At 64.2% G+C, this 57,011-nt stretch carries 58 protein-coding genes and 1 pseudogene (2 of these 59 only partly in view); 45 read left to right on the top strand and 14 right to left on the bottom strand.

Annotated features, from left to right (window positions below):
* The 4 genes from IE191_RS14195 to IE191_RS14180 all read right to left on the bottom strand — a co-directional run.
* Positions 1–162 carry the 5' portion of a protein-tyrosine phosphatase family protein gene (locus IE191_RS14195; protein WP_191325036.1) on the bottom strand. 330 nt of this gene lie to the left of the window's left edge, so the window shows 162 of its 492 coding nt (coding positions 1–162); the start codon lies at positions 160–162; its stop codon lies beyond the left edge, outside the window.
* Positions 163–525: 363 nt separating this feature from the next.
* Positions 526–798 carry a DUF3892 domain-containing protein gene (locus tag IE191_RS14190; RefSeq protein ID WP_037451969.1) on the bottom strand — a complete coding sequence of 91 codons (273 nt, stop codon included), beginning with the start codon at positions 796–798 and terminating at the stop codon, positions 526–528.
* Between the two features lie 32 nt (positions 799–830).
* On the bottom strand, positions 831–1,019 hold the full coding sequence (locus IE191_RS14185) for a hypothetical protein (RefSeq protein WP_191325035.1): 189 nt from the start codon (positions 1,017–1,019) through the stop codon (positions 831–833).
* Positions 1,020–1,035: 16 nt separating this feature from the next.
* Positions 1,036–1,326, bottom strand: coding sequence for a hypothetical protein (locus IE191_RS14180; RefSeq protein WP_229815389.1), 291 nt, complete (start codon positions 1,324–1,326; stop codon positions 1,036–1,038).
* A 129-nt stretch (positions 1,327–1,455) separates the two neighbouring features.
* Between IE191_RS14180 and IE191_RS14175 the strand changes: the two genes are divergently transcribed.
* The 9 genes and pseudogenes from IE191_RS14175 (at position 1,456) to IE191_RS14135 (ending at position 6,942) form a co-directional block, all read left to right on the top strand.
* On the top strand, positions 1,456–1,812 hold the full coding sequence (locus IE191_RS14175) for a helix-turn-helix transcriptional regulator (RefSeq protein ID WP_191325034.1): 357 nt from the start codon (positions 1,456–1,458) through the stop codon (positions 1,810–1,812).
* Positions 1,809–2,330, top strand: coding sequence for an ImmA/IrrE family metallo-endopeptidase (locus tag IE191_RS14170; protein WP_191325033.1), 522 nt, complete (start codon positions 1,809–1,811; stop codon positions 2,328–2,330). The genes IE191_RS14175 and IE191_RS14170 overlap by 4 nt, the downstream gene beginning before the upstream one ends.
* Positions 2,331–2,347: 17 nt before the next feature.
* Entirely contained in the window at positions 2,348–3,730 is a 1,383-nt protein-coding gene (locus IE191_RS14165) for an exonuclease domain-containing protein (RefSeq protein WP_191325032.1), read from the top strand.
* Between the two features lie 325 nt (positions 3,731–4,055).
* Positions 4,056–4,475, top strand: a pseudogene (gene tnpA, locus IE191_RS14160) (IS200/IS605 family transposase).
* A complete protein-coding gene (locus IE191_RS14155) occupies positions 4,472–4,795 on the top strand; it encodes a hypothetical protein (protein WP_191325031.1) in 324 nt (107 codons plus the stop codon). The pseudogene tnpA and the gene IE191_RS14155 overlap by 4 nt, the downstream one beginning before the upstream one ends.
* Before the next feature lie 110 nt (positions 4,796–4,905).
* Positions 4,906–5,835: a hypothetical protein gene (locus tag IE191_RS14150; RefSeq protein ID WP_191325030.1), complete on the top strand. Its 930-nt coding sequence runs from the start codon at positions 4,906–4,908 to the stop codon at positions 5,833–5,835.
* 70 nt (positions 5,836–5,905) lie between these two features.
* Positions 5,906–6,088 (top strand): hypothetical protein, encoded by a 183-nt coding sequence (locus IE191_RS14145; protein WP_191325029.1) that lies wholly within the window; start codon positions 5,906–5,908, stop codon positions 6,086–6,088.
* 27 nt (positions 6,089–6,115) lie between these two features.
* Positions 6,116–6,796 carry a hypothetical protein gene (locus IE191_RS14140; RefSeq protein ID WP_191325028.1) on the top strand — a complete coding sequence of 227 codons (681 nt, stop codon included), beginning with the start codon at positions 6,116–6,118 and terminating at the stop codon, positions 6,794–6,796.
* Between the two features lie 5 nt (positions 6,797–6,801).
* Complete coding sequence (locus IE191_RS14135) at positions 6,802–6,942, top strand: hypothetical protein (protein WP_191325027.1); 141 nt, start codon at positions 6,802–6,804, stop codon at positions 6,940–6,942.
* 20 nt (positions 6,943–6,962) lie between these two features.
* Here the strand turns inward: IE191_RS14135 and IE191_RS14130 are convergent, their stop codons facing one another.
* The gene (locus tag IE191_RS14130; RefSeq protein ID WP_229815388.1) at positions 6,963–8,543 is read right to left on the bottom strand and encodes a hypothetical protein; all 1,581 of its coding nucleotides are present in this window, start codon (positions 8,541–8,543) and stop codon (positions 6,963–6,965) included.
* Positions 8,544–8,677: 134 nt separating this feature from the next.
* Here IE191_RS14130 and IE191_RS14125 point away from each other — a divergent pair, with 134 nt between their 5' ends.
* Positions 8,678–8,920: a hypothetical protein gene (locus tag IE191_RS14125; RefSeq protein WP_229815387.1), complete on the top strand. Its 243-nt coding sequence runs from the start codon at positions 8,678–8,680 to the stop codon at positions 8,918–8,920.
* 6 nt (positions 8,921–8,926) lie between these two features.
* Here the strand turns inward: IE191_RS14125 and IE191_RS14120 are convergent, their stop codons facing one another.
* Positions 8,927–9,511, bottom strand: coding sequence for a hypothetical protein (locus IE191_RS14120; protein ID WP_191325025.1), 585 nt, complete (start codon positions 9,509–9,511; stop codon positions 8,927–8,929).
* Positions 9,508–10,275, bottom strand: coding sequence for a hypothetical protein (locus IE191_RS14115; protein ID WP_191325024.1), 768 nt, complete (start codon positions 10,273–10,275; stop codon positions 9,508–9,510). Before IE191_RS14115 ends, IE191_RS14120 begins: the two co-directional genes overlap by 4 nt.
* A 48-nt stretch (positions 10,276–10,323) precedes the next feature.
* Between IE191_RS14115 and IE191_RS14110 the strand changes: the two genes are divergently transcribed.
* On the top strand, positions 10,324–11,004 hold the full coding sequence (locus IE191_RS14110) for a type II secretion system protein (RefSeq protein ID WP_191325023.1): 681 nt from the start codon (positions 10,324–10,326) through the stop codon (positions 11,002–11,004).
* A gap of 11 nt (positions 11,005–11,015) precedes the next feature.
* The gene (locus IE191_RS14105) at positions 11,016–11,183 is read left to right on the top strand and encodes a hypothetical protein (protein WP_191325022.1); all 168 of its coding nucleotides are present in this window, start codon (positions 11,016–11,018) and stop codon (positions 11,181–11,183) included.
* A gap of 275 nt (positions 11,184–11,458) precedes the next feature.
* Here the strand turns inward: IE191_RS14105 and IE191_RS14100 are convergent, their stop codons facing one another.
* The 4 genes from IE191_RS14100 to IE191_RS14085 are packed head-to-tail and all read right to left on the bottom strand — an operon-like array spanning position 11,459 to position 21,472.
* A complete protein-coding gene (locus IE191_RS14100) occupies positions 11,459–12,769 on the bottom strand; it encodes a hypothetical protein (protein WP_191325021.1) in 1,311 nt (436 codons plus the stop codon).
* Positions 12,766–19,038 carry an AAA domain-containing protein gene (locus IE191_RS14095; protein WP_191325020.1) on the bottom strand — a complete coding sequence of 2,091 codons (6,273 nt, stop codon included), beginning with the start codon at positions 19,036–19,038 and terminating at the stop codon, positions 12,766–12,768. The genes IE191_RS14100 and IE191_RS14095 overlap by 4 nt, the downstream gene beginning before the upstream one ends.
* On the bottom strand, positions 19,035–19,679 hold the full coding sequence (locus IE191_RS14090; protein WP_191325019.1) for a 4Fe-4S single cluster domain-containing protein: 645 nt from the start codon (positions 19,677–19,679) through the stop codon (positions 19,035–19,037). The genes IE191_RS14095 and IE191_RS14090 overlap by 4 nt, the downstream gene beginning before the upstream one ends.
* Positions 19,679–21,472, bottom strand: a complete 1,794-nt coding sequence (locus IE191_RS14085; RefSeq protein WP_229815386.1) for an AAA family ATPase — start codon at positions 21,470–21,472, stop codon at positions 19,679–19,681. Before IE191_RS14085 ends, IE191_RS14090 begins: the two co-directional genes overlap by 1 nt.
* A 363-nt stretch (positions 21,473–21,835) precedes the next feature.
* On the opposite strand from IE191_RS14085, the gene IE191_RS14080 reads away from it, so the two are divergent.
* From IE191_RS14080 to IE191_RS14040, 9 genes are all read left to right on the top strand, one after another.
* Entirely contained in the window at positions 21,836–22,765 is a 930-nt protein-coding gene (locus tag IE191_RS14080; RefSeq protein WP_191325018.1) for an ArdC family protein, read from the top strand.
* A gap of 459 nt (positions 22,766–23,224) precedes the next feature.
* Positions 23,225–23,428 carry a hypothetical protein gene (locus IE191_RS14075; protein ID WP_191325017.1) on the top strand — a complete coding sequence of 68 codons (204 nt, stop codon included), beginning with the start codon at positions 23,225–23,227 and terminating at the stop codon, positions 23,426–23,428.
* A gap of 133 nt (positions 23,429–23,561) precedes the next feature.
* The gene (locus IE191_RS14070) at positions 23,562–25,679 is read left to right on the top strand and encodes a ParB/RepB/Spo0J family partition protein (protein ID WP_191325016.1); all 2,118 of its coding nucleotides are present in this window, start codon (positions 23,562–23,564) and stop codon (positions 25,677–25,679) included.
* A gap of 78 nt (positions 25,680–25,757) precedes the next feature.
* On the top strand, positions 25,758–26,225 hold the full coding sequence (locus IE191_RS14065) for a UCP036055 family protein (protein ID WP_191325015.1): 468 nt from the start codon (positions 25,758–25,760) through the stop codon (positions 26,223–26,225).
* Positions 26,222–26,791: a DUF7007 domain-containing protein gene (locus IE191_RS14060; protein WP_191325014.1), complete on the top strand. Its 570-nt coding sequence runs from the start codon at positions 26,222–26,224 to the stop codon at positions 26,789–26,791. Before IE191_RS14065 ends, IE191_RS14060 begins: the two co-directional genes overlap by 4 nt.
* A gap of 198 nt (positions 26,792–26,989) precedes the next feature.
* Complete coding sequence (locus IE191_RS14055; protein ID WP_191325013.1) at positions 26,990–27,910, top strand: winged helix-turn-helix domain-containing protein; 921 nt, start codon at positions 26,990–26,992, stop codon at positions 27,908–27,910.
* Positions 27,911–27,976: 66 nt separating this feature from the next.
* On the top strand, positions 27,977–32,344 hold the full coding sequence (locus IE191_RS14050) for a strawberry notch family protein (RefSeq protein WP_191325012.1): 4,368 nt from the start codon (positions 27,977–27,979) through the stop codon (positions 32,342–32,344).
* Between the two features lie 9 nt (positions 32,345–32,353).
* The gene (locus IE191_RS14045) at positions 32,354–33,439 is read left to right on the top strand and encodes a DUF7146 domain-containing protein (RefSeq protein ID WP_191325011.1); all 1,086 of its coding nucleotides are present in this window, start codon (positions 32,354–32,356) and stop codon (positions 33,437–33,439) included.
* 283 nt (positions 33,440–33,722) lie between these two features.
* Positions 33,723–34,661: a DUF2493 domain-containing protein gene (locus IE191_RS14040; RefSeq protein WP_191325010.1), complete on the top strand. Its 939-nt coding sequence runs from the start codon at positions 33,723–33,725 to the stop codon at positions 34,659–34,661.
* Positions 34,662–34,729: 68 nt separating this feature from the next.
* Here IE191_RS14040 and IE191_RS14035 read toward each other — a convergent pair whose 3' ends face one another.
* Positions 34,730–35,590: an FkbM family methyltransferase gene (locus IE191_RS14035; protein WP_191325009.1), complete on the bottom strand. Its 861-nt coding sequence runs from the start codon at positions 35,588–35,590 to the stop codon at positions 34,730–34,732.
* A gap of 497 nt (positions 35,591–36,087) precedes the next feature.
* Here IE191_RS14035 and IE191_RS14030 point away from each other — a divergent pair, with 497 nt between their 5' ends.
* Complete coding sequence (locus IE191_RS14030; RefSeq protein ID WP_191325008.1) at positions 36,088–36,408, top strand: DUF736 domain-containing protein; 321 nt, start codon at positions 36,088–36,090, stop codon at positions 36,406–36,408.
* Between the two features lie 58 nt (positions 36,409–36,466).
* On the opposite strand, the gene IE191_RS14025 is transcribed toward IE191_RS14030, so the two are convergent.
* Together IE191_RS14025 and IE191_RS21435 are read right to left on the bottom strand one after the other, a co-directional pair.
* A complete protein-coding gene (locus IE191_RS14025; RefSeq protein WP_191325007.1) occupies positions 36,467–36,832 on the bottom strand; it encodes a hypothetical protein in 366 nt (121 codons plus the stop codon).
* A gap of 244 nt (positions 36,833–37,076) precedes the next feature.
* Positions 37,077–37,526, bottom strand: a complete 450-nt coding sequence (locus tag IE191_RS21435; protein ID WP_505834582.1) for an HU family DNA-binding protein — start codon at positions 37,524–37,526, stop codon at positions 37,077–37,079.
* A 149-nt stretch (positions 37,527–37,675) separates the two neighbouring features.
* Between IE191_RS21435 and IE191_RS14015 the strand changes: the two genes are divergently transcribed.
* From IE191_RS14015 to IE191_RS13905, 23 genes are all read left to right on the top strand, one after another.
* Positions 37,676–37,840, top strand: a complete 165-nt coding sequence (locus IE191_RS14015) for a hypothetical protein (RefSeq protein ID WP_191325005.1) — start codon at positions 37,676–37,678, stop codon at positions 37,838–37,840.
* A gap of 136 nt (positions 37,841–37,976) precedes the next feature.
* A complete protein-coding gene (locus tag IE191_RS14010; protein ID WP_191325004.1) occupies positions 37,977–38,384 on the top strand; it encodes a hypothetical protein in 408 nt (135 codons plus the stop codon).
* Positions 38,385–38,824: 440 nt separating this feature from the next.
* A complete protein-coding gene (locus IE191_RS14005; protein ID WP_191325003.1) occupies positions 38,825–39,139 on the top strand; it encodes a DUF736 domain-containing protein in 315 nt (104 codons plus the stop codon).
* Positions 39,140–39,234: 95 nt separating this feature from the next.
* Entirely contained in the window at positions 39,235–39,444 is a 210-nt protein-coding gene (locus tag IE191_RS14000) for a helix-turn-helix domain-containing protein (RefSeq protein WP_191325002.1), read from the top strand.
* A gap of 183 nt (positions 39,445–39,627) precedes the next feature.
* Positions 39,628–39,903 (top strand): DUF2285 domain-containing protein, encoded by a 276-nt coding sequence (locus IE191_RS13995; RefSeq protein WP_191325001.1) that lies wholly within the window; start codon positions 39,628–39,630, stop codon positions 39,901–39,903.
* Between the two features lie 114 nt (positions 39,904–40,017).
* Positions 40,018–40,221 carry a transcriptional regulator domain-containing protein gene (locus IE191_RS13990; RefSeq protein WP_191325000.1) on the top strand — a complete coding sequence of 68 codons (204 nt, stop codon included), beginning with the start codon at positions 40,018–40,020 and terminating at the stop codon, positions 40,219–40,221.
* A 31-nt stretch (positions 40,222–40,252) separates the two neighbouring features.
* Complete coding sequence (locus tag IE191_RS13985) at positions 40,253–40,792, top strand: DNA -binding domain-containing protein (RefSeq protein ID WP_191324999.1); 540 nt, start codon at positions 40,253–40,255, stop codon at positions 40,790–40,792.
* Positions 40,793–40,905: 113 nt separating this feature from the next.
* Positions 40,906–41,205, top strand: coding sequence for a helix-turn-helix transcriptional regulator (locus IE191_RS13980; protein WP_229815385.1), 300 nt, complete (start codon positions 40,906–40,908; stop codon positions 41,203–41,205).
* Positions 41,206–41,208: 3 nt separating this feature from the next.
* Positions 41,209–42,093 carry a replication initiator protein A gene (locus IE191_RS13975; protein ID WP_191324998.1) on the top strand — a complete coding sequence of 295 codons (885 nt, stop codon included), beginning with the start codon at positions 41,209–41,211 and terminating at the stop codon, positions 42,091–42,093.
* Between the two features lie 265 nt (positions 42,094–42,358).
* A complete protein-coding gene (locus IE191_RS13970) occupies positions 42,359–42,871 on the top strand; it encodes a DUF2840 domain-containing protein (RefSeq protein ID WP_191324997.1) in 513 nt (170 codons plus the stop codon).
* Positions 42,868–43,452: a S26 family signal peptidase gene (locus IE191_RS13965; protein ID WP_191324996.1), complete on the top strand. Its 585-nt coding sequence runs from the start codon at positions 42,868–42,870 to the stop codon at positions 43,450–43,452. Before IE191_RS13970 ends, IE191_RS13965 begins: the two co-directional genes overlap by 4 nt.
* A 5-nt stretch (positions 43,453–43,457) precedes the next feature.
* The gene (locus IE191_RS13960; RefSeq protein ID WP_191324995.1) at positions 43,458–43,814 is read left to right on the top strand and encodes a DUF736 domain-containing protein; all 357 of its coding nucleotides are present in this window, start codon (positions 43,458–43,460) and stop codon (positions 43,812–43,814) included.
* A 68-nt stretch (positions 43,815–43,882) separates the two neighbouring features.
* On the top strand, positions 43,883–44,590 hold the full coding sequence (locus tag IE191_RS13955) for a lytic transglycosylase domain-containing protein (protein ID WP_229815383.1): 708 nt from the start codon (positions 43,883–43,885) through the stop codon (positions 44,588–44,590).
* A gap of 249 nt (positions 44,591–44,839) precedes the next feature.
* Complete coding sequence (locus IE191_RS13950) at positions 44,840–46,585, top strand: relaxase/mobilization nuclease domain-containing protein (RefSeq protein ID WP_191324993.1); 1,746 nt, start codon at positions 44,840–44,842, stop codon at positions 46,583–46,585.
* A 609-nt stretch (positions 46,586–47,194) separates the two neighbouring features.
* On the top strand, positions 47,195–48,169 hold the full coding sequence (locus IE191_RS13945) for a Csu type fimbrial protein (RefSeq protein ID WP_191324992.1): 975 nt from the start codon (positions 47,195–47,197) through the stop codon (positions 48,167–48,169).
* A gap of 710 nt (positions 48,170–48,879) precedes the next feature.
* Positions 48,880–49,455 carry a Csu type fimbrial protein gene (locus IE191_RS13940; RefSeq protein ID WP_191324991.1) on the top strand — a complete coding sequence of 192 codons (576 nt, stop codon included), beginning with the start codon at positions 48,880–48,882 and terminating at the stop codon, positions 49,453–49,455.
* 128 nt (positions 49,456–49,583) lie between these two features.
* Complete coding sequence (locus tag IE191_RS13935; RefSeq protein ID WP_191324990.1) at positions 49,584–50,330, top strand: fimbrial biogenesis chaperone; 747 nt, start codon at positions 49,584–49,586, stop codon at positions 50,328–50,330.
* On the top strand, positions 50,311–52,803 hold the full coding sequence (locus IE191_RS13930; protein ID WP_191324989.1) for a fimbria/pilus outer membrane usher protein: 2,493 nt from the start codon (positions 50,311–50,313) through the stop codon (positions 52,801–52,803). The genes IE191_RS13935 and IE191_RS13930 overlap by 20 nt, the downstream gene beginning before the upstream one ends.
* A 107-nt stretch (positions 52,804–52,910) precedes the next feature.
* Positions 52,911–53,135: a hypothetical protein gene (locus IE191_RS13925; protein ID WP_191324988.1), complete on the top strand. Its 225-nt coding sequence runs from the start codon at positions 52,911–52,913 to the stop codon at positions 53,133–53,135.
* Positions 53,136–53,521: 386 nt separating this feature from the next.
* Positions 53,522–54,025: a Csu type fimbrial protein gene (locus tag IE191_RS13920; RefSeq protein WP_191324987.1), complete on the top strand. Its 504-nt coding sequence runs from the start codon at positions 53,522–53,524 to the stop codon at positions 54,023–54,025.
* A gap of 44 nt (positions 54,026–54,069) precedes the next feature.
* Positions 54,070–54,576, top strand: a complete 507-nt coding sequence (locus IE191_RS13915; RefSeq protein ID WP_191324986.1) for a Csu type fimbrial protein — start codon at positions 54,070–54,072, stop codon at positions 54,574–54,576.
* A 65-nt stretch (positions 54,577–54,641) separates the two neighbouring features.
* Positions 54,642–55,196, top strand: coding sequence for a spore coat protein U domain-containing protein (locus tag IE191_RS13910; RefSeq protein ID WP_191324985.1), 555 nt, complete (start codon positions 54,642–54,644; stop codon positions 55,194–55,196).
* A gap of 440 nt (positions 55,197–55,636) precedes the next feature.
* Positions 55,637–57,011, top strand: partial view of a conjugal transfer protein TraG gene (locus IE191_RS13905; RefSeq protein WP_191324984.1) — the 5' portion only. Its footprint extends 764 nt past the window's final position; only the first 1,375 of its 2,139 coding nucleotides appear in the window; its start codon is at positions 55,637–55,639; the stop codon falls past the right edge of the window.

Below are 57,011 nucleotides of genomic sequence, written 5' to 3'. Positions count from 1 at the left end.
ATATTCGGGATGATCCTTGGAGGCGGCTCGCCCAGCATAGCCCAACGCTTGCCGGTGATAGGGCTCCTTGCAGGCATGAATGAAAAACCAGCCCGGTTGGCCGCGCTCCTGTTGCTCATCGAACTCGCCGCCGACAAATAAATTTCTTTCTATTTCAATCATATCTTTGATCCATCACTCGCGCGCACGCCTGTTTTCGATTTAGCGGAAGGTCTCCGGCGCGGGGAAGTCTTCATATCCAGCTTACATTGCGTAGCCCGCATAGCGGGCATAGCACGCATAAGAGCCCCGACGCCCGAAAGCCCAGAGCCCGGCTTCCGCCATCCTGACTTTGAACGATGCGTTATCAGCCGGTTCTGGTTTCTCAGTTCGCCAAGATAGTGGCCATCGCGCCCATGGATCTCATCGCCATGGAAGCGGCCGATACGCCGCGCGTAATAGGTCCAAAGATCGTCGTCATCGCGATAGCCGAAACAGGCACCGCCCCATGTCCATAGCCAATCCATGCGCGCGCCCCTCAGCGAACTATGCGTTCGAACATTCCGGGAGTGCCAGGAGATTGTCGTTCCACTTTCCATCGGCATAGGTGCGGAGGTACTTGCCGTTCGCGCCGTTCACCACGCCGACTTCTGCGCGATTTCCGCCAACGAGCGTGAAGAACGTGTTGGTCTTGGCTTCGATGGAATTGATGACCTCCTGGCGCGTCCAGCGCCAAGTCGCACCGCCCAGGTGGGTGATGCCCTCGTGCGGATCGTTGCGCGGCTGCTTGTTGATGCAGGTAACCCTTACGTCTGCCATTCGGAAATTCCTTCGAAATGAAATGATGGAGATCAGGAATTCGGGCCATCCCGGCCATCGGGTTCCTTCGCTACGCCCTTGAAGGGCTTGCCGCCGTCCTTCGCGGTCATGAAATGCCCCGTGCGTTCGTCGCGCTTCTGGTAATTGCCGTCGGGGCGCTGGAATTGGGTACGGCCGGTCACCGCCCCACGACGAAAATTGTTGCCCGTATTCTTGGCCATAAAATCACCTATCGGATCAGTTGAAGGTGTAGCGCTTCCACGGGACGGCGTGCCGCGGCACCCCCGCGAGAAACTTCGAGATGTCGGGCCGACCGAAATAGGTGGCCTGCCCGCTGGCATCCTGGGACATCAGGACAATCGGCATTCCCGGGAAGTAGCGCCCGAAGCCTTGAATCGCCCGCAAGGCTTCGCTGCGATTGCTGGTCACATGGCGCTTCACCACGACGACCGCAAAGGTCACGCCCTGTTCCCGGATCACTGCACCATCCAACTGCATTTCCGATCCTTTCGCCTGCGAGTCGATCAACCACTTGCCGTGCCACCCATATCCCGAATCCTTTCGCATTTGTCAACCATACCAACACTACAGTGTGTTTGTCACAAACAAATGTTTGTGACGTTGACGGGTGAAAGATAGCCTGTCACACCGCTGCCCATGGAAGACATGGCAATTTACGCGCAGCTCGGGCGGGCAATGGCGGCCCGGCGCACGTCGCTCGGCCTTACCCAACAGGACATTGCCGACCGGATTGGCGTATCCCGCGCATCGATCGCCAACGTCGAGCGAGGCCGCCAGAAGGTGCTGTTGCACCAAGTCTACGCGATGGCGCGGGTGCTCGCCCTCCAATCGATCACCGACCTGGTGCCGGCCACGCTGCCGAAACCTGACACTCCGGCATCGCTTTCCATGCTGAACATCGATCCCGGTGGCTTCTCCGAAGTGCAATTGTCGGATTTGGAGAGATTGGTCCGCAGCGCCCTGGGCCCTGAAAAGGTTGACGCGTCGCGATGACAACCTTTAAGCAACACGCTCGTGAAGAAGCCCGCCGTATCCTGGCCGAATATGGTGACGTATCGATTCCCGTTCCCGTAGAAAAGATTATCAAGAAACGCGGGATACGAGTTCAATTTTCGCCGCTCGACCAGGAACTGTCCGGCATGGCGTTGATCAAGGACGGCGTCGGCATAGTTGGCGTCAATGCGCTGCACCACCCCAACCGGCAACGTTTCACGATGGCGCATGAGCTTGGCCATCATATCCTTCATCAGCAGGAAATTAACGGCACCGCGCATGTCGACAAGGGTTTCGCGATCTTGCTCCGCGATACGGAGGCATCGCAGGGAACAAATCGAATGGAAATCGAGGCAAATACCTTTGCCTCGGAACTGCTGATGCCAACGATGCTGCTCGCCCCGCTTATCGATACAACGGGGTTCGATTTGGATGATGTTGAACAGTTGCAGATGCTTGCCAAGCGCTTCAAGGTGAGCCTGTCGGCACTGCAATTCAGATTGCTCGCTTTGAGCTGAGCGAGCGGGGGGCTCCGGTGGCATTTATCTTCTACGATACCGAGACCACCGGAACCGACACGCGCTTCGATCAGATTCTGCAATTTGCCGCGATAAAGACGGACGAAAATCTCGAAGAGATTGACCGGTTCGAGATCCGCTGCCGCTTGTTGCCCCATGTGATCATGTCGCCGGGCGCGATGCTCGTAACCGGCGTTTCCATCGAGCAGGCCACCGACCCCAGCCTGCCTACCCATTATTCGATGGTCAGGGCCATTCGCGCCAAAATGCTCGAATGGTCGCCCGCGATTTTTGTCGGCTACAACAGCTTGGCATTTGACGAGGAATTGCTGCGGCAGGCGCAATATCAGACCCTTCACAACCCCTATCTGACGCAGCGCGAGGGCAATGCGCGTGCGGACGCGATGATGCTCGTCAAGACGGTCGCCCAGTTCGAACCCGACTGCCTGGTCATTCCATCAAAAGCCAACGGTCGGCCGAACTTCAAGCTCGACCAACTCGCTCCGGCCAACGGCTTTGATCACAGCAATGCCCACGATGCGATGGCCGACGTCGAGGCCGTCATCCACTTGTGTCGGATTATCGCCGACGGCGCGTCGGCCGAATGGTCCAACTTCATTCGCTTCTCGCAAAAGGCGGCGACGGAAGCCTTTCTCCTGGACGGCGATCCCGTCCTGCTGAGTGAATTCTACAGCTTTGGCGGGCAGAAACACTTTCCCATAATTTGCGTCGGTGTCGATCGCGAGCAATCCACCAAGCACTTGTGCTTCGACTTGAGCCATGATCCAGCGGCATTCGCCGCGATGCCCGATCATGCTTTGATGGCGTGCATCACCGGCAAGCCCAAGCCTCTTCGCAAGGTCAAGATCAACGCGGCACCAACTTTGCGATCGATCGACGATGCACCGGCCTGGTCACTTGGTGGGCTGTCGGAAGCGGAAATCTTGCATCGAGCGGCTGCCGTGCTTGCCGACACGGCCTTCGTCGCACGCCTCCTCGAGGCCTACGAAAGTTCGAAGACGCAGTATGACGAGCCAGAGCATGTCGAGCAGATGATCTATGGCGCTTTTGCCTCGACGACTGACGAACGGCTCATGGACCAGTTTCACGCCGTACCCTGGCCGGATCGACATCTTTTGCTTTCACAATTCACCGAAAGCCGCTTCGCGCTGCTTGGCGCGCGGATCATCTACGCCGAAAGCCCGGACCTGCTGCCACCCGAACTGCAAGAATCCGTCCGCACCCATGTTCGCGAACGCCTTTTATTTGAAGGCGACTGCAAGTGGGGGACCATTGCGAAAGCCTTGGCCGAATGCGATGAGCATGAGCCGACGGCGACGCCGCCCCAAGCCGAAATGCTGCGCCGATACCGATTGCTGCTGCAGGCCCTGGCTACATAGAAGGCCTAGCTTCAGGATGGCGGTTTTCCGATGTAACTCTGATCGGCCGCTGACATTCCCTGTGCTCAGCAGAGGGCATACCGGTTTCAGTCAGATATGGACTACACGCCCATTGGCGCAGCGAACCCTGCTGCCGCGACTGCCTGATCAGGTCCGGTAGACCGCTCGCACGATGTAGGCGGCGGCACGGCGGCGGCGATGATAGGACGCGCTGACGCGTCGGATGGCAATGCTCTAGACGAGCAAATAGCGGCTCCTTTTTAGAGTCCCGCTTCGTGGAGGAACCCCTCCGACTTCAGTCGGATATTGGCTCCAGCCACAGGCTATGGCGTATCGGTCCGGTTGTCACACGACATTCCATCATCGCTACCATCTCGTCTGGGCGTCGAAGTACCGGTACAAGGTGCTCATTGGCGATGTCCGGCTCAGGGTCCGCGAGATCATCCGGCAGGTCTGCGCCGAGATGGGCGCCACAATAATCAACGGGGCCTTATCAAAGGACCACGTGCACATGTTTGTCGAAATTCCGCCGCACGTCTGGGTGAGCGATTTCGTTCGCCGGGCCAAGGGAAGCTCGTCGCGCAAGATCCAGCAGAAATTCGAGCACATCCGCAAACGCTATTGAGGCCAACGCTTCTGGCAACGCGGCTACTTCTCGATCACGTCCGGCAACATCACCTACGACATCATCATGCGTTACCTGAACCGTCATACCCACAAGGATGGCTTCAGCCCCTCCGCTTGATCCTAACGGCGTCAACCGGTCAGTCGTTCAGCTTCCTCCCGCTGGACGACCTTGCTTGGGAGCGCCGGCTCTGGCGCGGCGAGGACCTTCTCGGTTCGATCCACCGCGCCTGGGGCGGCGAACTGCATCCCCAGTTCGACTACGACACCTTCCAGGGTCGGGGCGGCGCCGATCGCCATGCGACCGCGGTAGCGCTCGATCAGGGGACTTGGGACTTTCCCATGGTGCTCCTATCTACGCCGTTCGGCGTCATCGACGGCGGTGCGAGGTTGCCCGATGTGCGACTGGTCATCGTCGAGGGGCACCAGCGGCACCGCTAACTGAATGCGCTGCACGTCCTCGGGCGCGCACCGGCGGGGCCGCATGAAACCATCATCCTGTCGACGCCGCTCACCGGTGCCGGTCAGGCGGCACAGGACATCGAACACCCATGAAGATTATTCTAGCCTGCGATGAATCCGGCGCAAAGGGCTATGCCGACCAAGACGAGCAATTCCCCGGCCAGGTCGGCGTGTTCGCCGGCCTGTTCGTGCCGGAGGAAATGCTGTCCGTCGCCGAGCCGAGGCTCGAAGCGGCAATCGCGCCCTATCGCGGCGGTGACGGCAAGCTCCACATCACCGATCTGCAACCGTCGCAGCAGGCGGGATTGCGGGCGGACCTGTTCGCCGTGATCCTCGATCTCAAATTGCCCTGTTTCTGGTATGCGATCCATGTCGCCGGTTTCCAGGGCTGGCATCAAACCGTCGAGCAGCTGCACGCGAATGCGCGGACGGATACGGCGGCGTCCAACCCCAATCCCAGGATCAAGGTCGGCAGTCCGCGCGAAAAGCCGGAGTCGCTCCACGCGATCCTGTTCACGGGCCTTTACGCCCATATCGTTGCTTATATCGAGGAGCGGAATCCGGGACCCGTCGACATCGTGGTGCGCACCGACAATGTCGATGCGCCGATCGCGAAGCTGTTCCGACAAAAGGCAGCCGACCTGCTCGACATGGATCCCCGAACCAGCAGCGCAACCGGCTTCGACACGGTCACGAAGACGGTGGTGAGCGCTCAGATGCGCTTCGAAGCGCAGATCCCGCCCGAGCTTCGGGTGGCGACCACGGTCGATAGTCTGGCGATCACGCCGGTCGGCGATGAGGACCCGACCGTGGTGGCGGCCGATGTCCTCGCCAACAGCCTCTGTCATCTGTTCCACAATCGGCCCGCCGAGCGTCTCTACGCCGACCTCAACCGCCCGTCCGCGGTCGAAGACCATCCGCTGCTCGACGTGCTCGCGACGTTCAGGAACTGGGGAGGTCCAGACATCAGTGACCGGATGTACCGGCACCCGGCCGCCCCGCCGTTCGAAGATGTGTGAGCGGATCCGGCCGGATCACCCATGCCTGCCGGCGCGCGTGACGATCGTGGCGCGAGGGAAAGTCTAGCAGATGTTCGACCAGCCCGAGTTCGAGGACATGCTCGGCCATGCGCTCGACATGATCGACCGTGTCCTGGCCGAGCGCGAGGTGGCGCTCTGGGAGCGGCCGCTGCGCGCGGCCCGCAACTTCGTCAAATACTTCATCATCAAGATCCGCATCGGAGGCGTGGAGAGCGAGCCCGGCGAGTTCTGAGACTATGCCGACACCGAATGGTTCAAGATGATGCGTGCGCGCACGGTGGCCTGGTATTCGAGCCGCTACGGCGACGCGATGAATCGCGAGTCCGGCCAGATCGTCAATGGCTGCACCATGGTGTTCGGCACGCCCTTCGTCCTGCATGTCCCGTTGGTGGCCAAACGCACGGGCACGCCCGGCGGGACGATCTGGATCTGCTTCCCGAAGGAAGTCGAGGATGACGAGGACGAGCTGGCATGGATCGAGGGCGCTCCGAACATCGCTTCCCTGCTGCGCAGCGACGGGATGAAGGCGCGGCGCCTCGCCAACGAGGTGGCCGGCGCGATCCGGTCGATCCAGACCGCGCTGACCACGATCGAGGAGCCGCCAGGCGGCGCCGGAGCCTTGCGCGACGCGATCGTCCATCACCTCGATACCGCAGAGGTGCTGATCGCCAAGGGGCGAACCGAGCAGCTCAAGCATGCGCAATGGGATTCGCAGATGGCCTGCGAGAAGGCGCTGAAGCTCTTGTCCGAGCAGCGGCACGCGACCTCCCTGAGACGCATGATCTTTACTATCTGTTCGACCAGCGGCCGGGCGACAAGCCGTTCAAGCGGCTGTGGCTGGGCAACATCCCCAAATGGGAGCGGATGGCCGAGTGGCGCTACGGCAAGGGCCCACCGATTTCGCTGGCCGACGCTCTTTCGTGCTACCGCTCGACGCTGAAGATCGTGCGGGCGATCGCCGATGCTGCCGATCACAAGCTTCATATTGGCGGCGCTAGCATCGAGCTGAAGCTGGCACCCTATCTGCACGAGGATCCGGACATGTATCTGCCGCGGGGAACGGTGAGGCCTGTCGAAGGCGCGTGATCGAGGCCCAGGCATGCCGCTCATGCCTCGTCGGCCTCATCTTCCTCGACGGTTCCCTTGGCGAAATAGCCCTGGATGCCCGTTCGCCGCTGCGTATCGGCGATGAAGCGCTTATAGGCCGCCTCGGTCGCCTTGATCCGCGCGACGTCGCGGAACCGGTAGTTCGAGCCGGTCCAGCGGATGCGCGCGCCATCCGGTTCGGGAACAAGATCGATCGTCGCGACATAGGCGAGGAGATGGTTTCCTAGGTCGATCAGGTTGAAATAGAGCGTCTCTTCCGGCCTCCCCCAGGCGATCGTCGGTCCACCCGGCTTCGGCGCCATGATGAAGTTCATCGGCGACAGGGATTCGGGCCGGTTGATGAGCGCATCGAGGACGTTCAGCTCCTTCGACGCCTGGACCAGGCCCTGAAGCGACAATTTCGTGGCCGGCCAGCCCGCCGCAGCAAGCGCCCGGTCGGCAGCGGCGGTGATCCGCTCGCCGGCCGCCCATTGGCCGACCGTCTCCGGGTCGATCTGCGTCGTCACCGTGCTGACGATCGGCGGCTTGGATTTTCCGATCCGCACGGTGAGCTCGAGCCGGTTGCGGCCCAGCGCCACGAGGAAGCCGTGTAGCCTTGCCCATTCGGCGGCGCTGACCTTCAGCTTCGCTATCCGCTCGGTTTCTAGGTTGAGCGAGATCTTCATCGACGTCCGGTCCCCGACGGTGCCGCCGATGTGGAGCCTGAACATCGGCGTGCGGACGAGAAAGCGGAACCGCCCTGCCGCCAGCATCGGCGCGGGCAGGCCGTAGACATCGCCCTGAAACCGGAATTCGCGGCCATCGCCGGTATCGCGGCCGGACACCTCGCAGCGGTCGAAGGGCTGAGGCGTGATCTCCAGCTCGCCATCCTCGATCGCGCCGGTGCCGGGGAGCGGCAGGGCAAGGCCGAACCGGGTCTCCTGCATCTTCACCGAGACGTTGCTGATCGTTCTGAGGCCAAGAAAGGCGTCGAAGACCGCGTCCTCATCCTCGACCTCGAACGAGGTCGTCATCGTCAGCCTGTCCTTGCTGAACCCCAGTTCCTTCAGCTGGCGCTGCTTGGTGATCGCATAGGCGCCCATGTCCTGACCGATCGCCTGCTCGAACGCCGCGCGGGCCGCCATGCCGGTCGCCGGGATCGCCTCGAACCAGCGCTCGAGTTGCAGATGAAGGTCGATCTTGTTCGGAGCCTTGCCCTCGAAGCTGGCCTTGCGCAGCGCCTCGAGCACATGGGCGAGCAACTCCCCCTCGAGGTGCGCGAGCCGCGCGCCGACGAAATCAAGCGCGTCGTCCACCTCGAGCACGAACAGGAAAGTTGGCTTCAGATCCTTGGCGAGATGCTCCAGCGAGGACAGCCGCAACTTGACCGATTTCGCGCCCGTCCAGACGGTCTTTAGCTGGACCAGGCAGGACAGGGGTGTCGGCCGGCTGTCGAGCGGGCTCGATCCGTTGAACTTCCAATCGACGACATAGTCCCAACCCTTGCGGTCCCAGCTCGATTTGTTGGGGATGAGATCCGCGTCGGTGCACAGTTCCGGGAATCGCGATTCCCCCTTATTGCCGAGCTGATCCGAATTCAATTTTCTGGTCACTGGGCGATGATACGACAGGGCACGCGATTCGCGCCATATTCACGAGCACCGGTTCGCACCCGTCCGCGCTTGTTCCGCTGGACAAGGCGGTCCGCCCGTCCGAAAGGTGCCCGGAAAGGGGAATGACGTTGGCGTTTATCGATGAGCTTGCCGAGGGCGGCGGAAATTTCATCTTCACCCGGACCGAGGGCGGCGCGTCGCTCAAGCCCGCCAGCGGCAGCGACGCCGACCTGGCTTCCTTCCAGGCGCTGGTCCGCGAGGTGAAGGACCATGAAGGCGACGGCTATGCCGTGCATCTCGAGCATGTCTCTTCCGACCGCCCGGGCAATCTTGTCGATCTGCTCGTCCTGCAGATCGACGGCTGAGCGCCCCTAGCCGGGCCGGCCTAGCGCCGCCGCCTCGGCGATATAACCGCGATAGGCAAAGTTGATCAGGTCGCGCACCAGCTCGAGCAGCCCGCTGGTGGGAAACCCGTCGAACGGATCGCCATGCGCGAGCAGGTTGCGCCGCTCGGCAAGCGTGGGGTGACTGTCGCCGGTCAGCTGCCCTATCCCGCCGCCGCCGCATCGGACCCACATCGGCACTTGGTCTTCGGTCAGCCCACCCGCTTCGACCATATGGAGCAGCAGCGTCGCGAAGCTGCGTTTTCGCTTGGGGATGGCGCCGCCGTACCGGTCCATCAGTGCCAGTTCGAGCGCGATAAGCGCGGCGAGCTCGCCGGTCTTGATCAGGCCGAAGTCGACCCAGCCGAACAGATAGAGGCGTTGGGCGCGGTCGAACTTGAGGCGCACGATGTTGGGAATGCGCGGGTCGATGCCGAGCCCGGCGACGAACTCACGCCACTGGGCGCCGGTGTCGAACTGGAGTAAGCCGCCGGCATTGCCGTCGGCCGGCCACGGCAGCAGCAGCGGCTCGCGCCGGAATGCCACGATGACATCGGAGGGGTCGGCGGTCATGGGTAACGCGACTGGATGAAGGCGCCGATACCTTCGAGCATCGCGTCGATCTGGGCCAGCACATGCCGGATCAGCGCGTCGCTTATCGTGATAATCCAGGTCTCGCCATTGGTTAGCGAGCGGTCGAACCACTCGGCCGGCCAGCCTTCGCGCGCGATCCTCGCCTCGAACTTCGCGCGCTCCGCCGGCGGCCATTCGAAGCCGTGATGCAGCATCTTGTTGCGATAAGCGAAGACTGCCCCGAGCATTTGCGCATAGTCTGCGGGCATATGCGCCGTGAGGCCGGTGGTCTCGACTAGTTCGCAGATGCCGTGCGGCACCTGCGTGCGCTTCCTTCCCGCCGCGCTGAACACGACATGCGGATCCCAAAAGTCCGGGTCCGCGGCGTGCGCCGCGCGCGGACCGGTAGGCGTGACCGGCTGCGCCGGCGGCGCGATATCCCGGATGCCCGCGAAGATGCCGACGAAAAGCGATTCGAGGAGTGGCGCGAGCATGCCGATCGCCGCGGTCGAATGGGCGGCGTCCTGAAACACCGAAGCGTGCATCTCGTCGACCCAGCTATTCTCGAGATGCATGCCATATTCGCCCGATGCAGTACTCGCGCGCTTGGCTATGTCGGCGATGTCATCCTGTAGCGTCGCGTCCGCCTGGGCTTGCCGGTGCAGCTGGCCGCGAATGGCGCGAAGTTGCGCTTCGAGATCGGCGTCGCCGAGCAGCAGCACCGCATAGTCCCGGTCGGTCAGCCCGAATCTTTTACCCGCCATCTGTTCACTCCTCTCGCTTCGCCTTATTGGGTTGGTTCAGGAGACGGCATGACGATTTGCAGCCAGGCGAGCCACTGTATTTTGAGCAGAAGCGGCTGTTTCATCTACGACTTTCAGACGCTGCTGACCGGCATCGTCGCGATCGGGGTCGCGGTCGTCGCCGGCATTCCGGTCTGGCGGCAATTGAAGGACAGCAATCTCCAGGCGCGCATCTCGCACCGCGAGACGCTCGCCAATTTGCTGCGCGATGCGCTCCAGCGCTACGCGCAAGTGGACAAGGCGATCCGCGAGCCGATGTCGGTCGCGGACCGGGTGACGCGCGATCCGATCGGCGAGCCGGTCGGGATCGATCCCCATGATGCCCACCATGTCGAGACCATGCTCCACGGCGTGCTCGACTGGTACCTCGTCACGCTCAAGGACACCGAGCATTCCGAGATCGAGGCCGCCAAGGCCGCGCTCAAGCCAGTGCTGGATCGCGTCGTTGCGACGCTCGGCGAAGCGCATTGGGCGGGCCATAACGACCAGCATGACGAGGATCATGATTATTCCGACGAGGCCTGGGCTGAGATCGAGGCGCGCTGTGCCGCGGCGAGGGTCGAGGCGGGCGAGCGCGTCGCCGAGGCCGAGCGCGCGCTTGGCGTGCTGCGCGGCGCGCAGCAGCAATGGATCCAGTCGCTGCGGTCGCAGATCGCCCGGCTCGATCTGCAGATCGCCACGCTGCGTTGAACCCAGTCTCCATGCCCGACGCGCCGCTCCTGATCGACCTGCGCAGCTTTGTCGACGCGCATAGCAACGACCCGCGCTACAGGCTGCTCGGCAAGCTGGTCCGCAATGCGCACTCGATGGTGTCGATCCGCTTCGATCTGCACCGCACGCTGACTTCGATGCAGCTGCTTTCCGACTAACAGGCCGCGCTCGCGGCGCTGCGCGACTGAGGCGCAAGGCCTGCTCTGCGCCTCGCTGTTCGTGACGTCGCTGTTTCTCTACGCTCGGGCTGTCCACAGTAAGGGGCGCGACCGGAGCATGCTCAACCTGCGCGGCGGCTTGCCGGCCGGGTTGCGCACCGAGCATGAACGGATACTCGCGCTGCGCGACCAGCATTTCGCCCACTAAGTCTCCGGAGGCGCGTGGGAGGACTGTCATAGTCTTTGGGCCACTCAGCGGGGGGCAGATCAGCTGATCAGCGCAGACTCTTCGACTTGAGAGTCGGTGCGCTGGCGCGGGTTTCATCGCCGTTGGTGGCAATTGCCACGCGCTTCAGCGGAACGGCGCCGATTGGCAGGGCACGCTCGATCTGCAGCGCCCCGCCTTGTTCGGACAAGGTCGCCTGCAATCGCGATACATCGCCGCACCAGATCGTTTCGGCGTCGCGGTCGCGGGCAGCGTCGGGGCCGACGCCGCCGCGCTCGAAAGCGACCGGTTTCATCTGCACGCGGTCGGCGCCGCTCACTTCAACGCCATAGTCGGGACGGGAGCCACTGCGCAGGACAAGGCGCCCTTCCGTCGCCCAGGCGGTCACCATGCCTTCAGACAACTCGTAGCCAAGATCGCCGAGCGCAGACAGCAACGCCTTGCGGCTGGCTGCCACAGCCACGGATTTGCGCTGTTCCTGCAGAGCGACCTCGGCTGCCGCTATCCTTGTCCTAACCTCATCGACCGACAAAGCGTCGATGCTTTCCAGCCAGGCATCGGCATCGATCCCCGCCGCGCGCGCCTGCGCGACCGTGGCCTCGAGCGCGGCCAAGGCATCGGCGCGTTCACGGGCCACCGTCAGGCCGCGCCCGGTCTCTACCTCCAGCGCGTCCACCAAGAGATTACGGCGTCCGCGCGCGGCCGATTGCGCGTCGGCGAGCCGTTCGTGCCAGTCTGGCCGGACTGCGGACGGATCGATCTGCCGGATCTGCGCTATGCGCAGGGCGATTCTCGCCAACGCCGGATCGGGTTCTTCTTGGGCGGACGTTGCCAACCATTCGGCAAATGATCTCGTGCTTTCGCCAGGTCTAAGCTTTTCGGCTAGTTCGCGATCAAGCGTTTGCCGGGAAGAAGGGGCAAGGGCAAGCAAGGCGCGGCTCGTCGCCTCAGCGTCCCCGCGCAGCAGTCCCTTCTCCAACCCTGCGTCAATCGGGCTTCCGGTCCTGCGCAGGGCAGACAGAACAGCTGCCGATGCTTCGGCAGCAAGGCGATCACGGGAGCGTGATGCAGCCTGGGCGCTGGCCGCCTGCGCCAACCTGTGCTCCAGGTCGTCGCCCAGGAATTGTTCTTCCAGTGGTGCCTGCTTCTGGAGATCCATGAACCGGTCCGCAGCAATGAGAGCTGCAAGCTTATCCCGTCGTCCTCGTGCTGCGGCGATCGCAGCTTCGTCCACGCAATCGTTTCGCTGTCCCACCCTGATCCATCGATCCAGGGCGGCGTCAACCCGAGCGAGATGCCCTTGGCAGATGTCGATCAGCTCTTCGCGTGTGACGATCCGAACCACCTTAGGACCGCTCATGACTTTGCTCCCATTGCATTCACAATGGCGCGGCGTAGCCGCTCGCGCTCGATGGCCGGCTCATGATGCCAGCGGTGGGAAGAGACCCGATGGATCACGGGGATCGACCGGCGCAAGACGGCCGGACGCCACATTTCGCGGGCGCGGGCATTCGCCAGCAGCGGATCGCGCGGGGCATCGCATTCGATGCCGATGCCATAAAGGCCGGTACGAGGGTCTTCGATCGCGAAGTCGAGGCCGAACGCGCCCTCTTCGTTCACTGGTGAGGGCTCCCACCCGAGCGCCCGGATTTCCTCGGCAACCGCCTCTTCGAGGCCATCTTGCAGCTTTTCGTGGCGGGCGGCGCTGCGTTGTTCCGGCGTGAGCCGCGACAGCAATGCACGCGCCGCATCGAGCTCACCCTCCGAAATGCAGCGGGCATATTCGAAGTACGCCTGTAGATAATCACGTGGCGTGGTTGCCTGGCGGCGGGTCGACAAAAGGTCCGAAATCAGTGGCACTGGTATCGAGGTGACCAGAAGCACCTTTTGCCGGGCGCGGGTAACGGCAACGTTGAGGCGTCGCTCGCCACCAGCCTGGCCCAACACACCGAAGCTGCGGCGGAACGTACCCTGGGCATTGCGGCCAAACGTCGAGGAGAACACGATCACATCCCGCTCGTCGCCTTGTACATTCTCCACGTTCTTGACGAAGAAGCCCATATCTTCGCCACCTTCGACCCGATCCCGTTCCCTAGAAATCGCCTGACGGAAGGCGGGATCCTGTTCCGCAAGATCTTCGAGCACTTCCTCGATAAGATCGGCCTGCTTGCGGTTGAACGTGACAACCCCGACCGTTGGGATCGCTCCCGTTGCTTCGAGCCAGATGCGCCGCAGGCTGGCCGCGACCAGTTCTGCCTCAGTGCGATTGGTCTGGTCCTCATAGATGCCGTCGGCGCGAAGCACCTCGATCGGGCGGACGCGGCGAATCTCGTCGGCCGGATGGCGCGCAGGAACGCTAAGCTTGTTCACGTAGAACGAGGCGTTGGAGAACTGGATCAGTTCACGATAGGCCGAACGGTAATGGATCTGCAGGGTTGTGGGCGGCAGGACCGTCTTCGCCAGTTGAAGGAGATCCGGGCAATCCTTGATCTCGCGCCGGTTCCAGCTTTCCGAGACGCTCTCGCGCTCTTCGTCGTCAAGGTCCTGCTCTGCGTCCTGACCTTCATAGACGTCGGCTTCGTCGCTCTCCACACGACTGGTGAAAAACGCGGTCGGTGGCATTTGCTTCTCGTCGCCCGAAACGATCATATTACGGCTGCGATAGAGGGTCGGAAGGGCATACTCGATCGGCATCTGGGATGCCTCGTCAAAGATGACCGTATCGAACAGCGCCTTGCGCAAGGGCAGCAACCGGCTCGCGACATCGGGATTGACCAGCCACACAGGCCGCAGCTTCATGAGCCCGAGGTCTGCCCCCCTGTCTACGAACTCGCGCAGACGCTTGGCGCGCTGGCCGCGCAGGCGGGTGATGTCTTCCCACTCGCGCAGGGGCCGCAGATGGCTTGCATCGAAGCCCTCGACCAGATGCCTGCGGTTGAGCGCGCGCATCTCACCGTCAGCTTGCGCCAGTGAGCTTGCTTTCGCTTCCAGTTCGTACGCTTCGAGCAACAACACGGGTCTATCGGACTCCATGCGGTTTTTCCACGCCAGCCGCGCTTCGCTGGCGATGATCCGCCGGACCACGGGTTCGAGTTCCGCCGCAGCCAGGCTCTCCAGTCTTGGCCGAATGCGCGCAAGCTCGCCGAAAACCGCCAGGGCCCGCCCATCCAACTGTGTGACGCGAGGGCGAAACCGCTGATAGGCGGCGACGCTGGGCAGGGCGCCGCTCATTTCATCGAGGCGCGAAGCATTTGACGCATCGGCTCCGACTGCCGCTTCGACTTCGTTGACCCAATCCTCTTCCATCCACAGGCGAAGACGGTCGAGCCGCGCCAGCGACACGTTGCGCGCGGCGTGCCGGGCAAGGCCTTGCTCGATGCCGTCTATCAGATCCTCGACTGCCGAGCGGGTTCTTGAGCGTGCCATTGCGAAGGCTGTGTCGCGCTCCGGATAGGCTTCGAGCCTTGCGACGACCGCTTCTGTCTCAGACAGCGCGCGCAGAAGCTTGCGTGCCTCCTCGAGGAGCCGGGGCACGCGAAGCCCCGCAAGATGGCCGGATGGCTCACCGAGGCCGACGGTCAGTTCGGCGAGACGGACACGGATCGGGCGCAGGCGTACCTCGCGGTGAAGGGCTGCGTTGAATGATCGCTCATCCTCAAGCCCCTGCTCAGCGAGAAACCCCCTCAGGCGCCGGGATGCCAGCCATCGCGACGGTAACAGCCGCTCCAGGAAGCTGGGGCGCTGCATCAGCCTGGTGGAGACCTGCAGCCAATCCGCCAGTTCTTGTTCAGACAGGCTCTCTGCGACGGTAGCCGCATCCTGCGGCGCATCGTCCGCGGGCAGCTGAAGCAGGTTGCTCTCTACCTCCTTCAATTCATTGTGCTCATCGGTCGATGCAGGGGGCCTCTCCCCGGCACCGGCAAGCTGGCCGAGCCAGCGTGAAAGTCGCTCCCGCTCGATGTCATCCAGCTTCAGGAGCGCTGCACTATGCTCATTTGTCCACTGGCGGTAGGGTTCCGGATTGTCGATGACAAGCGCATTGGGGGTGCGTGCAATGACTTCAGCCCGTTGGCTTTCACCAGCTGAAAATGCTAGAAAATCTGAGCCGAAGGCATCGGTCGTGCCGGGGTCAGCGGCAAACGGTTTCGTGCGCGCGAGCGCGCTTCCCTCGTAGCGTGCCGGGAGCCATAGGCGAGACAGCGGCGCGCAGGTTTCGGCAAGCGCAGCGAGGCTTCCCGGGTCTTCCCCTGCCAGGACCTGGCGCAGGGACGGAAGCGCCGGTGTGTCGCCTTCGCGGGCGAGCCGAACCAGTTCCCCCAGGATAACGCGGTAGGACACGCCGGTTGCCGGGTCCTCGGCGTGAAGCGCTTCGTGATAGCTGTCGAGTTCGTGTTCCAGAACCTCGATGCGTCCAGCGATCTGGTTCCGCTGCTGGCGCAGGAACAGAGCGCCGCCAGGACGCCGAAACAGTTCCTCGAGTTGCTCCCGAACCGCCCGGATCACCGGTTCGCGATCCTTGTTCACGTCATTGACCATGACGACGCGGTTGCCGAGCCCTGCGGCATCGAGCCGCTTGTGAACCACTTCGAGCGCAGCCTGCTTCTGGCAAACGACCAGCAAGCTGCGGCCGGTGCCGATCGCGTCGGCAACCATGTTGACGATGGTCTGGCTCTTACCCGTTCCGGGCGGCCCCTCGACCAACAGCCCACGACCGGTTCGTGCATCGAGAACGGCCGCTTCCTGGGAGGGATCGCTGTCGGCGGTAAAATAGCGATCGACTTCGGCAACCGGTTTGCGCTCGGGCCGCTCGACGCTCTCACCGACCCGAAATGCGGTCTCCAAGCTCGTTCCAACGGGCGGCAGCGCCTTGAGTTGCCGCAGGTCCTCCATGACCGCCTGGCCGAGAAAGCCAAGGTGGAACAGGGCTGCACTGCAGCGCACGCGATCCTCGCCCGGCCGGATTCTGAGATCCTTCGAGGGTAAGGGGGATAGCGAGCGTTGCTCGACCTGCGCGAAATCGCGGAACGCTTCGGTGACTTCGGCAGCGTTGATGCTGGCGCGGCCTAGTAACTCGTTCGCCTTCTCGCGCCAACGCGCCGCCTGCTCCATCCCCAGCAGCGTTTCGAACGCAGGGTTCAGCCTTACTTCTTCCCGATCCCGGTCAAACGACAGCGAGATCCGCCCTCTGGCGCCCACTTCCGGAACCAGCCGAACGGGCCAGAGGAGGATTGGCGCGATACGAGGCCGAGTAGAAGCGCGCGCCTCCTGCAGGACCAGGAACGGAAATCCGAGGTACAGGCCGTCGATGCCGGTATCCCGACGATACAGCGTCGCATGCGCGTGCAGGGTGCGCAGCCGGCGCTCTACGCGCGGATCGTCAGTCAGTGGCGCAGGGTCGATCGTGATCGGCTGGTCGTTGCGCAGCAGGACATGGTCCAGGAGCTCGGCGGCGGGACGGCGCTGGCTGTCCAACTCTGTCAAATCGACACGCGCCGTCGTCTTGCCGATGATCATGCGCGTCAGCGGCCCCCGCATGACCGCACCCGTAATACGCCGGGCAAAGAAGTCGAGAAGCGTTGCGACATAGGCCTGGCGAGGCGGCTGCTTCCACTGGTCCAGGGGCACGGAAAGCAGCGCGAGCGTACGTGCGAGAGGGAGCCTGCGTTCGAGACGAAACTGGTCTGCCCAATCATCGATCCGGTCGATGCCGCAACGCGCGAAGCCTTCGACGCGCGCGTCCATTTCAGCCAGAAGAGCGCCGGGACCCACTGTCAGGCGTTCTCGCGCAACATTGCGGTCGAATTGATCGAGCCCCGCGCGCCTGGCCGCTGTCTCGGCCTCGTCGATGATTGCATCAGCACTGCGGAATTGCGACGCTGCCGCAGCCAGGAGGAGGATCAGATCTTCTTCTTGGGTTACCTTGCGTTCGATTATGGCGAGCAGGCCAGGATGGTCGGTGTCGGGAAGAATCCGGCGCTGTTCTTCCCAGAGCGCCGCAAGCCGGGTTTTCGAAGTGGATAAAGCCAGCACCTGGAGCTTGGTCTCGTCGAGCTCCACCTCGAGATGGCGTGCGCGTTCGCGAACACGGGCCTCGCGGCGCTTGAGGCGCGCCAGCCAGACTTCGTCGTCGCTCCGCTCGAGACGGTCGGGCACCGGTCCCGTGATCAGGGCATAGCCCTCTTCGGGATTGTCGACGAGCCAGCCCGGAGTGATGATCTCACCCCGGACCACCAGCGGCATTGCCGGATTAAGCGTCTTGAGCGCCAGGGCCTGGCGAATGTCAGGCGCGACGCCATCAAGCGCAGCGATTTCGCGGATCTCCAGGCGCAGATCCGGATGGAGCTTGGCTTCTTCCATCCAGGTCGCAAGGTCGCCGCGCAGCAATTGGGACAGTGCTTCGTCCCAATGGATGGGGTCCGCTGCTGCCAGGGCGTACTGCGCGGGGCCAGAGAACCGGCGCCCGCCAAGCGTGATCGAGCGCTGTGCTTCGTCGTCCTCGTAAGGTTTGCGGCGTCCCGCGACGTCTGGCGCACCGCCGGCAAGCCAGGATTGAACTTGGTCCCACCCCCAACGCAAACGGCGGTCAGCGGCGAGCAGACCATTCAGGAGGAGGTCGACCCTGGGATCGAGATCTTCGGGGATCGGCGCGCCATTGGTCAGGATGCTGATCAGGAAGGATTGGTCATCCGCGCCAGCGAAGCAGGCGCCTCTCGTCACCTGCTCCAGAATGATCATCCCCAGGCTCCACCAGTCGCTTGCGGCAGCGACTCCGCCTGCGACAGCTTCAGGGGCGGTGTAGCGTGTGATCTCCAGTGGCGAGACGATGTCGAGGTCATAGTCCGACAAGCGGGCCGAGCCGAAGCCTGTTATCACGAGGTCGAGGGGCTCGCGCGTTCGCACCATGATCGCGGCCGGATTGAGATCGCGGTGGCGAAGTCCGCATTCGGCCAGTGCCGCGAGCGCGCCGCCGACCTCGAGCACAATTGTCGAAAGCGTCGCCAGATCGTCGGCAACGAGGCCGACATCAGCGAAGCTCCCGCCGCGCAGGTCCTCGGACACCTCATAGACCCGATCGCCAAAGCGACCAGTTTCAATCACCTCGGGAACGTGATCGCGATCCAGTGTTCGCAGGACCTCGTAGACTTCGGGGTCGGGTTCGCTGCCCTGCGCGTAGAGCACCAGGATCGCGCGGCGGCCATCGGATGCACGCTCCGCCTCATACCGTTCCTGCACCTGGCTCCCGGTTTCGACCCGCCGCAGTAGCGTCCACTCGCCAATGGCAGTTGGCACCGACGGCAATTCCGTCGCCGTGTCGAGGTTACCGGATTGGGCTGGTTCGCCGATGCCGGCGGGCGAGGGCGGCGGCGAACCGTCAGCGACCGTTTCATCTGCGTCGGCTCCGCATTCGGGGCAGATGAGGTCGCCGGGCTCCAGCGTATGGCCGTTGAGACACCGGACGCGTGCTGGTCGAGCGGGAGCTGGCGCAACTGCCTGTTCGGGACGCCAGCCTTCCGGCCTCATGGGTAGGGAAGAAAGATCCCAGTCGCATGGATGTCCGTCCCGCTCACCTTCGCAGAACATCTCTTCGAGCGAACGCTCTGTCTGGCAATTCGGACAAAAGCGGATCATGCGGCGAACTGTCCCTGCATATCGGATGTCACAACCTGGTGGCCGGCCGCCGAGAGGGCACGGCGAAGCCGCGCCAGGTCGCCACGTGCGGGGATGCCGGCCATCCATGCGCCGCCATCCTCATCGAACATCACATCGAGCGTCCGGTCCGCGTCAGTCGCGCGGCGCTCATACGGGAGAAATGCGGCGCCAAGGTCCGTGAGAACGTGCAACTGCTGGTTGTCACTGCCGCGAAGCGCCAGGCTCTGCGGAACGTCGGAACGGAACGGCCCGGTGATGATAGCGTCGATGAGCCCGGAATTGGCGTCGAGCCAGGGTCCGATCGCGTCCATTTCGAGGCCTGTGAAGACCAGCACGGACTTGTCCGACAACCGCCGCCACGCGTTCAGGATTTCAGCCAGGGCATGGGGTTGCTCGAACGGCTCTCCGCCCGAGACCGTAAGACCATCGGCTTCCCGGGCGAAGTATGCCAACTGGTCGATGATCTTCCCGGTCTCGATGGCGCCTTCGCCGTGGGCCCAGGTATCGACCGAAATGCAGCCTGGACAACGCAGGCTGCAGCCCTGGAACCAGAGTCCGACGCGGCGGCCGGGTCCAAGGGCTGTCACGGGAAAGTGCAGGCGAGACAGAAACATGCGCATTACGCTGCCTCCAGGGTCAGCGTCGTGTTGGCACCGTGCTCGAGCTTCGTGATCCTGACGGGGCCGTGACCGTCCCGTTCGAACAGGGCGCGCGAGAGGGGATTGATGAGATGGGCCTCGATCTTGTTGCGAATGCCGCGGCCGCCATTCGACAGGTCGGCAACGCACAGGCCTCGCAATGCCTCAAAAGCTTCCGGCGCGATGTCCACCTGCTGGCCCGAGGCTTGGGCATCCGCGCAGACGGAGCGGACCATGGACTCAAAGATGCGATTGCCGACCTCTGGCCGGATGAAATCGAACACGATCACGTTTTCGCCGAAGCGATTGAGGATTTCGGGCCGATTCAGGACCAGCTTGAAGTGGTTCTCGATACCTTCACGCACCCGCGCCTGCACTTGCGCAAAGGGCTGGTCCGCAGTGACATTGGCGCGCCGTTCACCGTCTGCTCCGGTGGTATAGATCCCCAGGTTCGACGTGAAGATGATGAGGGCTTCGGAGAAATAGACCCGGTCACCCCGGCCCGAGGTCAGGACACCATCGTCGAGGATCTGTAGGAATTTGTCGAGAATGCGCGGATGGGCTTTCTCGATTTCATCGAACAGGACGACGCTGAACGGCTTCTCGCGGACGGCGTTGGTGAGCTCCCCGCCGACGTCGTACCCGACGTAGCCGGGTGGCGCACCGATCAGGCGCTGGTCGGCATGTTCGGCGCTGAACTCCGACATGTCGAAGCGGATATAGGCGCTCTCGTCGCCGAAGAGCAGTTCCGTCATCGATTTGGCGAGCTCGGTCTTGCCAACGCCCGTCGGGCCGGCAAGGAAGGCGATGCCGCGCGGCCGATTGCCGCGCCGCGCACCCCCGATGCCGGTCGCGGCGCGCTTCACGATGTCCATCATATGGGTGACCGCATGATCCTGGCCAACGACGCGTTTGCGGATCGTAGCGGCTCCTTCGAGAATCCTGCGGCGCTCGATCTTGCGCCAGGCATCTTCGGTCACACCAACCTTGTAGCGCCGGACCGCTTCGCCGATCGCAGACACGTCGACCCGTTCGGCCCGTCCCAGCTGGACCACCGCGTTGAGGTCCATGAGAAGCATGCCTTCGGTCACATCGACAAGGTTCTCCCGCGCCTTTGTAAGAACCTCTTCAGATGCCTCCCGCCCACCTGGCATCGAACGGACGAGCGATGGGGCCACCGCGCTGCGTGCGTCGCGATCAGGCGTCGCGATGGGGATATGGCGAAGGCGCGGATTGTCGATCAGCAGCCAGTCGGGCAGGTCGCCTTCCTTCTCTGCGATCCATATGACGGTGTTGAAGCGTGGAGCCCGCTCGGGCCCGGTCGGACGCGGCTGCACCGTCTGGGCAAGGACGAGCGCCCGGGTGAACAGGCTTTGCTCGGAAGCGGACAAGGCATCGCTGCGGACGACCAGGCGGGAAGCAAAGTCCACAATCAGGGCGAGCGGCGGCCCATCGAGCTCTGCCTGCCGCTGGAGTACGGTGTTGAGCAGATCGATACCGCCGGCAGCTTTCCCGCCCGATGGTGTCAGCCCGAGACGCGTTAGCGCGGCTTCGGGATCGCGTCCGGCTGCAAGAGCGGTAAGGTCACAGAACCCGGCAACAGGATCGTAGCGGACAATGTCATCGTAGCCAGCCTGACCAAGCGCATCGGCAAGCACGTCGCCAAGCGATCCGGCATGTGCTCGTTCGCCGTCAGCGCGGATCTGCAGGTCCCGCACATTTCCGGTGAGCACGAACTGGCTCTTGAGTGGCAGAAACCGCACGAGGTCGCGCACCCAACGGGGGCGCAGGTCTGCTCCAGTCACGATATTTTTTGGCCCCCAAGTAATTCACGGCTGCCACGCCGCACGTAAGGTTACAGCCTATCTGTCCGGCTGTGGGAATCAATATTTCCGTAGTTTTGAGTGGTCATCAACCAGCCCGAACACTGACGCAATCGGTTGCAGCAATTGCAAATCATGAGGTTTGGCAAGGTTTTTGGGGAAAGCCTTCCCCTCCGCCTTGGCCGCGCGCGTCCAGGCTACCACTTCAGCGGGGTTTCACCCCGCAACGCCCCGAGTGTGAGAGGGCCGCTTCGCGCAGCCGTGACGGGATGAAGGGAGAGAGAGTTCCTCCTGCCCGTCGCGAAAGGATGCGCGATGGAAAATCATTCGAGGGCGCAAGGCGCGGGCCAGCGCCGGAATATTTATGCTGAGATCACCGACCGGATCCTGTCTGAACTGGAGGCGGGGAGGGTACCCTGGGTGCAACCCTGGGCAACGGCTACGGCAGCGGTCGGCATGCCGTTCAATGCCGTCAGTGGCCGACGTTACAGCGGCATAAATATACTCAGTCTCTGGCACGCGATCGCCGAACGTCGCTTTGCCGGCCACGGATTTGTGACGTTCCGCCAGGCAAGGGAGCTGGGTGGCTTCGTGCGCCGTGGCGAGGTCGGTACCGACATCATCTATACCCGCCGCGTCGCGACCCGCGACGAGAGGCGCAACGCTGCCGATGAAGGCCGGGAGGCGAGGGCGACGATCCCGTTTCTTCGCCATTTCACGGTCTTTGCGCTGGAGCAATGCGATGGTCTGCCCCCTGATCTTGCAGGGGCCGCCCTACCGCATGACCCTGCGCTGATCGTACCCGCTGCAGATGCCCTGATCCGGGCGACCGCCGCCGATTTCCGGATAGGTGGCCCCAGTGCGTTCTACAACCCCACCCATGACTATGTGCAGGTTCCGCGGCCTCAAGACTTCTTCGAGCCCATCAACTGGCACCGTACCGCGTTTCACGAGCTTGCCCATTGGAGCGGCCATCCTTCCCGTCTGGACCGGGACCAGGCTGGTGCCTTCGGCTCACCCGAATATGGTCGAGAGGAACTCGTCGCCGAAATGGCGGGGGCCTTTGTCTGTGCATCCCTGGGAATCCGCCCCACCGTCCGGCATAGCGATTACCTGGGGTCGTGGCTCGACATCCTGCGCGAGGACAATCGGGCTATTCTCCGGGCAGCAAGCGCTGCGTCGCGCGCAGCGGACTATCTGTTGGGGTTCCAGGTCAAGCCCTCCAATAAGGGAACCGCGGCGTGACCGTGTCGACCGGTGCTCAGAACGGCAATGCCGGACGGCATGGATGCCGTTGCTGTCGCCACTGAAAAAGGGCGGCTGACGACGCCGTCGCGGCATTCGAAGCCTGGCGGACAACGGGCAGGGGACGTCCCGTTCGCTGTCCCTTGGGCAGCTGCAACCGGGTGCTGTTGCGGCCTGAAGCATGCGCATGCTTTTCGGCGATGGCACCCAATTTCCTGTGCCTCAACTTCTCGCACATCCCACCCTCGGCCTCGTCCGCTAGACCGGACGCATTTGTCGTGTGCGGGCGGAGGGGGCGAGGAATTGCGTCTGCGTCCCGCATTCCGGACGACTGGTCCGCGTGAGCGCCTGCGTGCCGCTGGCGCGGAAGTGAAGGGGGCAGAGTGCGAGGCGGGAGGAAATCCTTCGGCAGGTTGGCGCGGGAGAAAGGCTCCCGGCGGGCTGCCGGGAGCTTCCGACATGTCAGTTTCATCTTCGATCCGCCGCTTGCGGCGCAAGCTTTCGGATATTCTCGTTGCGGCGGAACCAGCCGAGCTGGGGGATCTCGACGCGCAGTTGCGCGCTCGCGAGCACCGGCTGGACCCGGGGAGCGGTTTCATCACGGCAGCCCTGCTGTCGCTCGGGTTGTGGCTCTGCCTGGTACTCGTCTGGCTGGCGTGGTGACCGCGTCCCGAGAGGCACGCTCGCCAATCGAACTCGGGTCGGCGCGAAAATAGAGGGAGAGTGGTGCCCTGGCTTCGCGACGGGCAAGCAGCCGAGAGAGGGTCTTTCGGCGTTCCGTCGTGGAGTAGCTACCATGGCAAAATCAGTTCGGAAGATCACGCTCAGCCCCTCGCGGGATATTCCCCTCGACCGGTTGATCCTCTCGCAGGCGAATGTGCGGCGGATCAAGGCAGGCGTCACCATTGGTGAACTGGCCGAGGATATTGCGCGGCGCACGCTGTTGCAGAGCCTCAGTGTCCGGCCCGTTCTCGATGCGAACGGCGAGGAGACCGGCATGTTCGAAGTCCCTGCCGGCGGCCGCCGCTTTCGCGCGCTCGAATTGCTGGTCAAGCAGAAGCGGCTCGCCAAAGATGCGGCCGTGCCGTGCGTCGTCCGCTTCGCATCTGACGAGGTCACCGCCGAAGAGGATAGCCTCGCTGAGAACACGTTTCGCGAGCAGTTGCATCCGCTGGACCAGTTTCGCGCCATGCAGGCGATGGTCGACAAAGGTGCCGACGTCGAAGCCATTGCGGCTCACTTCATGACCACGCCTGCGGTCGTGCGACAGCGCCTCAAGCTCGCATCGGTCTCCCCGAAGCTGCATGAGATCTATGCCGAAGACGGCATGACGCTCGAGCAACTGATGGCCTTTTCGGTAAGCGACGACCATGCGCGCCAGGAGCAAGTCTGGGAACTGTTGGCGCATAGCTACAATAAGTCCGCCGGTTACATCCGGGCAAGGCTAACCGAGAACAGCGTGCGTGTCGCCGACAAGCGCGTGCGCTTCGTGACGCTGGACGCCTACGTGGCCGCCGGCGGCGGTGTCATGCGCGACCTCTTCGAAGACGATGATGGCGGCTGGCTGACCGACCCGGCATTGCTGGAAACGCTGGTCGCGGCCCGTCTCGATCTCGAAGCGGACCGGATTCGTACCGAAGGCTGGAAGTGGGTCGCAACCGCCGTCGACATGCCCTGGAACGCTGCGGCCGGGATGCGCGAGCTCGTCGGCGTCACTGCGCCAATGTCGGTGGAAGAGGAAGCGCGCTTACAGAACCTCCAGGCCGAGGCCGAGGCGCTTGAAAGCGAATGGGCTGACGCGCCAAGCCTGCCGGACGAGATCAGCGCGCAATTGGATGCACTCGACCGTCAGTTGGGCACGCTGCTCGACCGCCCGCAAATGTTCACCGACGAGGACATCGCCCGTGCCGGAGCATTCCTATCCGTTGCAGCCGACGGATCGCTGCTGATCGAGCGTGGCTATGTGAAGCCCGAGGACGAGCCGGCGGACGAAGTGGATGAAGTGGCGGGCAACGCGCCTTCCGCGGGCGATCCCACTGGCGAAAGCCAATCGGGCGGCGTCGAGCAAACCGTGCCGAGCGGTGGTGGGGACAACCTCGAAAGCGATGTCGAGGACGAAGTCATCAAGCCACTGCCTGACCGGCTTGTCGCCGAACTCACCGCATGGCGGACGCTGGCACTGCAGGATGCGCTTGCACGCGATCCGGCGACGGCCTTTGCGGCTGTGCTTCACGCTCTTGTCCTCGACGCATTCTATCCGGCGAGCCGTGAGTCCTGCCTGCAGATCACTGCGAGCCGAGCCTCCTTCGCCTTTGCCCCTGCCGACCTGAAAGACAGTGCTCCGGCCCAGGCGATCTCCGACCGCCATACGCAGTGGAAAGCGCGGCTTCCCCAATCGGATCGGGAGCTTTGGGATACCTTGTTGCGGCTCGATAACGCCGAGCAGTCGGCATTGTTCGCCCATTGCGCGTCGCTGGTGCTCAATGCCCAGGCCGAAGTCGTTCCCAAGTACGACAACGGACGGGTATCCCGCCACAGCATCGAGCGGCGTCTCGAGCACAGCCACGTGCTCGCGCGCGCGATCGGCCTCGATGTCGTGGCGGCGGGCTGGCGCCCGACCGTGACCGGCTATTTCCAGAGTGTCACGAAGCCGCGAATCCTGGCCGATGTCAGTGAAGCACGGGGCGCGCAGTTCGCCGACATGATCGCGCACCTCAAGAAGCCGGACATGGCGCGGGAAGCGGAGCGGCTGCTTGAAGAGGCCGCCTGGCTGCCGGAACCGATGCGGACGCCAGCTGGTGGTGGGAGCGTTGTCGAGCACGACGGGATCGAGGCCTTGCCGGCGTTTCTCCAGCTGCCGGAACCGCCCGCCCCCGACGGCGAATTCGATCACTACGCGATCGCTGCGGAATAGCCGCTCCTTTCCGCCTCCACATTCTTCGAAAGCCCGGTCGCTGCGATCGGGCTTTCGTCCTTTTGAGGACCAAACCCCATGAATGCTCAGTCGATTTACGACGCGGTACCGCTCGGCAGCCTCGTTCGCTTTTCCAACGGTGAGCCCCGGCCGCCCGCACGCTTCTCCCGCAAACTGAAAGCCTGGACCAATGACAATGGAGTTGGCCGACTGGTCGCTCGCGAGCCGGCGCGGGAAGGCGCCTCCTTTCGCTATCCCGCTACCTTCACTCTCCATCTGGGCAACTATGGGAGCGAGGGCTCGATCATCATGGTCGTCAGGCGCACCTACGACGTGGACAGTCCGCTCGAATTCGAGGTGGATGAATACCCCAGGCCCGGGGATGCGCATGTGTTGGCCGCCATGTCGGGACGCGTCGAGCTTCTGCATATCGCGGCCGACCGCGCGGCTGCCGAAGCGTGGCTGGCGACGAACCGCTACAGCAATGCCCGGATCGAGATTGTCGGCCTTGGTCTCCACTCCTTGCCGAACGGGAGCGAGGCATGAGCCAGGCAGACGCAGCGGTCTATGGCCTGACCGCCGACGGCTTGCTTGCCGCACGGATCGGCGACTTCGGCTGCTTCGCTGTTCCGGGCGACGGCGGCCTTCGGCTCGCGATCGCCCGGTGTACCGGCAAGCCAGTCGCGGAATGGACGGCAAGCGATGCGCTTGCAAGCGAAGGCATCGTTGGCGACGAGACAGCGTTTCGTGCGCACGTCGAAGATATCGCTCATCATCGGCGCCAGCTACGCGGTCTGGCGCGCGCGCATGTCGCGACCTCTCGTCTGACCCCCTGGGGAACGGCTCAGCAGGAGACGGTCTATGGCGAAGGGGTGATCTTCGTCTCCACCGCGAGCCATGGCGGTTTTCATCTGTCGGAGAAACGGCTCGCCGGCCTCGATCCGCTGCTTCATGTCGATGGTGGCTGGTACGAGGAAGATGTCGAGTGGGCCAAGGTCGCTCTGGCATTTCCTGACCTTTTCACCGACCGCGAGAACGCGGCGGCCGACCGGACAGTTCGGGCCTGGTTCCCGCTGATCTGGCAGGCTCTTGGCGGCAGGCACGATTCCTGACCGCTGTAAAGGTCCTCTGTCCGTGTCAATGGCGCGGACAGAGGACCTCGCTCTTCCAGGGCACCGGTTGGCAGAATCGCACCCCAGCCGGGCAGGCGAAGCTTTTTGCTTTTCTCGTCCGGCGCTTTGTGTCGCGCAGATTTCCTGCGTGTCCTTCCCATCGCAAAGTCAGGAAGGCCGACGACGATGCCGGTATCGATGACCGCCGTTCATCTTCGGGACCTCCACAAGATCGCAGAGCATTTCAACGCACGCCCCGAGTTGCTGGATGAGGCTTCGATGCCGAGCGAGCAGCTCTGTGGCGTTGTTCGAGTTCTGCAGTTTCCCGATCGCGGAATGGTTGCCCGTGAACAGTGGCTGCAGACCTGCATCCCGTCCCGGGAGGAATACCGGTTCAGGGCGGGCGAAGTGCGCTATCTGGCGCAGGCGGACCAGGCCTTCGCTGTCCTCGTGCTCAGTGGCGACGATTGCGCGAAGCTGTTGCGCGCCCTGCGCGATACGAGAAAGCTTTTCGCGAACAAGATCGTCGTTCCGTTCCTGTCCCACAGCGCGCCACATGATCGGGCGCTGCTCTTGCGCCGCGGCGCCGATGACGTGCTGCACCTGGGCCTCTCCCCGCAGGAAGGAGCAGCTCGCCTTGCCGCGCTGATACGCCGGCAGCGCTGGGCGTCGAGCCAGCAAGCCGAGGCCGAGCTCGCGACCGAACGCGCCGCAGCTGCCGTGGCCGAGCTGCAATGGCTTTGCCCGGGTCCAATCGGACGCCAGGGGCGCCAGGTGCTCGCGGTTCTCTTCGCGCAGTTCGGTAAGGTGGTATCGCGACTCTCACTCTCCAGCGCCGCACGCACGAGCAGCCACTGGCCCTCGGAGCGGCAGTTGCACGTGATCATTTGCAGCATCCGCAAGCATCTGCGGCCGCCGTTCCTTATCGAGACGCTGCGCGGCGAAGGCTTCCGCCTGCACATGGATGCGGCGAACGACCTGCCCTGGCCAGACGATTCTGCCACAGGCGCGGCTGATGTGGCCGCCCGTAAGGCGGGAGGCAAACCTGCGCAGCGTGGCGCGCGACCCGCTAAATCACAGCAGGGGCGCAGAAGAGGAGAGGGGCGAGGGCCGGGGTAGGCCTGGCCGGGGCAGAGAGAGCGTCCGGCGGGCTCCAAGTTCCCGCGCTCTCCTGGAGTTCTCGCCTTGACCGATCAGCTCGCCGACGCCGCCACGTGCGGCGTTCCCGCCTTGCCTCTCGGCTCCCACGTCGCGACTGCCCATGGCTGCCTTGAGGCGGCAGGCCTTCTGCTCCCGCAGCTTGAAGCCGGGATTTCGCTCGGCGCGCGCGATCTGCGCTCGGCGCTGACCCGAACCTTTGGTGGGACAGATGCTCAGGGTCATTGGGACTGGAAGACGGCCTATGATGCTTGCGAATGCGCCATGGTGCTGTTCCTGCGCAAATATGCGGCCGTGCTGCAGTCACGCCCGGCCGCCGAGCAGCTGGCGCTGGTCGAGCGCGTGGCGAGGCTCTTGCCCACCCATACCCGCCGATCCGAAAGCGGGCTGGCCCTCCAGCAGTTCTCGACGCCGCCGAGCCTTGCGCTGGTCGCTGCCCGCGCCGCCGCCATCGAACGTGACGACGTCGTGCTCGAACCATCGGCCGGGACCGGAATGCTCGCCGTTCACGCCGAGCGCAGCGCACGCGCATTGGTACTCAATGAGCTTGCGGAGGTTCGTGCGCAGTTGCTGACGGGCCTCTTTCCGCAAGCGGGGGTTACAGCGCATGACGCCGCCTCGATCGATGACTGGCTTCCCCTGTCGGTGCGTCCCTCGATCGTTCTGATGAACCCGCCGTTCTCTGCCGTCGCCCACGTCGGGCGGACGATGAAGGATGCCGCCATTCGGCACATCCGTTCCGCGCTGGCCCGGCTCGAGACCGGTGGGCGTCTCGTGGCCATTACCGGCGCATCGTGTTCGCCCGAGAGGCCGGCCTGGCGCGATGCGTTTGTGAGCCTTCATGCCGAGGCGAGGATGGTCTTTACCGCCGCCATCGCGGGCAACGTCTATGCGCGCCATGGCACGACGATCGAAACAAGGCTGACGGTCTTTGACAAGGTGCCCGCTGGCGACCCGACCTGCTTTCCCTGCTCGATCGGCACAGCGTCCGATCCGTCGACCCTGCTCGAGTGGGTGCACCAGCATGTGCCGCCACGCGCACCGATTTCCTCCACGTCGAAACGCTCGGGCGGGACTGGCTCGACTGCTGGCGTCACCATCCGCATGTCTGCGGCGCCCGGCAGGGTTGCCGTTCCACCAGTGCCCGTCCAACCGGCTGTCTTGGTGGCGCCATCGCCTGAACTGGACTACGTCGTCACGGATTGGACGCCGCCACAAGGCCGTCTTGGCGAGGCGTTGTACGAGCCCTACACGCCGCAATCGGTGAAGATCACTGGCGCCAGAGCGCATCCGACGCCGCTGGTGCAATCCGCCGCGATGGCATCGGTCGCACCACCCAAGCCGCGTTACCGCCCCAATCTGCCAGCGGCATTGGTCCATGAGGGCGTCTTGTCCGAAGCGCAGCTTGAGTCGGTCATCTACGCCGGCGAAGCGCATGAAGGATATCTGGCAGGTGCTTGGAATGTCGATAAAACGTGGGACCAACTGACGGCGGCGCCTGAGGATTGCGTGGCCGCTGTCCGCTTCCGGCGTGGGTGGTTTCTTGGCGACGGGACCGGGACTGGCAAAGGCCGTCAGGTCGCGGGCATCATTCTCGACAACTGGCTAAAGGGACGCCGCAAGGCGGTGTGGCTGTCCGTGTCCGAGCGCTTGCTCGAGGACGCGCAGCGCGACTGGGCAGCGCTTGGACAGGAGCGTCTCTACGTAACGCCACTGTCGCGCTTCCGTCAGGGCAAATCCATTCCGGTCGACGAAGCGATCCTCTTTGCGACCTATGCCACGCTGCGCTCGTGCGAACGCGGTGGCAAGAAGTCTCGCGTCGAACAGATCGTGGACTGGCTCGGCGCGGATTTCGATGGCGTCATCATCTTCGATGAAGCCCACGCCATGGCCAATGCCGCTGGTGGGAAAGGCGAGCGTGGAGAGGTTGCTCCATCACAACAAGGGCGCGCCGGCCTCAGGCTACAACACGCCCTGCCGCACGCACGGATCGTCTATGTGTCGGCGACCGGCGCCACCACCGTGCAAAACCTCGCTTATGCACAGCGGCTCGGGCTTTGGGCCTCGGGTGATTTCCCCTTCGCGACCCGCAGCGAATTCGTCTCGGCAATCGAGAATGGCGGCGTGGCCGCAATGGAAGTGCTGGCGCGCGACCTCAAGGCGCTGGGGCTTTACACCGCGCGATCCCTGTCGTTCGACGGCGTTGAGTACGAGATGCTCGAACACGCGCTCACGGATGAGCAGCGCCGCATCTATGATGCCTATGCAGGGGCGTTCCAGATCATCCACAACAACCTTGACGCGGCGATGGAAGCCTCCGGGATCACCAGCGCCGCGCACGGTACCCTCAATGCCCAGGCCAAGTCTGCCGCGCGGTCGGCATTCGAACAGGCCAAGCAGCGCTTCTTCAACCACCTGATCACGGCCATGCAGACGCCAAGTGTCCTCGCCAGCATCGAGCGCGACCTCGAAGTCGGTCATGCGGCGGTCGTGCAGATCGTGTCCACGGGCGAAGCGTTGCAGGAGCGCAGGCTTGCCGACGTCCCGACCGACGAATGGCACGACGTCAGCATCGACATTACGCCGCGCGAATATGTCCTCGACTACCTGCAGCATGGCTTTCCGGTGCAACTGTTCGAGCCCTTCACCGATAGCGAAGGCAACCTGGCATCGCGGCCGGTTCGCGACGAGACCGGCAATCCGGTCGTCAATCGGGAGGCGGTGCGACGGCGCGATGCCATGATCGAGCGCCTGGCGGCCCTGCCTCCGGTTCCGGGAGCGCTCGACCAGATCGTGCAGCATTTCGGGCCGGATGCCGTAGCCGAAGTCACGGGCCGTTCGCGTCGGATCGTTCCCAGGCAACGCGAGGATGGCAGCCAGCGCTTTGCGGTCGAGAGCCGTCCAGCCTCGGCCAATATTGCGGAAACGCATGCCTTCATGGATGATGCCAAGCGCATTCTCGTCTTCAGCGAGGCTGGCGGCACGGGACGCAGCTACCATGCCGATCTCGGCGCGCGCAATCAGCGGCGACGCATTCACTATCTGCTTGAACCGGGGTGGAAAGCGGACGCCGCCATCCAGGGCTTTGGTAGAACCAACCGGACCAATCAGAAGCACCCGCCCCGGTTTCGACCGGTATCGACGGACGTCAAGGCGCAGAAGCGCTTCATCTCGACCATCGCCCGGCGCCTCGACACCTTGGGCGCGATTACGCGAGGTCAGCGCCAGACCGGCGGGCAGAACATGTTCCGCGCTTCGGACAATCTGGAGTCGGCTTATGCCCGCGATGCCCTGCGCAGTCTTTATCGCCTGGTCGTCAACGGCAGGATCGAAGGATGCTCCCTTGGCGTCTTCGAGCAGGCGACCGGCCTCGTCCTGCTCAACGACGATGGAAGCTTGCGCGACGAACTGCCTGGAATAGCGACATTCCTCAACCGCATGCTGGCGCTTTCCCTTGGCATGCAGGAGATACTGTTCGACGCATTCGAAGGCCTGCTCCTGACCCGCATTGAAGGAGCTGTCGCCAGTGGCACATATGAGCTCGGGCTTGAGACGCTGGTCGCCGAGAGCTTCACCGTCACCGGCAGGAAGACAATCTATACGCACCCCGGTACCGGCGCTGAAACGCAGCTTCTGACCATCGCGCGGAAGGACCGGATATGCCCGTTGGCCATCGAGGAGGCCCTGGCGCTCGTCGATGACAATCGCGCGCGCATGTTAATCCACGCGCAAACCGGCCGCGCAGCGCTTCAGCGCCGTGCCCGCAGCGTGATGGATGAGGAAGGCCGGACCAGCGCCCGTGCGCGACTGGTCTGGCCGGTTGGCGACGCCACGATGTTGGCCGATGCAATCCCGGCGAGCGGTTGGGAGCCTGCTGCCCGCGAGGCGTTTATTGCCGCCTGGGGTAAGGAATGCGCCGCTCTTCCCGCGTTCGAAACCTCGTCCCTCTATATGGTGGCAGGTCTGCATCTGCCCATCTGGAAGCAACTTCCGGACGAGTCGACCCGGGTGTTTCGGCTGCAGACCGATCAGGGCGAACGGATTATCGGCCGGCGTGTCTCGCCAGCATGGGCAGCAAGGTTCGCTGACAGCCCTGGAGGGCCTGCACTTACGCCGGCCGAGGCAATGGAGCTTCTCCTGTCGGGCGAGGCCACGCTGCACCTGGCCGAGGGCCAAAGGCTGTACCGCGTGCGGTCAATGGGTGATTGGCGAATAGAACTTGCCGGCTTCAGCGACCTCGCCGTCGAGCGCCTCAAGGCCTTCGGGCTCCTCTCCGAGATCGTGTCGTGGAAACTGCGCCTGTTCGTGCCGACCGGCCCGAGCGGGGAGGCCGTACTGGCGGCGCTGCTCGAGCGATATCCGCTCGAGCAGATCTCGGCGCGCAAGGCGGCGTAGGCCAGGGCGATGCCAGCGACGGCAGGAGAACTCGCCCGGCGGCTTGCAGACAATGCCGAGATTGTCTGCCGCCGCTATCTCTCGAACGGCAGGCGCGAAGGGCACTATTGGCTGGTAGGAGATGCCCGGAACACACCGGGGCGCAGTCTTTACGTTCGCCTTGTTGCAAGCGCCGAAGGGCGCGGCGCGGCAGGCAAATGGACCGATGCGCAAAGCGGGGATCATGGCGATCTCCTGGACCTCATTGCGCTCTCGTGCGGGCACCAGCGTTTGCGTGACACGCTTCAGGAAGCCAGGCGCTTCCTCAGCTTGCCAGACATAGGCCCGCCTCAACTGCAGCCGCGATCGCACCGGCCGCGTGCAATTGCAGCGAAAGCGCCCTCTGCGGAGCGAGCGCGACGGCTGTGGGACGCATGCCAGCCGTTCTCGTCAGACCCGGCGACGGTCTATCTGCGAGCACGCGGGCTGCATTCGGCGCGTGCCTTGGCGGACCTGCGCTATCATCCTGGCTGTTATTATCGTCCCACCGGCCTCGACCGCGCCGGGACGGACCGCACATTGCCGGCGTTGGTCGCAGCCGTCACCGATCTTGCCGGCTCCGTCTCCGGCGTCCAGCGGACCTGGCTTGCCCGTTCCGGCGAGGGCAAGGCGCCGGTCGAGACACCGCGCCGCGCTATGGGAATGCTGCTCGGTAATGGCATTCGCTTCGGTCAAGCCGATGCCGTGATGGCGGTCGGCGAGGGGATCGAAACCACGCTGTCGTTGCGCGAAGTGCTCCCTGAAATGTCCATGATCGCCGCGCTTTCGTCAACGCATCTCGCTGCGCTGCTGTTTCCCCCGGCACTGCGGCGGCTGTACGTTTCGTGTGACGCCGATGCCGCAGGGCGACGAGCGCTTGAGCGGCTCACAGCGCGGGGCCACGAGGCAGGGATCGAAGTGGTCGCGCTTCATCCGTGCCTGGATGACTTCAACAGTGACCTTGTCCGGTGGGGTGCAACGAAGCTGAAGTCGGCACTCGCGGGTCAACTGCGGGCAGAGGACGCCCGGCGCTTCCTGGAACCCCAAGTCGTCACGAGCGGCATGACCAGGACTTGAGCCGGGAGGGGAAGGGCAGGTCGGGCAAGCCAGCGGCATTGCCGCGCCCGGCCTTCTCGTGGGGCGACTGCGGCAGGCACTTGGCAGCCACAACGCTGCGGCGGCCACCATTTTCCGCCGGTCCGTTCCGGACCTTTGCAGCGCGAAGCAAAATGGCGGCGCCTTCGCGTCCTTCGCTTTGCTGCGGCCGCGCCAAAGCGCGGTGTGGCTTCCATGTGCCAACCGCAAGAGACGTCGCCACGAAGGCCGCGAGCGGCGCGGCTTAACCGGCGAAAGGCATCCCATGACCAGCTCCTTCGATCCCCCAGGCAACAGCCAGGACAGCCAGCCAGGCTCGACCGCCTATCTGCTTCAGGAAATGCAACTCTACGGCTACCGGCCCTTCGAAGACGAACCCGATCAGCGTCCGCTTCCCGATGAACGCCTGGCGGCAGGAGCCGTGGCCGATATCTTCGACGGGCTGGTTGCAGCGCTCGACGAGACCCGGATCCAGCCTGACCTTGAGGATCTGCTCTGGGGCATCGTCAACGTCTTCCAGCGCGCCGGCGAGCGGATCGAGCGCGAACTCGACGATAACGAACAGGCCCAGAAGCGCTTGCAGCGCGAACAGGACGGCAGCGAAGTCAAGTCCGTCGAGCTCGAGCGGATGATTGCCGAAGGCATCACGATGATCGAACGCCGCGATACGATGGAATTCTTTCGCGACGCCGCCGCCGAGCAGTTCCGCATCCATCTGCGCAAGCCCTGGCTGCCGCGCTCAGGTCCCATGGTCAATCGCAAGCAGCTCACGGCGGCCGTTCTCGACAGCCGCAAGTTTGCCGACAAGCGCCGCTACCAGGACGCCCGTGTCCATAACCCCGATGGCGTCCGTATCGCCTTCACAGGCGGAGCAGACTTCAACAACCACGAACGGATCTACGCTGTCCTCGACAAGGTTCGCGAGAACATAGCCGACATGATCTTGATGCACGGCGGTACCGCGACCGGTGCCGAGCGCATCGCGGCCTGCTGGGCACGCGATCGCAACGTTCCCCAGGTCGCCTTTCAGCCGGACTGGGAGCGCCACAGGAAGGCAGCGCCGTTCAAGCGCAACGACGCCATGCTGGATACCTGCCCGCGCGGCGTGATCGTCTTTCCTGGAACCGGCATCCAGGACAACCTCGCCGACAAGGCCCGCAAGATGGGCATTCGCGTCTGGGACTTCCGCGCGAGAGGCGGCTAATGCCGCCTCTGTCTCGGTTCAGGTCATCCGGTCCCATGGCGGCTCTGTTCAGGTCAGTCCGGAACGGCCTAGTCATGATTTCGGACGAACCGGACGGAACGCCACTGGTCCGGGTCGTCACAGTGCATGCGATCGGTTTCAGCATCGGGCAGGCCCTCGAGCCGGCCCATCTCCTCAGGAATGCACACCAGGTCGAACGACCATTTCCCGGGGAACGCATTATGCTCGTTCGCGCGCCAGTTCTGCGCGTTGTAGAGCGGGGTGATCAGATGCCAGAAGCGGTAGCCCTCGGGCTTGAGCTGATCGATCGACCAACGCGTGTGACCATCGGGCGCAAGGGTCGCGGAGTGATGATTGAGCGTTTCGAGATAGACGACCGGCCGGCATCGCCGCACCGTTTCCATGGCGCCAATCACGATCTCGCGCTCGTGGCCCTCGACGTCGATCTTGACGAAATCGAGGCGTTCCAGCCCAAGCGCATCGACTGTCATGAGCGGGCACGGCAGCTTGGGCAGATCAGTTGAAGCATAGAAGCCCAAGGCGCCGTAGTTGGCGCTTCGGTCGCCTTCGACATCGGGGAACGCGGCAAACGCCAGTTCCCGACCCAATGCGGCCTGATAGGTTCGGACATTGAACACGTCGTTCGCAAGCAGGTTTGCGCAGAGCAGCCGGTGATTGATGCCCAATGGCTCGAAGGCGTGGACCCTGCCGGAAGCGCCGACGATGCGCGACAGAGCGATCGTGTGCGTGCCGATGTTGGCGCCGGCTTCGACGACCACGGCGCCTGGCTGCAGCAGCAGTTCGTAGAGACGGACTTCGCTTTCCGACCATTCCCCATAAGCCCGCATGCTGACGCCGATCGTGTCGTCGGCATCGAGAATGTGGAACAGGCCGTGGCGACAGGCGATGGTTGATACAAGGCTGGTCATGGACGGGTCTCGTTGATGATGGAAATGGGGTGCTGCACCGGCAGGATCGGATGCAGGCAACGCGATACCGGGCGATCGTGATCGCAGCAGGCGCGCTTTGCGGGCGCGGGGGTCACGATGCCTGGATCATGCTCCATTCTGGCCATGAGCCGCCATTCGGTTCTCGCTGGGGACGAACCGGCGGCAAGGGAGCCGGAGCACTTGGCTTGCGCTGGGAGGGGAGCGAGGGGAGCGGCGGTTTCTCGCACGCTCGTGCCCGTCTCAACCGGCTTTCTTGCGGCAACGTGCGAGAGGCGGAGGCCTGCCTGGTTTGCGGTCCTGCTGGAGCGCAAGACCACCCCCTGGTTGTCGCCTTCCTGCAGGGCGTGACCGCCTAGTGCCGTCAACCCCGTGCGGGGTTCGCCCTCGCGCGCCGCGCTCGGTGACGACGGCGGGCAGCCCTTTCGAGTGGCGTCACCGGGGATGGTCCCCGCGCACCAGATCAGGAGTTTATGACCATGGCCACCATCGCCAACCTCACCGTCAAGGCCGACGACAGCTTCGAAGGCACGCTCGCGACGCTGACCGTCTCGGCGCCGATCGCGATCATCCCCAACACGCGCAAATCCAAGGACACCGAGCCCGACTACCGCATCATCAGCCGCAAGAACGGCTTCGATCTCGGCGGCGGCTGGAAGCGGTTCTCGCAGAACACCGGCGCCGAATATATCTCGGTCTCCCTGTCCGCACCGGAATTCGGCACGATCTACGGCAACATCGCCAATGCCCCCGGCGACGATCCTTCGAAGAAGGTGATCATCTGGAACCCGCCGGCCTGACCGGCAGGATCGGCTCCGTCCTGGCACGGAGCCGATCCTGCACCACACGGTTCGCTTCTCAGTTGCCAAAGAACGAGGGCGCGCCATGGCTGTACCGAAGCGTGACGTAGGATAACTGGCAGAGATCAATCCTCGGCCAGACGCTCAAGGTTCCGTCAGCAAATCGCGCCCGGAGGTCGACGAGGCAGGTGCCGTGATCCTTGTCAAAGGCGATGCTCTGACGGGCGCCGCTGACTAAGGGGGCGGGCGTCGCGTCGGGGTCTCTCTTCGGAAACTGCCAGCGTGACGACGATGACGGCGCAAGTTCACCCTCCACGATCCGCTTGCCGGTCGCATTGGTGAGCAGAAATTCCCGCTCTTCGCCGAACGCCGGCGTGGCGGCGAGAAGCACGCCAATGCTGGCGGCCGCTCCGATGGTACGCATGATCGCTGATCCCCCGAAAGGGCGCGAGGGTGAACCGGTGCGGTGCGAGGTGGAAGGTCCCCGAAGCGCGCCAGCGGTGCGTCCAGGGGCGGCCTTGTGCGCTCGCCGCCAGTCTGCGAGCACGCCTTGTGTGCGCCATCCCATTGGATGGAAATGGCGCCGGATCCTGGGGGCGGCGTCTTACCGCGCCGATCTGGAATCTGGCGGCAAGGGGCGTCGAGCCCCTTGCCGCGCAGTCGGGTCATCAGCCGTTGAGCTTGTCCTTTACCGCCTTGGCAGGGGCAAACGTCAGCTTGTTGGACGCCGCGATCGTCATCGCAGCACCCGTTGCCGGATTGCGCCCTTCGCGTGCCGGGCTGTTCTTGACCTTGAACTTGCCGAAGCCGCTCAGCGAGACTTCCTCGCCGCGCGCCGCAGCATCGACGATCGCGGCAAGGACGCCATCGACATATTTGCGGGCGTCCGCCTTGCTGAGCCCGTGGGCGGTGGCAAGCTGATCGGCAAGGTCACTGTTGTTCATCGTGGATCTCCGTAACGATTCGCCTGTGGCATAGCTCTGCTGGAGAACAGCGCCAACGCATCGCAGGCAGAGTGGGCGCGGTAGTGGCCCGGAAAGCGGCGAGGGGAGAGCTGCATCGGCTCTCGTCCGCGCTGAGCCCCACCCGGCTCGTCGTGGCGCAATCCCTGGGCGCAAAGCCCGGCCTCCTTCAATCAACCCGTAAAGGGTCCGCTACGCCTGCGCGTGCGGCCGCGCGCAGGCGCGCGGTGATTGCGGCCGGGCTCTGGCCGGCGGGGCACCTGCCGAGCGGGGATGGTCTCCGCTGGCGGACAGGAGCCTTCGAAATGCCGCTTGCCACCGCACAGTCGCTTGCCTGGAACCTCTCGCGCACGCTCATGACCGTCATTGCCCTCATCCGCACCGAGCATGGCTACTATGCCCTTCCGGCCAGCGAATTCGAAGGGGACGCCGCGATGGTCGTCCGCGAATACGACCCCTTCGAGCGATGAGGGACAGCGTGCATCCCCCATCCGCGATCGGCCTTGAAGCTATCGGATACCGTCTGCTACACTTGCCCCGCAGATTGCGCTGTGGAGGTGGTGGCGGGCGCGTCCGACGTTCATTCGTCATGTTCAGGGACGCCCTATGACCATCCTTCTCCTGTGCGGCCTCGTCGCCGCTGTTGCGCTGGTGCGCTTCGTCTTCTCGCTCGCTACCGTGGCCTTGCCGGCCTCGATCGGCATAGCCCTCGGTCTGGCGATGCGGTCGGCCGGCTGCGCTCCCGGCACGTCGCTGCTCCTGTCCCTCCTGGCGGCAACGGCGGCGCTGGGCCTTGGAAGCGCCGCGTTTCGCACCGCCCGAACGCCTTTGGTCCGCCTGCTTGTAGCCATGATCTTCGTGCTTCCCGCGGCCGTTGCTGGCTACGGCCTGGGTCAGGCGATCTGTGCGCTCTTCCTCGATCAGCAGATCGTTGCGACGGTGCTCGGCCTGCTGTGCGCCAGCGCTGCAGCGCAAGCGGCCCATCGCACGCTGCAAAGCTCGTCGCCCGCGTGATCGTCCGCCATGCCCATTGGGGTGCCCGGGAGCGATGTTCCGTCCTGGGGTGTGTCGGATGTCGCGTGCCTGCCGAGGTCTGAGCGCTTTGGCCATGGATGGCCCGGTCTGGTTCTGCCCCGGAACGCGCCTTGCCCTCTTCCCCTCTCACGTCCAACCGCTGCCATTGCTCCTGCCAGTCGGAACGGCACCTCCTGCCTCGTTTCGATGCGCCCATTGCCGCCCAGACGCGCTGGCGCGCTTGCCCGCCGCCGCAACGGCGCCGCGTCCGCTTTCTTCCCCGCGCCGTGCCGGCGCTCCTCGCGGGACAAGAAAGCGGCCGCTCTGCCGTCCTGCGCTTGCCGCTCCGGGCCTGCGGCTGCGGCGGCGGGCACGGGGCGACCTTTCAGTGCGCATCGAGGCCGGATGGTGCCGGCCCGACCAACCGAAAGGACAATGACATGGCGAAGATCGGCAGCTTCAAGAAGGTCTCGGACGAATTCAAGGGCCAGATCCTCACGCTCGGACTTCAGGCCAAGGCGGTGCGCATCGCACCCGACGCCGCCACGACCGGCAATGCGCCGACCCACCGGGTGCACCTGGGCGACATCGAAATCGGTGCAGCCTGGCAGAAGCACACCAGCGACAACCGCCCCTATCTCTCGGTGAAGCTCGATGATCCCAGCTTCGTTGCTCCGATTTTCGCGCAGCTCTTCGAAGGCGAGGCCGGCGAATACGATCTCGTCTGGAACCGCCAGACGCGCCGCGGCGACTGACCGCGCGTCCCTTCCACCGCCCAGCGAACAGCTGGGCGGTGGAATCCCTACTATACTAGGTGGAGCTATGCTAAGGACAAGGCGACGACACCCCGATGAAGCTTCGGGGCATCGTTGCCGGGAATTTGCGCAGATTGCGGATGGCCAAGGGTCTTTCGCAGGAGGAAGTCGCGCATCTTGCCGGTCTCGACCGCAACTATGTAGGCAATCTCGAGCGTGAACAGAATTCGCCCACGGTGGACACGCTCGAGCGCATCGCCGCGGTGCTTGAGGCGCCCGCTGTCGAATTGTTCCGCGAGCCCTGATAACGCATTGTTATTTGGACAAGCGCGGGCTGCCGGGCACTCCGCCACGCAGCCTTGGCGGCGAGGCCGCGTGTATTACCTCGAAAATGGCTGTATGTCGCAAGCCGGAGTCGGGCAGGGCAGCATTCCGCTTGCAGTTTTGCTTAGGTCTCCCTTGGTCCAGCATCAGCGGGAAGAGTTCGCATGACGACGTTGCCTTTCGAGGAGGCCCCGCCGCAAGGTGACGCCTTGACGCCATACGATCTCACCCATCTCGACACCTACCTGCAGCTGCTCGATGATGCTGGTACCGCGCTGTGGAGCGAAACGGTACGGACGCTGTTCGGTCTTGATCCTGCGCTTGAGCCCGAACGGGCCCGGCGCACGTATGACGCCCATCTCGCCCGGGCCCGCTGGATGAGCCAGCAAGGCTATCGGCAACTCGCGGCCCTGCAGCGGCGCTCGCCGGAAGCAGAATAGAACTGCAACAATAGCTCCTCTTGACGAAAGTTAGGTCGGTCAGGGGTAACTCGTTGAAATCGGACCGAGCCGGTACAGTCGGCCACCCTAGATAGAACCGTCAGGGGAGGCTTTATGTCGCCAGGTGCCGACCGGCGCGAGGACGATCCTTCGCGCTTTGCCGAACAGTTCGATCTCAGCGGGATCGCCTTCGAATTTCTGCGGCGTAATCCCGAATACCAGAGCGACTACGCGGCTGCCCGCGCAGATCCGGGCTCTACGAGGCCAGAGGAGGGCGCGCGTGCGGCGGCGCGCTGGGGGCTTCGATTTCCTGATTGATCCAGCAGCCCCTGCTCCCGACGGACGGGCCTTGTGGCGAGCCGACGTACTCGCCTCGACGATCCTTGTCGGACCGGCGCCAGAAGGCTTTGACGCATCCGGGGCGATCACGCCCGACGATCTTCCCGCCATCTTTGCGCGCGAAGACGGTGCGGACGGCGTCCACGTCACCATCGGCCAGGGCGCTCGGCGCGCCCATTTGCGGTTCGAACCGGGGCTATCGCTTTGGGGCAGCGTCATGCTGCCTCGCGAACAAGCGTTGCGCATGCGGCGTGCCTCTGCCGACTGGTTCCTGCGCACGCGCGGCGGCGCATCCGAACCCTCGCCCGAAGGCGCCTACTTGTCCCCGAGCCGCCGCATGAGGCTCGGGCGTCTGCTGTCCCTGTTCGATGCGCGGCGCGCCGGCGCGACGCTGCGGCAATTGGGCGCTCGGTTCATCGATCCCGATCTTGCCGATGTTTCGGCGGCCGCCTGGGCGGACGCCTCCGAGCGCAAGCAGTTGCGCCGCCTGCTCGCCACAGCCGATCAGCTGGTGATCTCCGCTTACCGCCGTCTGTTGCGCGGCGAATAGGGACATTTCAGAGATTTCCGGCTGTCCCTCCCCGGGATCGCCCGTTGTGGCCAAGCCTGTCCTTCCCGTCGCTGCGGTGCGCCTGCGCCGTCGGCACTCACCAGGAGGACGCTATGCCTGAAGCCACGAGCGCGCCGCAGCCGCGCTACCTCGCGCAACCCGACCCCGAAGCGGTCGTGCGCCCGCGCTATCTGCGCACCCCCGAAGCGGCAACGATGCTCGGACTGTCGCCGCGTACGCTCGAAAAGCATCGCTGCTACGGCACGGGGCCAGTCTATCGCAGACTTGGCGGGCGTATCGTCTACGCCATTCCCGATCTCGAAGCCTGGGCGTCGCTCGGCACGCGCCGGTCGACCTCCGATCCGGGCGAGGGCACGGTCCATCCCGCCAAGCGGCTCGCACCGGGGCTCTGAGCCATGGCCGCGCAGATCCCGCAGCGTGTGAGCGAGCGCGCCCAGCTCGAACTGTTCCGTTCGGTGCCCGGCGACGTGTCACCGCGTGATGCGCAGGACCTTATGTCCTGGCCCTTTTTCAGCTTGGCCAAGCGCAAGCGCGTGACCCCCATCGACTTCGTGATGGGCGCCACCCAGATTTCAGTCGAAGCCGTGCCTGAGCATGGCATGGCCACCATCTGGGATGCCGACGTGCTGATCTGGGCCGCAAGCCAGATCGTCGAGGCGCGCGACGCAGGGCGGCCGACGTCCCGGCTGATGGCGACAACACCCCATGAGATCCTGGCCTTCACCGGTCGCGGGACGGGGCGCGATCATTACGACCGTCTCAAGGCGGCTCTCGATCGCTTGCAATCGACCACGGTTGCGACGTCCATCCGCCAGGAGCAACAGCGCCGGCGCCATCGCTTTTCGTGGATCAACGAATGGCGCGAACTCGCAGATGCGCGCGGCCGCGCCTGCGGCATCGAGCTGATCTTGCCCGACTGGTTCTATGCAGGGGTAGTCAACCGGTCTCTCGTCCTCACCATCGATCGGGCGTACTTCCAGCTGACCGGCGGCCTCGAGCGCTGGCTCTATCGCCTGGTGCGGAAGCACGGCGGCTTTCAGGCGGGGGGATGGAGCTTCGACTTCGCTCACCTGCATCTCAAATCGGGCGCGCTCTCGCCGCTCAAGCAATTCGCGTTCGACGTGCGCGCCATTGTCCAGCGCCAGGCACTGCCAGGCTACCGGCTCACCATCGAACATGCCTTCGGCCGCGAGCGGCTGATGTTCGTCGCCAACCCCGTCGATCCGATCGACAAGGCCATGCGCCGCCTCAAGCTCAAGCCTGTGGAGAACCGGCCATGACACTCGGCCTATTGGAAACCGCACGGTTCGGCCGATCGGAAACCGCCCATTCGGCCTATTGGAAACCTTGGGTTTTCCTAAAGCACTGGAATCGCGAGCGGAATCCCACCCCTACTAACCGTGCTAACAGAAGAGTCCTTCGGACTCTTGCTAACGGTGCCGTCCGTATCGCGGCGCGGCCCGGTGCGAGCGCAGCGCAGGTAGTCACCGCCGCCATTCGCGCAGGAGCGCTCGGCGCTCTCCTGGGAACTGGTGGAGCAGGCTCATGAGCGGGGGCCCCTATCAGCCTCATCCGGAGCAGCCCGATCGCGGGTCAAGCGCCACGACCGATGTGGAACTCATCTGGATCGAGAAACGCCTCGAACACTGGATCCGCTTTGGCAGGATCGCCGCCGAACGGATTTTGAGCCGGCGCACCCGGGTGGTCAGCTTCCGTCAAGGGGCGTGCCTTGCGTTCGTGCAATGGTCGGCCAGCGACTACGGCACGGTGCGCTCGCGCATCGACATCCTGCGCTGCGTCGGGCAGGGCGATGCCTATACCACTGTCCCGTTCGTGCGACCCGGTGGCGACCTGCTGCTCTCGATCAAGGGATGGCCGCGGGTCCAGCGCGTGCTTCAGGCGATCGACGCCGTGGAAGCCGCCGGGATCGATGCCTGCGACGCAGCGCCTGAGCATTGGCGCCATGTCCACAACCGGATCACGGTCGGCGAGGCGCCACGCGGCTATACCCGCGAGCGTCACGAGGCGTGGCTCAAGCGCCAGGCGACCGGGCTATGAGCGCGCGTCTCGGTCGCGTCGGTGTGGGAGTGGCCGCTGCTGCTTGCGCAGCCATGCTCGCCAGCCTAGTCCTGCCGGCGCCGCGCCCGTGGATCGTCTGGAATGCGAGCGCCAGCGCACCGCTCGGCGCTTACCGCATTCTGGGCAGGGCGCCCATTGCGGTTGGCGATCTCGTCGCGATCGCGCCGCCACCGGCATTGGCGGAGCTTATGGCACGGCGCCATTACCTCCCGCTCGGCGTACCGATGATCAAGCGCGTGGCAGCGCTCGGCGGCGCCCGGGTCTGCCGACGGGGCCACACGGTGCTGATCGATGGCAAGGTCATCGCGCACGCCGCCGCACGCGATCGCCTTGGCCGGAAATTGCCTGTCTGGGCTGGATGCCGACGCCTTCGTGCCGACGAGGTCTTCGTCGTCAACGCGCCATTGGCAAGCTTTGACAGCCGCTATTTTGGGCCGCTGGGCCAGAGCGATGTTCTGGGGCGGGCAGTCCCTCTCCTCACGCGCGACGCGCCTTCGGCAGCGCTGCGCTGGCATCGGGCTGGCGCCGACAGGCCAGCTTCCCACCAGACGAAAGGATAGATTTCATGGAAATCGGACGTTTCATCAAGACGGCCGAGGGGTTCGAGGGCCGACTTCGCACGCTCGGGCTGGACTTGGCGCTGCGCCTCGTTGCCAGCGGCGCCGAGCCGGGCGGCAAGGCGCCCGACTGGCTTGTGCTTGGCATGGATCCTGTCGGCGGCGATGATGCTCCGCCGCCCTTCGGTGCGGCATGGAGCCATAGCCGCGAGGACGGGCGCATGGTGCTCGCCCTGCGCCTCGATTGTCCGACGCTGGCGAGACCGCTGCGAGCAAACCTCGTCGCTTCCAGCGGAAATCCGAACCTGCACGTACTGTTGTGGAGCCGCCAGCGTGCTCTCCGCCTGGCCGAGGCAGTGCAATGAGAAGGCCGCTGCCCGACCGCTGGCCTGGTTTTCGCGACCATGAAAGGTGTGGCCCGGCAGGCAAAGCCGTGGTCCTCGTCGCGGCTCTTGTGCTTGGCTTGCCGGCCAGCAGCATTGCCTCGGCACAGCCGGACGGCACGCTTGTGGCCGGCGAGAACTATGCGGTTCATGTGACGGCCGCTGCGCGGCGCTTTGCCATCCCCGAGGCTTGGATCTGGCAGGTCATGCGCACCGAAAGCGGCGGCAAGGCGCGCGCAGTCTCGGCCAAGGGCGCGATGGGTCTGATGCAACTCATGCCCGGGACCTGGGCCACGCTCTCGGCGCGCTATGGACTTGGTGGCGATCCCTTCGACACCGCCGCCAACATCCAGGCCGGCGCTGCCTATCTGCGCGAGATGTGGGACCGCTATGGCGATCTTTCGACGGCGCTCGCTGCGTACAATGCTGGCCCTGGCCGTGCCGACGCATGGCGCCGGGCAGGCCGCCCTCTGCCGGCTGAAACCATCGCCTATGTCGCGCGCATTGCCCCTGCGCTCGGCGCTCCCGTTCCGGACCTGGGTTCCGCTGTGCCCGCAACTGGCGGAGCTTCTACCCCTTCCTGGCGGGCCTCCGGTCTGTTTGTGAACCAGACCGCGGTCGCACCGGCATCCGGTCGCACGGTGCAAGAAGCTGGCCTTAGCGTGGCAGCCCGGCCCAGCGGAGCTGCGGCCGAGCGTGTCGGTTTTGCAGGTGCTTCTGCTGGCGGATTGTTCGTTGCGCGTTCTGGCAGCGATTGAGCCCATGCGGGCTGTGGCGGTCGCTGGCGCATGTCCTCCAGCCTTTGCGAAAGCTGGCTGTGGGCTCGGATGGGCAGTCGATGCAGGGATGGGCGCAGGGCGAGATAAAAGCGCTGCCACCCGGTGGCTACTATGTGGTTGTGTTTGCAGGAATTTGCGCAGTGGCAATGCGCATTGCCGGGTGGCGCGCCGGCTAATTTATCTCACTCTTTCAGAGGTTTGGCAGGTGGCGCTGAGGTTTGCGGTGCGATGAGCACGGATGACCGCGACTTCACGATCCGGCCGGGAAGGAGCCGGGATGCAGGCCGGGGGAGCAGAGGCCGGGCGCAGAGCCTTGCCGCACAGGTACGGCGGGCAGCGGCTCGCGCCGGGCATGCACGGCGCGGGGCGGCCAGGGCCAAAGGCACCGGTGCGCGCGGCCGCGGGCGGATCGCGCGGCTGCGTCTGTCGTCCGGCGGCAATCGTCGCCGTGTGGTGATCAAGGCGCGCGTCGTGCGGCACAAGGGCAGCCGGTTCCGTGCGGCGCCGCTCGCACGGCACATCGCCTATCTGAAACGCGACGGTGTGACCCGCGATGGGCGCGAGGGCGGGCTGTTCAGTGCCGCTCATGACCGGGCCGACGGCGATGCCTTTGCCTTGCGCTGCGAGGATGACCGGCATCACTTTCGCTTTATCGTCTCGCCCGAAGACGCGACGCAACTGGCGGACCTCAAGGTCTTCACGCGCGAACTCATGCGCGACATGAACGCTGACCTTGGGACCAGCCTCGACTGGGTCGCGACCGACCATTGGAACACGGACAATCCGCATGTCCACGTGCTGGTGCGCGGCGTTGCCGAGGACGGCAGCGATCTCGTTATCGACCGGGATTATATCCGGGAAGGCCTGCGCTTTCGGGCGGAAGAGCGGGTCACGATCGAATTGGGTCCGCGCAGCGAACAGGACATGCGCCACGCTCTCGAACGGGAAGTGGAAGCCGACCGCTGGACCAGCCTGGATGCGCGGCTCCAGCGTCTTGCCGATGACCTTTCAGGAACGATCGACTTGCGTCCGGCGAGCGGCGATGATCCGCAAATGGGCAGCCTCCTCATCGGGCGGGCGGCCAAGCTCGAACGCATGGGACTGGCGCGGCGGGAAGGGGCGGGTTTGTGGTCGATCGCGCCGGACGCACAAGCCACACTGCGTGACCTCTCGATCCGCACCGACATCATCAAGACGATGCACCGCGCCTTGACGGGGGCAGGACGGGAGCCCGACGTATCCGGCTTCGTGCTGCACGATGAAACGCCGTCCGTAACTGTCGTCGGTCGACTCGCGGCGCGTGGGCATCACGACGAGCTCGCCGGCACCGCTTACGCGATTGTCGAGGGTATCGACGGACGGACGCATCACCTCCGCTTCGACAATCTTGAACTCACCGGCGATGCGGCGCCAGGGGCGATCGTCGAAGTGCGCAGCTGGACAGACCGGAACGGACGCGAGCGCCAGTCGCTGGCGACGCGCTGCGACCTGTCGGTTGCCGACCAGGTAAGCGCGCGCGGGGCGACCTGGCTCGATCGCCAGCTGGTGACAGGCGAGGTGCCGGGCGCAACCGGCGGGTTCGCCAATGAGCTTCGCGAGGCTCTTGAGGCCCGCGGTGCGGAACTGGAGCGTCAAGGTCTTGCCAGGCGCCGAGGTGGCGGATTTGATCTCGCCAAGGACCTTGTTGCGACGTTGAGGACCCGCGACCTGTTGCAGGCGGCCGACGACATCGCGGCACAAACCGGCCTGGCGCCCCAGCCATCCGCTGCTGGCGCCTATGTAAGTGGAACCTACCGGGCGCGGGTCGATCTGTCTTCCGGACGCTTCGCGATGATCGACGATGGTGTGAATTTCCAACTGGTGCCATGGCGCCCCGCGCTCGAACCGCATCTGGGGCAGCATGTTACGGGCACGCTCGGCCCGGGCGGCTCGGTCGAGTGGAGCCTTGGCCGGGGCAGAGGTTTGTCCATCTAGCTGGAGCTCCCACTCCGGAAACGTCTGCCGGGGGTTCCTGTTTGTTCGATCAATCGTCTGCGTGATCTGTGCAACCCCTATCGGTCGGCCGATCAAGGTTGGGCCCCTGCGGCTACCGCCGACCCTCGACCGTCCCGCGTCGCAAAATTCGAGAGAGTTAAAGCTCCCCTGTCATTGTCAGTGGTTCGCGTTCGGGACCTGATCAAGTTCTTCCTCAGGTCCTATGGGGCTCAGCAATGTTCAACCAGCGCGTGGTCCGCTGGTCTGTTGAGCCAATCGCCTGCAAGCAATTGGCTTGAGGCGCGGGCGGCGCAGGCGGCCTTGGAGACCGGCAGATGGAAGCGGAGGTGTCCGACGGGCGCCGTGCACGCAGGGCTGCCTTGGTGGAGCTGACGTGTCCGCTTCGGATGGCGTGACGCCTGAGGTCGATCTTCCATGAATTTGAGACGTCACCCGGGGAAGAGAATGCGTGTTGAATTTGGGAACCGGTATCTGCGAGCGGCAGCAAGCCTACGGCCTGCGCTTGCAGATGTGTTGACATCTGCCGCGCGCCAATTCGTGAAGGGCGGGCGGGCTCTGCTCTGCTTGTGCGCCGCTGGCGTACACCTGATGCAGTTTACTATGCCCCTGGCTGCGGCTGTTCTCTTCACGAGCCCGGCGCACGCGGCAAACTATCAGGACACGTGTTCTTTTTCGAATACGAGCTCCACCTACACCTTCAGTCCGGCCGAGATTGGCACCAGCGTCACCGCAGGGATCAACGCGAACCTGACGTGTAGCGGTTCCTACAATGTGCTGATGGCAACCTGCGTGCAGCTCAACTATTCAGGCAATTATGCTTATAATATCGCCGATGGTTCCAAAACCTTCCCCGTGAACGTCATTCTTGCGATTGCGCCTCCCTCGATGACGAGTACGGTGGTCAATCCAGGATCTGGAACGAAATACAGCAAGTACGTCGGAACCGGACCGGGGGTTAATTTCACGACCAGCGCCAACAATTATGTCCAGGTTAATGTCCCGGCAACGAGCACGTCAGCGGGTATGGTCCCTGGAACCTATCGCGTCCAATATTCCTATGCGTTTGCCTATGGAGAGACCTTCAGCGGCAACGGCTGTACGGGATCCGGGTTCACTTTGTCCTCGCGCACACTGACGTTCGATTTCGTGATCAACGCGGTGTGCTCGATCGCCTCGGTGCAGAACATCGCGTTTGGAAACGTCTCCTACAGTGCCAGCGCACAAAACGCATCGGGTTCGGTCGTGGTGAATTGTCCTACCTCCGCTCCCTACACGATCTATCTGAGCGACGGGAATAACCGGCAGAGTGCAGGCTCGGGACTGCGGCGCATGAAGAGCGCGGCCGGCAACCTCCTGCCCTATCAGCTCTACAAGGACGCGAGCCGGACGCAGGTCTGGGATGCGACGGGCGGCCCGGGCGTCGTTGGCGGCAGCGGTGGCGTCGGCGGGACCGGGACCAGCAGCAATGTCTCAAGCACGGTCTATGCTTCCATCCCGGCCGGAACCGCCATGCCGCCGGTTGGAAGCTACTCGGACAATGTCGTGGTGACCGTTGCGTACTGACCTGGGCCTTGGCCTTGCCCGCATTGATTGCTGCACGCTGCATTCATCGTCGGCCTTCCGGGCTTGGGGGGCGAGCCGTGTCAAGCTGAGAACCGTCAATTTACCACGAGGGGGTCTGCGCCAGCGAGGGCGCGTGAGCAGAGAATAGCAGGGGCTGCGTGAAGGGCGTGGCGGCAGTGCCGGAGAAGCAAGAGCTTTGTCTTCGCCCGTCGAGTGCCTGATGGCGCGCCATTCGCGCACCGGGGGCACGTTGAAAGCGCGCCCACGTCCTTGGATAATCGAACAGGTGGACTGGCCGTCTGACAGGCCATGGGGGAATTTTGGAATGCGACGAACGGACCTGCCAGGTCGGTGGTATCCGGGAGCCCTTGCTCCTCCGGCTGGGGCATTTGCGGAATAGGCAAGCAGCGGCGCTCGGGTCTGCCTGCGCGGGTCACGTCCATATTGCTCGACCTGCGCGCGTGGCACCGATGCTTTGGCTGGCGCGGATCATGCTGGCGACCGGTGCTCGCCGACATCCTGTCCCGGATCATCGATCATGCGGGCCTCGGCGCGGCTGTGGCAGCCCCCAGCCGACACCTCACCAGATGTGGCTTCCTGCGAGGCCATGCGCCCGCTGAGCGGACGGGCGGGGGCGCGACGCGCCCCAGCAATCCGCTCTTTGACCGGCGAGGAATGGCCTCGTCAAAAGACGTTGAGGAAAACTGAGTATGAAGAAACTGGTTCTTGGCGTGGTAGGCGCCGCAATGATGGCTACGGCGATGCCGGCAATGGCGGCCCCGCCGAGCCCGGCCAACGGCACCTCCTCCGGTACGCTTGACGTGAAGCTCACCATCGCTCCGGGCTGCTATCTGGTCTCGTCGGGCGCCGGCACCACCGGGGGCGCGATTGCCAACGCGATGATGGACTTCGGCACTGTATCGTCGGGTTCCACCGGGTCGGTTGACGGGCAGGCCCTGTCGGCATCGGGCAGCGGAAGCCTGGTGCAGGTGAGCTGCTCCTCGTCCTATGTCGGCGCAAACGCACCCAGCCTGGACATCGGCGCCGGCCAGAACGCCTCGGGCACCCAGCGCCGCCTGCTGGGCCCGGCCGGTACGACGGTCAATTACAACATCTACCAGGACGCGGGCCGCAACGTCGCGTGGCTCCCCGGTTCGCCGGTCGACCTCGTCATCCCCACCGCCAACACGCCGACCCAGGTCGGCATCTATGGCCGCGTCCCGAGCGTCGCGTCGCTGGCCGACGGCACCTACACCGATACGGTGACGCTGACGCTCACCTACTGAGTTTGTGTGCCCACTGGGACCGCGAAACTTTGCTCGCGGTCCCAGTTTTGCCCTCCAACATCGCCGATTTTGCGCTGGCCAGTGTTGCTGGCCGCACTCGATCATCCCAGAGAAGTGAGTCTGGTTGCATGAAGCTGTTTCGCCAATTTTCGCTGCTGACTCTGCTGGCGCTCAATCTGGCGCCGCAGCCGGCCGGAGCGGCTGCACTGAGGATTTCACCGATCGGCGTGGACATTCGTTCCGACGAGCGCGCCGCCGCGGTTACGATCTTCAACAGTGACAATGAACCCGTGACCTTGCAGGTCCGTCTCTTCAAGTGGGGGCAGGTCGATGGCGAGGATCGCCTGGAACCTGCCACGGATCTCATTGCCAGTCCGCCGTCCTTGAAGATCGAGCCGAACAAGTCTTTTACATTGCGGGTCGCGCGGACTTCGACCGGCGCTGTCGCGGGGGAGCTTTCCTACCGCCTGTTTATCGACGAGCTGCCCAAGCCAATCGACCCGCGTGCCGTTTCGCAAGGTGTCCGGATGGTCTTGCGCACGTCGATGCCCGTGTTCGTTGTCGACAAGACGGCGATCGCCAGGCTCGCGTGGCGGGTGTGGGAGGACAAGGGCGGCATCCATGCGGAAGCGACCAACAGCGGACTGCGGCACGCCAAGATCGGTGGCCTGCGTCTCGAGCTTGCCGACGGTTCTGTTCTGACGCTGGCGCAAGGCCTTGCAGGCTACGTGCTCGCTGGTTCCGCCAAGCGGTTCGACTACCAGGCGACCTCGGGCACTCCTCCCGTCCATCTGAAATCAGGTGCCCCGGTTACGGTCCTTGCGAAGAACGACCTGCTGGACATCCGCGATAGCGTTGCAGCCGAAGTTCGCTGATCCCATGCCCGGCTTGTCTGCGCGCTGCTGCCTGTTGGCGAGCGCGTGCCTGATTCCCGCTCAATGCGCGCTCGCTGCCGATCACGGCGATCCCTCCGCGATCGCCATGCTCGCCGCAAACAACGACGACCAGTCGGGGCCGATTGGTGGGCACGTCGATGCGGGCGGCGGATGGGGGACGGCGCAGGATCTCTTCCTCATGGCGACCCTCAACGGGACGCCCACAGACCAGTTCGTGAAAGCGCGGCGGCAAGCCGAGGGCTTTTCGTTCCGCGCGGAGGACCTGCGGAACGTTCGCCTGATCGTCGATCGCAGCTTCAAATCCGACGACATGGTGCCCGCTGCGGCTCTGGGGCAGGTCCGCTTCACCTATGACGAGGAGCATCAGGTACTCGACATTCAGGCACCTGATGCGCTCATCGCAACCTATTCGGTCGGGCTGGATACGGGGCGCCAAGCCTTCGATCCCGCCGATATCCGCTCACTCAACGGCATGATGCTGGGCTACGGCCTTTATGGGACGGCCTATCAGGGAAAGCTGAGTGTTTCAGCGAGCCTCGAGGCCGATCTGATGACGCGCGCCGGAACGTTCGTGACCACCGGAACGATCGCGAGTGCGGCTTCCTCGGCAAGCCGGAACGTCGTCCGGTACGATAGCTACTGGCGCTATATCGATCCTCGCTCGGTCCGCTCCTACACGGTCGGCGATTTCAGCAGCAACGCGCAGAGCTGGACCGCGGCGGTCCGGCTTGGCGGCTTCCAGATTGCCAGCGCGTTCGAGCAGCGCGCGGATATCGTGACGAACGCGCTGCCGCAGTTTTCAGGGTCGGCGGCGCTGCCCTCGACGGTTGACCTCTACGTCAACCAGCAGAAAATCTACAGCGGCCAGGTCCCATCCGGTCCATTCGACCTGAAGGAGTTGCCCTATGCCGCCAATGGCAACGTCAGGATGGTCGTTACCGACGCCAACGGCCGCCAGGTCACCATGACCAAGCCATTCTACTATACGCAGGGCCTTCTGAGGAAAGGGCTGCTCACCTATTCAGTCGATGTGGGCGCACCGAGGCTCGACTTTGGCACGCGGTCCTTCGCTTATGACAGAATATTGGCCGCGAGCGGCGTTGCCAAATACGGGCTCGCGAACGATCTGACGCTCGAGCTTGCCGGGGAGTACACCAGCGACGGTCTCACGATGGCGGGCATTGGCGCGGTGGCGTCACTGGGCGGGATCGGCGCCATGCGCGGATCAATCGCCGGCAGCCGCTATTCCGGTCATTCCGGGCTGCAATATGCCGCCCGTGTCGAGGCCGGAGTTGGCGGTGTCCGCTTCTTTGCGGGTACTCAGCGTACCGGCGGAGAATATTTTGACCTGGGCCGGGTGTCGGCAATTCGCGGCCTTGCGCGCCGCGAGAATGCCTCTACCGTTTTGCCGACGGATCGCGACAGTGCGATCGCGAGCTCGGCCCTTGCACGGATCAACGATCAGGCGGGCGTTGCCTTCCAGCCCTGGTTTGACAAGACTTCGGTCTCGTTGAGCTACAATCGCATCGTCTCTTCGCTCAACCGCTTTGAGACCATGAATTTTTCGCTGACGCGCGGCGTCGGCAGCCGGGTCAGCATCTATGCCAATGGCTCGCTCGACCTCAACAACCGCCGAAACTACGGTTTCTACCTGACCTTGAGCTTCCGTCCGGGGCAGCGCGCTTACGCCACGGCCGACTACAGCAATTCGGGCGGAACGCACAGCTGGGGCCTGCAATATGCATCGGCCGGTTCGGGCAGACAGGGAGAGGTCAATTGGGGCGCTGCCTATCGCGGCGCACAGAATGGCCCCTCAAGTGAAAGCGCCTATGTCAATTACCAGGCGCCGCAAGGCTTCGTGCAGGCGCGTGTTGACCAGGCCGGCGGTGCGTGGCGGGGCCAGTTCGACCTTGAAGGGTCTGTCCTGGCTGCTGGCGGTGGCATCTTTCCGGCTCCCCGCGTGATGAACAGCTTTGTCGTCGTGGCCAATGCAGGCCCCCATGTCGATGTGCTGCAAGGCGGCGTTCGCGTGGCGCGCACGGATTCCAGCGGTAGGGCGCTGTTGCCCAATGTGATCCCCTACCAACCGACCCATGTCTACATCGACCCCGTCGCCCTCCCGGATGGTTGGGAGGCTTCGCAAACCGAACAGGTCGCCGTCGCCGCCTTCAAGCAGGGCGCGCGGATCGATTTTGGAGCGCGAGCGGTCCGCGGGGCGTCGATCGTCCTCGTGGGGGCCGATGGCAAGCCGCTCGAAGCCGGCTACGTGGCCGCGCTCGATGGCGGCGAGCGCGCCACCATCGGTTATGACGGCATCGTCTATCTGCGAGGGTTGAACGCGCGCAATCGCCTGACTGTCGACCTCGGGCCATCAGGCACCTGCGCCGCAACGTTCGCCTACGACCTTGGCAGAAGCGCAAATCAGACAATCGGACCGGTCCCATGCAAATGAGAACTAGGGGCTTTGCATGGCTCGCCTGGGCATTTCTATCCTATGGCACGCCGGCCGCTGCGCGCAGCATCAATGACCCGGTGCGTCCGTTTCCACACGGCCTGGTGATGAAGGTGCAACTCAAGGTGGCACCAAGCTGCAGCTTCGCGATCGGGCCCGACGAAGGGGTGTTGATCCGCTGTTCCACGGTACGCCCAATGATCCTGACCCTGCTGTCCGATCTCGACCCGGCCTTTGCCGAGACGCTTGCGACCGGTCCCGCGTCTGAAACCAGGCTCCATCCGCCCCAGCTCTCGCCAGGTCGCGCACAGCGGCTGAACGTGGATTTCTGACCGTGCGGCTACCCAGCGATCCAACACCAATCCGCACGCGCCGCAATTGCGAGCCGACTGCGCGCGCGGACGCCATTGGGCAAACCGGCACGGGCCAGCGGGGCAGTTGGTCGAGCCGCGATGGGCGGGCGCGCTTTTGGCCATCGGGTCGCAACCGGCACGGCCTTACCTGCTCTGCCGTCTGCAGCCACGCGATTTGCAGAAGCGAGGCCTGGAGGAGGGCAGCGCGCGCAGCTGGTGCGGCTGCACGAACCGAAGGGTTGCCGGGACGCGATAAGCGGACGGGAGCGCGATCTGAAAGCAGCGCGCGGCCGGCAAATGGCGCGGTCGTGCCCCCGAGTATTGCAGCCGTGCCTATCGAGTTTTTCATTGCCGGGAGGACAAGCATGAAGACGAGTTTCAGGACAGTGGCGGCCATCGCTGCATTCTGCGCGACTATGCTCGCGTCCGGTGCCGCCATGGCCGCCAGTACGACCACCAATCTGTCGGTCACTGCCAATGTCGTTTCGAGTTGCTCGGTCAACTCGACCACCACGTTGGCCTTCGGTGCGATCGCGGCGGGGACTCTTCCCATCAATAACAACGGGTCCGTGACGTTCACGTGCTCGAGCGGGACGCCCTGGTTCGTGACGGCCAACAATGGCTCGAATGCATCCGGCTCGCAGCCGCGCATGGTGAGCAGCGGCCAGTACCTGAGCTACAACATCTATTCCGACAACGGCCGCACCACCGCTTTCCCGACCGCGCTCGGTACGCTGGGTTCGGGCAATACGGGTGGAACCGGTACGGGCGGGCAGCAGACCGTCACCGTATATGGGCAGGTTCCAAGCCAGCTGCTCCCGCCCGCGGGGACCTACACCGACACCGTCACACTGACGATCAACTGGTAAGACCGGACACCTGCGGCTGACAGGACCGGGTCAGGGAATTTGCCATGAACAAGCTTCACAACCGCCTTCTTCGCAGCGCATTGCTGGCGATTGCCGGTCTCGCTCCAGCAGCAGCATTCGCCGGATCGGGCACCAACAACCTCGCGGTCAGCGCGACGGTCTCAAGCAGTTGCAGCATCACCAGCACGACTGCGCTTGCGTTTGGCACCGCGACCGCCTCGACCCTTCCGCTCGATGGGCAGGGCGCGCTAAGCTTCACCTGCACCAATACGACGCCGTGGATGGTCTTCGGCGACGTCGGACAGAATGCAAGCGGGTCACAGCGGCGCATGGTCAATGCCGGCCAATATCTTGCCTACAATATCTATTCCGACAGCGCGCGGAGCACCGTATTCCCGGTCGCCCTCGGCAGCCTGGGCTCGGGCAACACCGGTGGAACCGGAACGGGTCTCTCGCAGACGGTCACTGTCTACGGCCGGATTCCAGCAGGAACCGCGCTGCCCGCTCCCGGGACGTACACGGATACCATTGTCCTGACGCTGAACTGGTGAGTGCCGTGAAGCGGTATCCGTCCGTTCGGCGAGCCGTGCGCTCCTTGCGTATGCCGGCCGCGCGCTTGTTGCCATTGCTCGCGCTCGCCTATTTCCTGCGGGTGCGAGACACGGACGGCTGCGGGGCGCAACGGCTTGCGCGTCTACTCGGCCTTGCGGTCGCCGGCATGGTGCCTGCCACGGTACAGGCAGAGCCGCTCAACGTCTCGGTCCAGGTGCCGCTCGACTGTGCGTTCGAAACCGGATCCGGCGGAGCATTGTCGTCCGGCTTGATCGATTTCGGGACCACGGGAGCCGCGGCCGGCCAGCGCATCACTGCGGTCGGGACCGTTTACGTCCGGTGCAACCTGCTTTCCGCCACGCCCTATGTAAGGCTCGATTACGGGCAGAATGCGAATGGAAGCCAGCGCAGGCTGGTCGGCCCCTCCGGCTTCCTTGTCCCTTATGAGCTGCGCATGGGGAGTGCTGCCGCTGCGCTCTGGGACGATCAACCGCACAGCATAGGATACGGTGCAAGCCTGTCCCAGGCCGTGCCGATCTATGGCGTTATCACTGCGCTCCCGTCGGGCCTTCCCGACGGTGGCTACACGGACCTCGTGCACCTTCAGCTCGATTACTGATCGGGGCCGGAAAGACCCGAGGGGCAGCGGCCTGTACGGCCTGTTCGGCCCGCCTGGCGCTCTTTATGGCCGCGTCATGTGATCGCGTCCGCTTGGGTCCTGCTCATCCCGATGGCGTTGAGTGTCGTTGATGGCGGGACGGGGGAGAAGGGGGGAGCCAAACCTGCATAGGATGTGCCTATTCCTGGTTTGGGAGGCTCGGGTTCATACTTGTGCTGATGGAGGCAGGCACGAAGGCTGCTTGTCGCTGGCTTGTATGGGAGTTGGAGCATGAGATCGCTCACGGCGACCTGACGGCCAATCCATCAGTCGAACGGGCGGCACCGCACGGGGGACGGGCTACGCCACTGCCTGTCATTTTGCGCTCTGCTGCGATCCCGCTAACCTGCGCTTGCCACGTCCGCAAGTTCGATGTCGGGTCCGTGGCAAAGGAGAGCGCCGTGGCCATCACCCGGATTCTGTGGGGTCAGATCATCGCAGTGTTCGCGATCGTCCTCCTTGCCATCTGGGGGGCAACGCAGTGGACGGCGGGTGCTCTCGGATATCAGGCCGAGCTTGGCCGCCCTTGGTTCAGCCTCGGCTCCTATCCGGTCTACATGCCGCTTTCCTTCTTCTGGTGGTGGTTCGCCTTCGAGGCCTATGCACCGCATGTCTTCGAAATCGGCGGGATGATTGCAGCTGCGGGCGGCATCCTCGCCGTCCTGGTGGCGATCGCCATGTCGGTGTGGCGTGCACGCGAAGTCCGGCGCGCCGAGACTTACGGCTCCGCGCGCTGGGCCTCGCCGCAGGAGGTGCGGGCGGCAGGATTGCTGAAACCGGACGGGACCGTGCTCGGCTGTCTGGGGCGCGACTATCTCCGGCACGACGGTCCCGAGCACGTCCTGTGTTTCGCACCAACCCGATCCGGCAAGGGCGTGGGGCTCGTGGTGCCGACGCTCCTGACCTGGCCCGGCTCGGTAATCGTGCACGATATCAAGGGCGAGAACTGGCAACTGACCGCCGGCTTTCGCAGCGCGCATGGCCGGGTGCTGCTCTTCGATCCCACCAACCCCATGTCGTCGCGCTACAACCCACTTCTCGAAGTGCGGCGCGGCACGTGGGAAGTTCGCGACGTGCAGAACGTCGCCGATGTCCTCGTCGACCCCGAAGGTTCGCTCGAGAAGCGCAACCATTGGGAAAAGACCAGCCATGCCCTGCTGGTGGGAGCAATTCTCCACGTGCTTTACGCCGAGCCGGACAAGACGCTCGCCGGGGTTGCCGCATTCCTGTCGGATCCCTCGCGCCCCATCACGACAGCTCTCAATCTCATGAAAACTACGCGCCATCTGGGCAAGGAGGGGGTCCACCCCGTGGTCGCCTCCGCAGCGCAGGAACTTCTCAACAAGAGCGACAACGAACGCTCGGGCGTGCTCTCCACCGCCATGTCGTTCCTCGGCCTTTACCGTGATCCGGTCATTGCCCAGGTGACCGGCGCCTCCGACTGGCGGATCGAGGATCTCGTGCAAGGCGACCAGCCCACCTCGCTCTACCTTGTCGTGCCGCCGTCCGACATCAGCCGAACGAAGCCACTGATCCGTCTCATCCTGAACCAGGTCGGCAGGCGACTGACCGAGGAGCTCGATGCGCGCAATCCCGCAGGCCGGCAAAAGCTGCTGCTGATGCTGGACGAGTTCCCGGCGCTCGGCCGGCTCGACTTCTTCGAATCCGCGCTCGCCTTCATGGCCGGCTACGGGATCAAGAGCTTCCTCATTGCCCAGTCGCTCAACCAGATCGAAAAGGCCTATGGCCCAAGCAACGCGATCCTCGACAACTGCC

The organism is Novosphingobium pokkalii (assembly GCF_014652855.1).
Lineage (GTDB): Bacteria > Pseudomonadota > Alphaproteobacteria > Sphingomonadales > Sphingomonadaceae > Novosphingobium > Novosphingobium pokkalii.
Note: the sequence above shows the minus strand (reverse complement) of the source record. Positions and strands in the feature narration are given on the sequence as shown.

Coding starts and splice junctions, on each gene's coding strand:
- IE191_RS14190 (WP_037451969.1), bottom strand. CDS start 798: ATGGCAGACGTAAGGGTTACCTGCATCAACAAGCAGCCGCGCAACGAT.
- IE191_RS14185 (WP_191325035.1), bottom strand. CDS start 1,019: ATGGCCAAGAATACGGGCAACAATTTTCGTCGTGGGGCGGTGACCGGC.
- IE191_RS14175 (WP_191325034.1), top strand. CDS start 1,456: ATGGAAGACATGGCAATTTACGCGCAGCTCGGGCGGGCAATGGCGGCC.
- IE191_RS14170 (WP_191325033.1), top strand. CDS start 1,809: ATGACAACCTTTAAGCAACACGCTCGTGAAGAAGCCCGCCGTATCCTG.
- IE191_RS14150 (WP_191325030.1), top strand. CDS start 4,906: ATGAAGATTATTCTAGCCTGCGATGAATCCGGCGCAAAGGGCTATGCC.
- IE191_RS14145 (WP_191325029.1), top strand. CDS start 5,906: ATGTTCGACCAGCCCGAGTTCGAGGACATGCTCGGCCATGCGCTCGAC.
- IE191_RS14140 (WP_191325028.1), top strand. CDS start 6,116: ATGATGCGTGCGCGCACGGTGGCCTGGTATTCGAGCCGCTACGGCGAC.
- IE191_RS14125 (WP_229815387.1), top strand. CDS start 8,678: ATGACGTTGGCGTTTATCGATGAGCTTGCCGAGGGCGGCGGAAATTTC.
- IE191_RS14120 (WP_191325025.1), bottom strand. CDS start 9,511: ATGACCGCCGACCCCTCCGATGTCATCGTGGCATTCCGGCGCGAGCCG.
- IE191_RS14115 (WP_191325024.1), bottom strand. CDS start 10,275: ATGGCGGGTAAAAGATTCGGGCTGACCGACCGGGACTATGCGGTGCTG.
- IE191_RS14110 (WP_191325023.1), top strand. CDS start 10,324: ATGACGATTTGCAGCCAGGCGAGCCACTGTATTTTGAGCAGAAGCGGC.
- IE191_RS14105 (WP_191325022.1), top strand. CDS start 11,016: ATGCCCGACGCGCCGCTCCTGATCGACCTGCGCAGCTTTGTCGACGCG.
- IE191_RS14100 (WP_191325021.1), bottom strand. CDS start 12,769: ATGAGCGGTCCTAAGGTGGTTCGGATCGTCACACGCGAAGAGCTGATC.
- IE191_RS14095 (WP_191325020.1), bottom strand. CDS start 19,038: ATGATCCGCTTTTGTCCGAATTGCCAGACAGAGCGTTCGCTCGAAGAG.
- IE191_RS14090 (WP_191325019.1), bottom strand. CDS start 19,679: ATGCGCATGTTTCTGTCTCGCCTGCACTTTCCCGTGACAGCCCTTGGA.
- IE191_RS14080 (WP_191325018.1), top strand. CDS start 21,836: ATGGAAAATCATTCGAGGGCGCAAGGCGCGGGCCAGCGCCGGAATATT.
- IE191_RS14075 (WP_191325017.1), top strand. CDS start 23,225: ATGTCAGTTTCATCTTCGATCCGCCGCTTGCGGCGCAAGCTTTCGGAT.
- IE191_RS14070 (WP_191325016.1), top strand. CDS start 23,562: ATGGCAAAATCAGTTCGGAAGATCACGCTCAGCCCCTCGCGGGATATT.
- IE191_RS14065 (WP_191325015.1), top strand. CDS start 25,758: ATGAATGCTCAGTCGATTTACGACGCGGTACCGCTCGGCAGCCTCGTT.
- IE191_RS14060 (WP_191325014.1), top strand. CDS start 26,222: ATGAGCCAGGCAGACGCAGCGGTCTATGGCCTGACCGCCGACGGCTTG.
- IE191_RS14055 (WP_191325013.1), top strand. CDS start 26,990: ATGACCGCCGTTCATCTTCGGGACCTCCACAAGATCGCAGAGCATTTC.
- IE191_RS14045 (WP_191325011.1), top strand. CDS start 32,354: ATGCCAGCGACGGCAGGAGAACTCGCCCGGCGGCTTGCAGACAATGCC.
- IE191_RS14040 (WP_191325010.1), top strand. CDS start 33,723: ATGACCAGCTCCTTCGATCCCCCAGGCAACAGCCAGGACAGCCAGCCA.
- IE191_RS14035 (WP_191325009.1), bottom strand. CDS start 35,590: ATGACCAGCCTTGTATCAACCATCGCCTGTCGCCACGGCCTGTTCCAC.
- IE191_RS14030 (WP_191325008.1), top strand. CDS start 36,088: ATGGCCACCATCGCCAACCTCACCGTCAAGGCCGACGACAGCTTCGAA.
- IE191_RS14025 (WP_191325007.1), bottom strand. CDS start 36,832: ATGCGTACCATCGGAGCGGCCGCCAGCATTGGCGTGCTTCTCGCCGCC.
- IE191_RS14015 (WP_191325005.1), top strand. CDS start 37,676: ATGCCGCTTGCCACCGCACAGTCGCTTGCCTGGAACCTCTCGCGCACG.
- IE191_RS14010 (WP_191325004.1), top strand. CDS start 37,977: ATGACCATCCTTCTCCTGTGCGGCCTCGTCGCCGCTGTTGCGCTGGTG.
- IE191_RS14005 (WP_191325003.1), top strand. CDS start 38,825: ATGGCGAAGATCGGCAGCTTCAAGAAGGTCTCGGACGAATTCAAGGGC.
- IE191_RS14000 (WP_191325002.1), top strand. CDS start 39,235: ATGAAGCTTCGGGGCATCGTTGCCGGGAATTTGCGCAGATTGCGGATG.
- IE191_RS13995 (WP_191325001.1), top strand. CDS start 39,628: ATGACGACGTTGCCTTTCGAGGAGGCCCCGCCGCAAGGTGACGCCTTG.
- IE191_RS13990 (WP_191325000.1), top strand. CDS start 40,018: ATGTCGCCAGGTGCCGACCGGCGCGAGGACGATCCTTCGCGCTTTGCC.
- IE191_RS13980 (WP_229815385.1), top strand. CDS start 40,906: ATGCCTGAAGCCACGAGCGCGCCGCAGCCGCGCTACCTCGCGCAACCC.
- IE191_RS13975 (WP_191324998.1), top strand. CDS start 41,209: ATGGCCGCGCAGATCCCGCAGCGTGTGAGCGAGCGCGCCCAGCTCGAA.
- IE191_RS13970 (WP_191324997.1), top strand. CDS start 42,359: ATGAGCGGGGGCCCCTATCAGCCTCATCCGGAGCAGCCCGATCGCGGG.
- IE191_RS13965 (WP_191324996.1), top strand. CDS start 42,868: ATGAGCGCGCGTCTCGGTCGCGTCGGTGTGGGAGTGGCCGCTGCTGCT.
- IE191_RS13960 (WP_191324995.1), top strand. CDS start 43,458: ATGGAAATCGGACGTTTCATCAAGACGGCCGAGGGGTTCGAGGGCCGA.
- IE191_RS13950 (WP_191324993.1), top strand. CDS start 44,840: ATGAGCACGGATGACCGCGACTTCACGATCCGGCCGGGAAGGAGCCGG.
- IE191_RS13945 (WP_191324992.1), top strand. CDS start 47,195: ATGCAGTTTACTATGCCCCTGGCTGCGGCTGTTCTCTTCACGAGCCCG.
- IE191_RS13940 (WP_191324991.1), top strand. CDS start 48,880: ATGAAGAAACTGGTTCTTGGCGTGGTAGGCGCCGCAATGATGGCTACG.
- IE191_RS13935 (WP_191324990.1), top strand. CDS start 49,584: ATGAAGCTGTTTCGCCAATTTTCGCTGCTGACTCTGCTGGCGCTCAAT.
- IE191_RS13925 (WP_191324988.1), top strand. CDS start 52,911: ATGAAGGTGCAACTCAAGGTGGCACCAAGCTGCAGCTTCGCGATCGGG.
- IE191_RS13920 (WP_191324987.1), top strand. CDS start 53,522: ATGAAGACGAGTTTCAGGACAGTGGCGGCCATCGCTGCATTCTGCGCG.
- IE191_RS13915 (WP_191324986.1), top strand. CDS start 54,070: ATGAACAAGCTTCACAACCGCCTTCTTCGCAGCGCATTGCTGGCGATT.